The sequence below is a fragment of the Streptomyces pyxinae genome (genome assembly GCF_024756275.1).
In the GTDB taxonomy this organism is placed as follows: Bacteria; Actinomycetota; Actinomycetes; order Streptomycetales; family Streptomycetaceae; genus Streptomyces; species Streptomyces pyxinae.
In genome coordinates, this window is the sequence record NZ_JANUGQ010000007.1 from 1 (window position 1) to 56521 (window position 56521).

50 protein-coding genes and 2 pseudogenes (1 of these 52 cut by a window edge) are annotated in these 56521 nt (G+C 74.1%); 23 read left to right on the forward strand and 29 right to left on the reverse strand.

The window, feature by feature from the left end; genetic code table 11:
* On the reverse strand, positions 1-1704 hold a 1704-nt coding region (locus tag NX801_RS10275), incomplete at its 3' end, for a type I polyketide synthase (protein WP_258787013.1).
* A 401-nt stretch (positions 1705-2105) separates the two neighbouring features.
* Between NX801_RS10275 and NX801_RS10280 the strand changes: the two genes are divergently transcribed.
* The 3 genes from NX801_RS10280 to NX801_RS10290 all read left to right on the forward strand — a co-directional run bounded on the left by NX801_RS10280 (position 2106) and on the right by NX801_RS10290 (position 4278).
* Complete coding sequence (locus tag NX801_RS10280; RefSeq protein ID WP_258787014.1) at positions 2106-2483, forward strand: YybH family protein; 378 nt, start codon at positions 2106-2108, stop codon at positions 2481-2483.
* Positions 2484-2586: 103 nt separating this feature from the next.
* Positions 2587-3003 (forward strand): YybH family protein, encoded by a 417-nt coding sequence (locus NX801_RS10285; protein WP_258787015.1) that lies wholly within the window; start codon positions 2587-2589, stop codon positions 3001-3003.
* A 99-nt stretch (positions 3004-3102) separates the two neighbouring features.
* Positions 3103-4278: an acyl-CoA dehydrogenase family protein gene (locus NX801_RS10290; protein ID WP_258787017.1), complete on the forward strand. Its 1176-nt coding sequence runs from the start codon at positions 3103-3105 to the stop codon at positions 4276-4278.
* A 475-nt stretch (positions 4279-4753) separates the two neighbouring features.
* On the opposite strand, the gene NX801_RS10295 is transcribed toward NX801_RS10290, so the two are convergent.
* A complete protein-coding gene (locus NX801_RS10295) occupies positions 4754-5629 on the reverse strand; it encodes an NAD(P)-dependent oxidoreductase (RefSeq protein ID WP_258787019.1) in 876 nt (291 codons plus the stop codon).
* A 348-nt stretch (positions 5630-5977) separates the two neighbouring features.
* On the opposite strand from NX801_RS10295, the gene NX801_RS10300 reads away from it, so the two are divergent.
* A complete protein-coding gene (locus tag NX801_RS10300) occupies positions 5978-6742 on the forward strand; it encodes an SDR family NAD(P)-dependent oxidoreductase (protein ID WP_258787021.1) in 765 nt (254 codons plus the stop codon).
* 82 nt (positions 6743-6824) lie between these two features.
* On the opposite strand, the gene NX801_RS10305 is transcribed toward NX801_RS10300, so the two are convergent.
* Positions 6825-7775 carry a ScbA/BarX family gamma-butyrolactone biosynthesis protein gene (locus NX801_RS10305; protein WP_258787022.1) on the reverse strand — a complete coding sequence of 317 codons (951 nt, stop codon included), beginning with the start codon at positions 7773-7775 and terminating at the stop codon, positions 6825-6827.
* A gap of 133 nt (positions 7776-7908) precedes the next feature.
* Here NX801_RS10305 and NX801_RS10310 point away from each other — a divergent pair, with 133 nt between their 5' ends.
* The 5 genes from NX801_RS10310 to NX801_RS10330 all read left to right on the forward strand — a co-directional run bounded on the left by NX801_RS10310 (position 7909) and on the right by NX801_RS10330 (position 12738).
* On the forward strand, positions 7909-8634 hold the full coding sequence (locus NX801_RS10310; RefSeq protein ID WP_258787023.1) for a ScbR family autoregulator-binding transcription factor: 726 nt from the start codon (positions 7909-7911) through the stop codon (positions 8632-8634).
* 163 nt (positions 8635-8797) lie between these two features.
* Positions 8798-9937: an IS701 family transposase gene (locus tag NX801_RS10315; protein ID WP_428986117.1), complete on the forward strand. Its 1140-nt coding sequence runs from the start codon at positions 8798-8800 to the stop codon at positions 9935-9937.
* A gap of 165 nt (positions 9938-10102) precedes the next feature.
* Positions 10103-10921 carry an AfsR/SARP family transcriptional regulator gene (locus NX801_RS10320; protein ID WP_258787029.1) on the forward strand — a complete coding sequence of 273 codons (819 nt, stop codon included), beginning with the start codon at positions 10103-10105 and terminating at the stop codon, positions 10919-10921.
* Positions 10922-11419: 498 nt separating this feature from the next.
* A complete protein-coding gene (locus NX801_RS10325; RefSeq protein WP_258787030.1) occupies positions 11420-12226 on the forward strand; it encodes an SGNH/GDSL hydrolase family protein in 807 nt (268 codons plus the stop codon).
* A gap of 248 nt (positions 12227-12474) precedes the next feature.
* On the forward strand, positions 12475-12738 hold the full coding sequence (locus NX801_RS10330) for a hypothetical protein (RefSeq protein WP_258787031.1): 264 nt from the start codon (positions 12475-12477) through the stop codon (positions 12736-12738).
* A gap of 168 nt (positions 12739-12906) precedes the next feature.
* Here the strand turns inward: NX801_RS10330 and NX801_RS10335 are convergent, their stop codons facing one another.
* The 4 genes from NX801_RS10335 to hmgA form a co-directional block, all read right to left on the reverse strand.
* Positions 12907-14103 carry a CaiB/BaiF CoA transferase family protein gene (locus NX801_RS10335; protein WP_258787037.1) on the reverse strand — a complete coding sequence of 399 codons (1197 nt, stop codon included), beginning with the start codon at positions 14101-14103 and terminating at the stop codon, positions 12907-12909.
* A 119-nt stretch (positions 14104-14222) separates the two neighbouring features.
* On the reverse strand, positions 14223-15458 hold the full coding sequence (locus NX801_RS10340) for a type ISP restriction/modification enzyme (RefSeq protein WP_258787038.1): 1236 nt from the start codon (positions 15456-15458) through the stop codon (positions 14223-14225).
* Positions 15459-15686: 228 nt separating this feature from the next.
* The gene (locus NX801_RS10345) at positions 15687-16436 is read right to left on the reverse strand and encodes a GntR family transcriptional regulator (protein WP_258787039.1); all 750 of its coding nucleotides are present in this window, start codon (positions 16434-16436) and stop codon (positions 15687-15689) included.
* A 124-nt stretch (positions 16437-16560) separates the two neighbouring features.
* Complete coding sequence (gene hmgA / locus NX801_RS10350; RefSeq protein WP_428986119.1) at positions 16561-17928, reverse strand: homogentisate 1,2-dioxygenase; 1368 nt, start codon at positions 17926-17928, stop codon at positions 16561-16563.
* Positions 17929-18303: 375 nt separating this feature from the next.
* Between hmgA and NX801_RS10355 the strand changes: the two genes are divergently transcribed.
* The 3 genes from NX801_RS10355 (at position 18304) to NX801_RS10365 (ending at position 22470) form a co-directional block, all read left to right on the forward strand.
* Positions 18304-19884, forward strand: a complete 1581-nt coding sequence (locus NX801_RS10355) for a CitMHS family transporter (protein WP_258787283.1) — start codon at positions 18304-18306, stop codon at positions 19882-19884.
* Positions 19885-19985: 101 nt separating this feature from the next.
* Complete coding sequence (locus NX801_RS10360; protein WP_258787284.1) at positions 19986-21248, forward strand: MFS transporter; 1263 nt, start codon at positions 19986-19988, stop codon at positions 21246-21248.
* A gap of 142 nt (positions 21249-21390) precedes the next feature.
* Positions 21391-22470, forward strand: a complete 1080-nt coding sequence (locus NX801_RS10365; protein WP_258787041.1) for a zinc-binding dehydrogenase — start codon at positions 21391-21393, stop codon at positions 22468-22470.
* A 172-nt stretch (positions 22471-22642) separates the two neighbouring features.
* Here the strand turns inward: NX801_RS10365 and NX801_RS10370 are convergent.
* Positions 22643-22867: pseudogene (locus NX801_RS10370) on the reverse strand (EamA family transporter); the annotation flags it as partial.
* 39 nt (positions 22868-22906) lie between these two features.
* A complete protein-coding gene (locus tag NX801_RS10375) occupies positions 22907-23641 on the reverse strand; it encodes a TetR/AcrR family transcriptional regulator (protein WP_258787042.1) in 735 nt (244 codons plus the stop codon).
* 52 nt (positions 23642-23693) lie between these two features.
* Between NX801_RS10375 and NX801_RS10380 the strand changes: the two genes are divergently transcribed.
* Both NX801_RS10380 and NX801_RS10385 read left to right on the forward strand, forming a co-directional pair.
* Positions 23694-24845: an acyl-CoA dehydrogenase family protein gene (locus NX801_RS10380; protein WP_258787043.1), complete on the forward strand. Its 1152-nt coding sequence runs from the start codon at positions 23694-23696 to the stop codon at positions 24843-24845.
* A 223-nt stretch (positions 24846-25068) separates the two neighbouring features.
* The gene (locus tag NX801_RS10385; protein WP_258787044.1) at positions 25069-25695 is read left to right on the forward strand and encodes a TetR/AcrR family transcriptional regulator; all 627 of its coding nucleotides are present in this window, start codon (positions 25069-25071) and stop codon (positions 25693-25695) included.
* A gap of 78 nt (positions 25696-25773) precedes the next feature.
* On the opposite strand, the gene NX801_RS10390 is transcribed toward NX801_RS10385, so the two are convergent.
* On the reverse strand, positions 25774-26235 hold the full coding sequence (locus NX801_RS10390) for a MaoC family dehydratase (protein WP_258787045.1): 462 nt from the start codon (positions 26233-26235) through the stop codon (positions 25774-25776).
* A 176-nt stretch (positions 26236-26411) separates the two neighbouring features.
* Between NX801_RS10390 and soxR the strand changes: the two genes are divergently transcribed.
* Complete coding sequence (soxR, locus tag NX801_RS10395) at positions 26412-26924, forward strand: redox-sensitive transcriptional activator SoxR (RefSeq protein WP_258787046.1); 513 nt, start codon at positions 26412-26414, stop codon at positions 26922-26924.
* Positions 26925-27022: 98 nt separating this feature from the next.
* On the opposite strand, the gene NX801_RS10400 is transcribed toward soxR, so the two are convergent.
* From NX801_RS10400 to NX801_RS10410, 3 genes are all read right to left on the reverse strand, one after another.
* Positions 27023-27736: a 3-keto-5-aminohexanoate cleavage protein gene (locus NX801_RS10400; RefSeq protein ID WP_258787048.1), complete on the reverse strand. Its 714-nt coding sequence runs from the start codon at positions 27734-27736 to the stop codon at positions 27023-27025.
* A 31-nt stretch (positions 27737-27767) separates the two neighbouring features.
* Positions 27768-28379 carry a hypothetical protein gene (locus NX801_RS10405; RefSeq protein WP_258787050.1) on the reverse strand — a complete coding sequence of 204 codons (612 nt, stop codon included), beginning with the start codon at positions 28377-28379 and terminating at the stop codon, positions 27768-27770.
* A 241-nt stretch (positions 28380-28620) separates the two neighbouring features.
* Complete coding sequence (locus NX801_RS10410; protein ID WP_258787052.1) at positions 28621-29904, reverse strand: exo-beta-N-acetylmuramidase NamZ family protein; 1284 nt, start codon at positions 29902-29904, stop codon at positions 28621-28623.
* Between the two features lie 292 nt (positions 29905-30196).
* Here NX801_RS10410 and NX801_RS10415 point away from each other — a divergent pair, with 292 nt between their 5' ends.
* Positions 30197-30964 (forward strand): SDR family oxidoreductase, encoded by a 768-nt coding sequence (locus tag NX801_RS10415; protein WP_258787285.1) that lies wholly within the window; start codon positions 30197-30199, stop codon positions 30962-30964.
* A 187-nt stretch (positions 30965-31151) separates the two neighbouring features.
* Positions 31152-31745 (forward strand): TetR/AcrR family transcriptional regulator, encoded by a 594-nt coding sequence (locus NX801_RS10420; protein ID WP_258787053.1) that lies wholly within the window; start codon positions 31152-31154, stop codon positions 31743-31745.
* 87 nt (positions 31746-31832) lie between these two features.
* On the opposite strand, the gene NX801_RS10425 is transcribed toward NX801_RS10420, so the two are convergent.
* From NX801_RS10425 to NX801_RS10435, 3 genes are all read right to left on the reverse strand, one after another.
* Positions 31833-33047 (reverse strand): acyl-CoA dehydrogenase family protein, encoded by a 1215-nt coding sequence (locus NX801_RS10425; RefSeq protein WP_258787054.1) that lies wholly within the window; start codon positions 33045-33047, stop codon positions 31833-31835.
* A 6-nt stretch (positions 33048-33053) separates the two neighbouring features.
* Positions 33054-34085, reverse strand: a complete 1032-nt coding sequence (locus NX801_RS10430) for a phosphotransferase family protein (RefSeq protein ID WP_258787287.1) — start codon at positions 34083-34085, stop codon at positions 33054-33056.
* Positions 34086-34322: 237 nt separating this feature from the next.
* Positions 34323-34637: a hypothetical protein gene (locus NX801_RS10435; protein WP_258787055.1), complete on the reverse strand. Its 315-nt coding sequence runs from the start codon at positions 34635-34637 to the stop codon at positions 34323-34325.
* 197 nt (positions 34638-34834) lie between these two features.
* Between NX801_RS10435 and NX801_RS10440 the strand changes: the two genes are divergently transcribed.
* The gene (locus tag NX801_RS10440; RefSeq protein ID WP_258787056.1) at positions 34835-35776 is read left to right on the forward strand and encodes an NADP-dependent oxidoreductase; all 942 of its coding nucleotides are present in this window, start codon (positions 34835-34837) and stop codon (positions 35774-35776) included.
* Positions 35777-35941: 165 nt separating this feature from the next.
* Here the strand turns inward: NX801_RS10440 and NX801_RS10445 are convergent, their stop codons facing one another.
* Genes NX801_RS10445 through NX801_RS10455 form a run of 3 tightly spaced genes read right to left on the reverse strand, consistent with a single transcriptional unit; the run spans position 35942 to position 37307 of the window.
* Positions 35942-36250: a DUF202 domain-containing protein gene (locus tag NX801_RS10445; protein WP_258787057.1), complete on the reverse strand. Its 309-nt coding sequence runs from the start codon at positions 36248-36250 to the stop codon at positions 35942-35944.
* Positions 36247-36657 (reverse strand): YidH family protein, encoded by a 411-nt coding sequence (locus tag NX801_RS10450; protein WP_258787058.1) that lies wholly within the window; start codon positions 36655-36657, stop codon positions 36247-36249. Before NX801_RS10450 ends, NX801_RS10445 begins: the two co-directional genes overlap by 4 nt.
* Positions 36654-37307 carry an NUDIX domain-containing protein gene (locus NX801_RS10455; protein ID WP_258787059.1) on the reverse strand — a complete coding sequence of 218 codons (654 nt, stop codon included), beginning with the start codon at positions 37305-37307 and terminating at the stop codon, positions 36654-36656. Before NX801_RS10455 ends, NX801_RS10450 begins: the two co-directional genes overlap by 4 nt.
* 160 nt (positions 37308-37467) lie before the next feature.
* On the opposite strand from NX801_RS10455, the gene NX801_RS10460 reads away from it, so the two are divergent.
* The gene (locus tag NX801_RS10460) at positions 37468-39123 is read left to right on the forward strand and encodes an FAD-binding dehydrogenase (RefSeq protein ID WP_258787060.1); all 1656 of its coding nucleotides are present in this window, start codon (positions 37468-37470) and stop codon (positions 39121-39123) included.
* A gap of 1397 nt (positions 39124-40520) precedes the next feature.
* Here the strand turns inward: NX801_RS10460 and NX801_RS10465 are convergent.
* The 4 genes and pseudogenes from NX801_RS10465 to NX801_RS10480 all read right to left on the reverse strand — a co-directional run bounded on the left by NX801_RS10465 (position 40521) and on the right by NX801_RS10480 (position 43523).
* Positions 40521-40940 (reverse strand): nuclear transport factor 2 family protein, encoded by a 420-nt coding sequence (locus tag NX801_RS10465; protein WP_428986120.1) that lies wholly within the window; start codon positions 40938-40940, stop codon positions 40521-40523.
* Positions 40923-41363, reverse strand: a pseudogene (locus tag NX801_RS10470) (ASCH domain-containing protein); the annotation flags it as partial. The pseudogene NX801_RS10470 and the gene NX801_RS10465, both read right to left, overlap by 18 nt.
* A gap of 181 nt (positions 41364-41544) precedes the next feature.
* Entirely contained in the window at positions 41545-42942 is a 1398-nt protein-coding gene (locus NX801_RS10475) for a GntT/GntP/DsdX family permease (protein ID WP_258787061.1), read from the reverse strand.
* A gap of 71 nt (positions 42943-43013) precedes the next feature.
* Entirely contained in the window at positions 43014-43523 is a 510-nt protein-coding gene (locus tag NX801_RS10480) for a gluconokinase (RefSeq protein WP_258787062.1), read from the reverse strand.
* Positions 43524-43883: 360 nt separating this feature from the next.
* Here NX801_RS10480 and NX801_RS10485 point away from each other — a divergent pair, with 360 nt between their 5' ends.
* From NX801_RS10485 to NX801_RS10500, 4 genes are all read left to right on the forward strand, one after another.
* Positions 43884-44585, forward strand: coding sequence for a FadR/GntR family transcriptional regulator (locus tag NX801_RS10485; protein WP_258787063.1), 702 nt, complete (start codon positions 43884-43886; stop codon positions 44583-44585).
* 639 nt (positions 44586-45224) lie between these two features.
* Entirely contained in the window at positions 45225-46691 is a 1467-nt protein-coding gene (locus NX801_RS10490; RefSeq protein WP_258787064.1) for an amino acid permease, read from the forward strand.
* Between the two features lie 409 nt (positions 46692-47100).
* On the forward strand, positions 47101-48186 hold the full coding sequence (locus NX801_RS10495; RefSeq protein ID WP_258787066.1) for an S-(hydroxymethyl)mycothiol dehydrogenase: 1086 nt from the start codon (positions 47101-47103) through the stop codon (positions 48184-48186).
* Complete coding sequence (locus tag NX801_RS10500) at positions 48186-48815, forward strand: MBL fold metallo-hydrolase (RefSeq protein ID WP_258787067.1); 630 nt, start codon at positions 48186-48188, stop codon at positions 48813-48815. The genes NX801_RS10495 and NX801_RS10500 overlap by 1 nt, the downstream gene beginning before the upstream one ends.
* Positions 48816-48922: 107 nt before the next feature.
* On the opposite strand, the gene NX801_RS10505 is transcribed toward NX801_RS10500, so the two are convergent.
* From NX801_RS10505 to NX801_RS10530, 6 genes are all read right to left on the reverse strand, one after another.
* Positions 48923-49876, reverse strand: a complete 954-nt coding sequence (locus tag NX801_RS10505; protein WP_258787068.1) for an RluA family pseudouridine synthase — start codon at positions 49874-49876, stop codon at positions 48923-48925.
* Between the two features lie 260 nt (positions 49877-50136).
* The gene (locus NX801_RS10510; RefSeq protein WP_258787070.1) at positions 50137-51336 is read right to left on the reverse strand and encodes an amidohydrolase; all 1200 of its coding nucleotides are present in this window, start codon (positions 51334-51336) and stop codon (positions 50137-50139) included.
* Complete coding sequence (locus NX801_RS10515; RefSeq protein ID WP_258787071.1) at positions 51333-52118, reverse strand: TetR/AcrR family transcriptional regulator; 786 nt, start codon at positions 52116-52118, stop codon at positions 51333-51335. Before NX801_RS10515 ends, NX801_RS10510 begins: the two co-directional genes overlap by 4 nt.
* 75 nt (positions 52119-52193) lie before the next feature.
* Positions 52194-54086, reverse strand: coding sequence for a nitroreductase family protein (locus NX801_RS10520; protein ID WP_258787072.1), 1893 nt, complete (start codon positions 54084-54086; stop codon positions 52194-52196).
* Positions 54076-55227 carry a cytochrome P450 gene (locus NX801_RS10525; RefSeq protein WP_258787075.1) on the reverse strand — a complete coding sequence of 384 codons (1152 nt, stop codon included), beginning with the start codon at positions 55225-55227 and terminating at the stop codon, positions 54076-54078. The genes NX801_RS10520 and NX801_RS10525 overlap by 11 nt, the downstream gene beginning before the upstream one ends.
* On the reverse strand, positions 55224-56521 hold the 3' portion of the coding sequence (locus tag NX801_RS10530; RefSeq protein ID WP_258787076.1) for a TOMM precursor leader peptide-binding protein. Its footprint extends 595 nt past the window's final position; 1298 of the gene's 1893 nt are visible here — the last part of the coding sequence; its start codon lies off the right edge, out of view; its stop codon occupies positions 55224-55226. Before NX801_RS10530 ends, NX801_RS10525 begins: the two co-directional genes overlap by 4 nt.

The following is a 56521-nucleotide window of genomic DNA, read 5'->3' on the forward strand; positions in this document are numbered from 1 at the left end:
GGGGGGGGGGGGGGGGGGGGGGGGGGTGGGGGGGGTGGGGTGGGTGGCGCGGTGGTGGTGGTGGGTGCGGGTGGTGGTGAGGGAGTGGGTGAGGTCGAGTGGGGTGTGGTGGGGGTGAGTGTCGAGGTGGTGGAGGAGGCGTTGTGCCTGGTCGCGCAGGGCTTGTTCGGTCTTGCCTGAGAGGGTCCAGGGGAGTACGGGGAGTTCCCGCACCGACAGCGAGGCGGTGACGGCCGGCTCCGCCCCGGCACCCGCCCCCGTCCCCGGCTCCGCGTCCGCCGCCGGACCGGTGTCCCCGTCCGCTTCCGCCACCGGCTCCGCCGGGGCCTGCTCCAGGATCACATGGGCGTTGGTGCCACCGAAGCCGAAGGAGGAGACACCGGCCCGCCGGGCCCGCTCCTCGGTGTCCGGCCAGTCACGGGGCTCGGTGAGCAGCTCCACCGCGCCGGCGGTCCAGTCGACCATCGGGGTGGGCTCGTCCACATGGAGGGTGCGGGGGAGGGTCCCGTGGCGCATCGCCTCCACCATCTTGATCACCCCGCCGACACCCGAAGCCGCCTGCGAGTGGCCGATGTTGGACTTCAGGGAGCCGAGGTAGAGCGGTGCGCCGGCGCGGTTCCTGCCGTAGGTTGCCAGCAGCGCCTGGGCCTCGATGGGGTCACCGAGGCGGGTGCCGGTGCCATGGGCCTCCACGGCGTCCACGTCGGTCTCGGTGAGGCCCGCGTCGGTGAGCGCCTGGCGGATGACGCGTTCCTGGGCCGGGCCGTTGGGGGCGGTGAGGCCGTTGGAGGCGCCGTCCTGGTTGACGGCGGAGCCGCGTACCACGGCGAGGACCTGGTGACCGTTCTTGCGGGCGTCGGAGAGCCGCTCGACCAGGAGCAGGCCCACGCCCTCGGACCAGGCGGTGCCGTCGGCCGCCGCCGCGAACGACTTGATCCGCCCGTCCTCGGCCAGCCCCCGCAGCCGGGAGAACTCCACGAAGGCGACCGGCGTGGACATCACCGTGGCGCCGCCCGCCAGCGCGAGGTCGCACTCCCCGCGCCGCAGCGCGTTCGCCGCCAGGTGCAGGGCGACCAGCGAGGAGGAGCAGGCCGTGTCCACCGTGACCGCCGGGCCCTCCAGGCCGTAGGTGTAGGCCAGCCGGCCGGAGGCGATGCTGCCGGCGCTCCCGCTGAACAGATATCCCTCGGCGTTCTCGGCGGGCAGGCCGGGCCGGGAGCCGTAGTCGTTGTACATCACCCCGGTGAAGACACCGGTACGGCTGCCCCGCAGCGCGCGCGGGTCGATGCCCGCCCGCTCGAACGCCTCCCACGCCGTCTGGAGCAGCAGCCGCTGCTGCGGGTCGGTGGTCAGCGCCTCCCGCGGGGACATCTCGAAGAAGTCGGCGTCGAACAGGTCGGCGTCGTGCAGGAAGCCGCCCTCCCGGGCGTACGAGGTACCGGGCTTGGCCGGATCCGGGTCGTACAGCCCGTCCAGGTCCCAGCCCCGGTTGGCGGGGAAGGGGGTGCAGGCGTCCACGCCCTCGGTGACCAGCCGCCACAGGTCCTCCGGGGAGGAGACACCCCCGGGGTAGCGGCACGCCATCGCCACGATCGCGATGGGTTCGCGCTGCCGCTCCTCCACCTCCCGCAACCTGCCGCGCGCGTCCCGCGCGTCAGCGATGGCTCGCTTGAGGTAGTCCCGGAGTCGCTCCTCGCCGGCCATGGATGCTCAGCTCCCTGAGTGAAGTGAATGCGGAGCGGTGACGAGTGCTCGGCACCGCGGGGCGCCGGCCACCCGGCCCGGGCATTTCCGGGATGCCCGAGCGGCCTCGTACCGGAATGCCAAAATGAGTCACGACCGTATCGGCCGACCGGCCATGGAGCGGTAACTGCGTGGTTAGTGCAGGCTCCTCGGTCCCGTGTTACTTCCCGGTGGGTGCCCGGTTGTTGGCCGCTCGTTAGCGTCCTGGCGACATCCTCAGCATCCCGAATCCCCGTCTCCGCGCATCCCGGTCACCCGGTTCCGCGGATTCACCGATTCACCGATCAGCCGACTCACAGGCTCGCTGACCAGCCGACAGCTGACTCACAGCCTCATCTGTCCAGGAAAGGAAGAGGCCCATCATGGCGCAACTCACCGGTGACGTCGAAAAGCACACCGCGCTCTATGTCGAGGCGTTCAACTCGGGCGACGCGGACGCGGTCAACGCCATGTACACGGAGGACGCCGTCGCCGTGTGGGAGCCGGGCGTTCCGCTCACCGGCCGCGCGCGGATCGAGTCCGTCGAGCAGTGGCTCGCCGCCAAGCCGAAGATGACCGCCACGCCCCGCCACTCGTTCGTCACGGGCGACACCGCGCTGCTCATCGTGGACTGGAAGATCGACACCACCGACGCCAACGGCGAGCCGGAGCAGCTCACCGGCGTCGGTGTCGACGTGCTGCGCCTCGGCGAGGACGGCAACTGGCGTTACGCGATCGACGACCCGTTCGGCGAGAAGTGACGGGAGCGCCGGGTGGATCCCCGTCCGGCGCGTCTCCCCGTTTCGCCGCTCCCTGATCCGCCGTCCTCCCATCCACCCACCAGACAACCGGGGTTCCCAAGCCATGGCCTTCACCGTCGACATCGACTTCGACAATCCGGATCTGACCGCCGACACCGACCTGCAGAACGAGATCTTCCTCCAGGTCTTCAACTCGGGCGACGGCGAGCTGTTCGACAAGCTCTACCGGGACGACGCCATCTCGAACTTCTCCGGTGAGCCGCTCACCGGCGAGGCCCGGCTGGCCTTCTTCAAGGAGTTCCTCGCCACCAAGCCGCAGCTCCAGGCCGAGGTCACCCACTCGTACGTCGCCGGTGACGTCGCCCTCATCGGGGTGCACTTCGTCATCGACGGCACCGACTCCGAGGGCAAGCCCATGCACCTGGAGGGCAACTGCACCGACGTGCTGCGGCGCGGCACGGACGGGCGCTGGCTCATGGCCGTCGACCGGCCGGTCGCCGGCAGCCTGCTCCCCGAGTAACCGCCGCCTCCCGAACGGCCCGCGGCCCCGGCCGGTGCGCCCGGGGCCGCGCCCCGCACCCACCCCCGTACCACCAGACACCACCCCGGAGTGAGAAGAATGTCCCAGAGTGACGCCGACGCCCAGAAGGTGCTCGAAGCGGTCCGCGAGCTCGTCCCCACCCTCCGCCAGAACGGCGCGGAGACGGAGCGGCGGCGCTGGCTTCTCGACGAGAACATCGAACTGCTGGAGAAGGCGGGCGTCTTCCGCATCGCGACGCCCGAGCGCTTCGGCGGTCTCGACCTCCCCGTCGACCAGCAGGCGGAGATCCTGGCGGAGATCTCGCGCGGCTGCGGCTCCACGGGCTGGGTCTCGATGGTGTGGGTGTCCACCGCCTGGATCGCCTCCCTCTACCCGGACAAGGCGCAGGAGGAGGTCTTCGCCAACGGCTCGGTCCGGATCTCCGGCGGCTTCACCCCCTCCGGCACCATGAAGCCGGTGGAGGGCGGCTACATCCTCAACGGCACCTGGCGCTTCAACACCGGTGTGCCGGGCGCCCAGTGGAACGTCCACGCGGCGATCGCCGAGCTTCCGGACGGCAGCCACGAGGAGCTGTTCGCCCTGGTGCCGACCGACGAGATCACCGTGGCCGACGACTGGGACGTCTTCGGCGCCTCGGGCACCGGCAGCGCCACCTCGACGGTGAAGGACGTCTTCGTCCCGTCCCACCGCGTGGTCGGCGTGGACGTGTACGACGCCTCCACGGGCAACCGCTGGAACGCCGAGCTGAAGGGCCGCAACTACAACCTCACCAGTTACATCCTGGCCACCTGCGCCCCGGTCTACCAGGGCATCGCCCACGCGGCCCTGGAGCTGTTCCTGGAGCGGGTGCCGGGCAAGCCCATCACGTACACCAACTGGACCGACCAGAGCCAGCACCCGCACACCCAGGTGGAGGTGGCGCGCGCGGCCAACAAGATCGCCGCCTGCGACGCCCTCTCCCGCGAGTGGCTGCGGGTCCTTCAGGACCGCACCGACCAGGGCGAGAAGCTCACGGTCGAGGAGAAGGCCGCCATCCGCGGCCAGGTGGGCTATGTCGTCCAGGCCACCAAGGAGGCGGTGGAGACGCTGTACAACATCAGCTCCGCCTCCACGATCCTGCGGACCAACCACTTCCAGCGGGCCTACCGCGACGTCGCCGCGCTCTCCCTGCACGGTCTGCTGACGCCGGTCAGCTCCCTGGAGGCGCACGGCCGGGTCCTGCTCGGCCTGGAGCCCGGCACCGACTACATCTGAGTCAGGCCGGCCGGAGGGCCGGAGGAGGGGAGTCCGCGCGCCCGGGCTCCCCTCCTCCGCATGAGGCCTTCCGCGTGAGGTCTTCCGCGTGCGGAGTTCACACTCGGGTCCCGTGCCCGCCCGGGCGTGCCGGACCGGGCGGACGTCCCCGGACCGGTCCGGACCGGCGGCACCCGGACACGCCGAAGGCCCGGAGGCCACGGCGGCTCCGGGTGGTGCGGGTGCTCCGGGGTGTCCCGATCGGGGGAGTGGGCGGGGGCGGCGGCGCGCGAGGTGCGGCCGGTCGGGCAGCGACCGGCCGCACAGCCGTGCCCGTGGCCCCGGCGCGCCGGTGCGGACGGCGGCGCGGGACCACGGGCACGGAGAAGGGGCACGGAGTCCTGGGTGCCGTCGGCACCCGGTCCGCACCCCTTCACCGCACCGCCCGGTCGACCGGTACGCGGCCCGGGACACCCCGGCCCGGGCCGCGCGCGGATCAGGCCGAGGGCTTGCGCATGAGCTCCAGCAGGCTGGAGAAGCTGTCGGCCTCGTGGCCGGCCTCCACACCGCGGCGGAAGAGCTCCACCACGGCGTCCTGGAAGGAGGTGTCCACCCCGGCGTCACCGATGGTGTGCTTGACGTGCTCGACGCTGGCCAGACCCATGGCGAGGCGGTCGACGTCACCCGCGTGGTTGCCGTTGTCGATGCGCTCGGCGTAGAAACCGAGGAAGCCCGGCATGTTGGTCATGGTCTCGTTGGCGTGCGACAGGATGTCGGCCGCCTTGAGGCCGTTGGCCTCGGCGAGGGCGACGGCCTGCCAGTAGCTGACCATCGACGGCCAGAACATCGCCATGCCAATCTGGTACATCAGCGCGGCGAGGCCGGCCTCCTCGCCCCGGTAGTCGGTGCTGGTCAGCACCTCCAGGGTGGCCTGGTGGGCCTCGAAGGCGTCCTTCGGGCCGCTGTAGAAGGTCTTCGACTCGGACTTGCCGATGCCCGACGGCGGAACGGTCACACCACCGGTGAGGTGGGTGCCGCCCTGCTCGGTGATCCAGCGCGAGCCCGCGCGGGTCTTCTCCGGGGTGTCGGAGCTGAGGTTGACGACGACCCGGCCGGAGAGCGCCTCACGGGCCGGCTCCAGCACCGAGTACATGACGTCGTAGTCGGTCAGGCTGAGGATGACCAGGTCGTTCGCCCGGACCGCCTCCTCCACGCTCCCCGCGAGGACCGCGCCCTTGGCGACGAGCTCGTCGGCGCGGGAGGCGGTGCGGTTCCAGACCGTGACCTGGTAGCCCTTGTCGAGGAAGGCGGTGACCATCGCCTGTCCCATCGGGCCGAGTCCGATGAGGGTGACGGACTGGCTGTTGCTCATGATCGGGGGACCTCCGGATAGGTGACGACGCGGGGTGGAACGATCACTCCACCCGCCGCATGAAGGAAACGTAACACAGCTCTAGGACGAACGTTCTAACTAGTGCTCAATCCGCGCCACGATCGGGGGAGTCGAGCACCGGGCCGGCACGTCCGTACGGCTCCGGGGCAGCAAGTCGCCCGGGCCGTCGCGCCGTTCGCCGCACCCCACCCAACAGGGCGCCGGTGAAAGCTCGGTCAAGCCGCGCTTCGGCCCGCCCGACGCCCCCTCACCAGGGCATAGAGAACCGGTGGTTCATACGGATGGGCGCCGTCGGCCGCGTCGAACGGCTCTGCGAGACTGCCGCCCATGAATACGGGTCTGCTCGCGAACAAGGTCGTCCTCGTCACCGGTGCCAGCAGCGGCATCGGAGCGGCGGCGGCGAAGGTCTTCGCCCGCGAGGGCGCGACGGTGGTGCTCACCGCACGCCGGGAGGAGCGGCTGGCGGAACTCGCCGCCGCGCTGCGGGAGGAGGGCGCCGAGGCGGCGTACGCGGTGGGGGACGTCACCGTGGACGCCGACGCGATCCGGGCGGTGGAGGTCGCGGTCTCCCGGTACGGACGGCTGGACGCCGCCTTCAACAACGCCGGCATCGGCGGCGACCGCACGCCCCTCCATCTGATGGCGGACGAGGTGTACGACTCCGTCATGGACACCAACGTCCGGGGTCTCTTCCACTGCCTGCGCGCCGAGATAGCCGCCATGCTCCGGCACGGCGGCGGGACGATCGTCAACAACAGCAGCGTCGGCGGACTGGTCGCCATCCCGGCGGCGGCCCCCTATGTCGCCTCCAAGCACGCGGTGATCGGCCTGACCAGGGCGGCGGCCGACGAGTACGCCACCCAGGGCATCCGGGTCAACGCCATCGCGCCCGGCACCACCCGCAGCGAGATCACCGCCGACTGGTTCGGCCGCAACCCCGGCCTTGAGGAGTACGTCCACTCGGTGACGCCCATGCGGCGCACGGCGGAGCCCGAGGAGATCGCGGAGGCGGCGGCCTGGCTGCTCAGCGACCGCAGCCCCTTCCTGACCGGGGCGGTGCTGCCGGTGGACGGCGGATTCGTCAACCAGTGACCCGGCGCCGGGGGTTCGTGGCCCGGCCGCGCGCGGCACGCCCCGGCGGGGGCGGTGCCACGCGCGGCCGGGCCGGCCGGTCTCACTCCACGGTGCCGTACAGCTCGGCGCGGACGGCCTGCTCCCCGTCCTGGCTGCCGGTGACCCGGACGCTCAGTCCGGGCGCGTCCGGCTCGCGGAACGGCTCGGCCTCGATCACACAGGGGCGGTCGAACTCGACGTACCGGCTGAACTCCATCCGCACCCGGGTGGGCGCGTACAGCACCGGGAAGAGGCGGGCGCGGGCCGCCTGGTCGGCCGCCTCCATCAGGACCAGGCCCGGCACATGGTCCACCGGGTGGTCGAAGAGCACATCGTCGGCGGTGTCGTTGCGCAGCAGCCAGCCGTGCGGCCGCCCGTCGGCCGCCAGGACCACGTTCCGGGGGTCGTACCGGCCCGCCCGCTCCGGTTCGATCCCGGGCGGCACCGGCCAGTCGGCCCACGCCACCTCCGCCCGCTCGCCCCGCAGCCGGCGGTAGGCCGTCGGCGAGACATAGTCGAAGGTCGCCCGGGCCCGGGCCGTCGGCGCCCCGGGGCGCCGGATGCGGAAGCGCATGCTCAGCGAGCCGACCCGGCCGTGCCGGCTGGTCGGAGCGACGGAGAGGTCCACCGTGACGGCATGGGTCCGCCCGGTCCCGCCGGCTGCGCCCGGCGGCGCGCCCGGGTCGGGGACGGGCGTCGGAATCTCGTACTCCAGCGCCCGCAGCAGTGTCTGGTGCGAGAGCGGGACGCCGTACGCGGCGTGCGCGACGATCAGTCCGCTCTGCCGGACCGTGCGCAGCAGCAGCCGCGGATCGCGGAGCGGGTCGGAGCCGGCCTCCGGCCACCGGGCCCGGAGTGCGAACTCGCCCTCCCCCAGGGCGCTCCAGTCGGTGACGAGCAGGTTCCGCTCGATCCTGAGGTGGCTGTACGGACCCAGCGAGGTCGAGTGCCGGATTCGTACGGACGGACGTGCGGCGGTCGGCGGGCACGTCGGAGTGGTCGCTTCGGACATGGTTCCCCCCTTGTCCTCCCGCGGTGGACGCGGGCGCTGTGGAAAGGCATAAATTACCGGACCGCTGTTCGCTTTTCGGGGGCGGCTTGTGTGATCAAACACACGGACGGAACACGAGGTTGAGGAGAACCGAATGGCGCGGCAGGAGCGGGCGCACCGCACGCGGTGGGCCATCCTGGAGGCAGCGGCGCGCCTCTTCGACGAGCTGGGGTACGAGGCCACCACCATCGGCATGGTGATCGAGCGGACCGAGATCACCCGGGGCGGGCTGTACTTCCACTTCACCTCCAAGGAGGAGCTGGCCCGCGCGGTGCTGGACGAGGCCGTCACCAGCACCGGGCTGGTGCCCCACCCGTTCAAGGTGCAGGAGTGGGTGGACCTCGGGCTGCTGCTGGCCCACCGGATGCCCATGGAGCCCATCCTGAGCGCCGCCGTCCGGCTCTCCGTGGACCCCCGGGCGCGCCGCCTGTTCGGTACCCGCTGGCCCGACTGGGTGGAGGTGGGCAGCGGGTTGCTCGCCGAGGCCAAGGAGCGGGGTGAGCTGCTGCCGCACGTCGATCCCGAGGAGGTGGCCCGGCTCTGTGTGGGGGCGTGGACGGGGGTGCAGATCGTCACCGATGTGCTGCGGCCGGCCCGGCTGCCGCAGGAGGTGTCGGACCTGTACGCCATGCTGTTGCCGGCCGTCGTGTCGCCCGGGGTGCTCGCCAAGCTGGACCTCACCGTGCACCGCGCGCCGCGCCTGCTGGCGGAGGCCCGGGAGGCCGCCGGGACCGGGGCGTCCGGACCCGTACCGGCCGGTGACACCGGGGCGCCCGGGGCCCGGGGGGACGGGGACGGCGCGGCCGACGACGCGTGCTGACGCATCGTCACGCCAAGCGGAGACCTCCTCCGACTCGTTGCTGAGAGCGCTCCCAATGTGACGCACCGGCGGGGTATAACTAACCGAACGGACGTCCCGTTTCGGGGGAGAGGGCGCGGGCGTTCCAGGTGGGGTGTGAGGGGAACGGGTGCGACACGAGCGAATGTCATCGGCGCCTTCGGACGGCAGACGGGACCACTGTGCCGAGTTGAGCGAGGAGCTCTTCGGCTCGCTGCGGCGCAAAGGGCAGCGGCGCAAGGCCGAGGAGTACGTCAGGGGCCTGCTGGCCTCCTCGGGGCGGAAGACGCTCCGCAACATCGCGGGCGGGCCGGAGGACCAGGCGGCACTCCAGCGGGTGCACCATTTCATCAGCACCTCGCCCTGGGACTGGATGCCGGTCCGGGAGGCTCTGGCGCGGTATGTGCGCCGCGAACTGGCTCCCGCCGCCTGGGTGATCAGGTCGACGGTGATACCCAAGTCCGGCCCCCACATGATCGGGGTCGACTCCAGGGTCGGAGCCGCCCGGGCCAAGTCCCCGAGCGGACAGCAGGCGGTGGGCACCTGGCTGGGGTCCGAGCGGGGCGTCGTCCCGGTGGACTGGCAGCTGTGCCTGCCGGAGCGCTGGCTCGTCGCCCCGCTGCGAAGACGCGCGGGTATTCCCCCGGAGGTGGTGGCCGGCACCGTCGACCACTGCCTGCGCGAGGCGCTCCACCAGGTGGTGGCGTTCGGCCGGGCCGGCGGTGAACCGGTGGTGGTGGACTGCCCGGAGGCGCACACGGTGGACCTGGTGCGCGAGCTCCTGGCGCTGGGCCTGCCGTTCCTCACCCGGATCGACCCCACCACACCACTGCGCCTGGACCGGTCGGCCCTCCCCAAGTTCGGTGCCGGGGAGCGCCCGGCCGGGGACCTGGTGAACGCCATGCCGCAGTTGAGGCGCCGGTTCGAGTCGGCGAGCGGCCTCACCACGGCGGTGTCGGTCCCCGTGACGGGCCCCGGGGTGGCCCGGAGCGCCGGCATGCTGCTGACCGGCGCCTGGCCGCGCGACGGAGCGGGAGAGCGCACACTCTGGCTCTCCGGCAACGGCGTCTCCTCGCCCGGCGCGGTGCTGGGGCTCTCCCGGCTCTCCGCCGCGGTGGCCCGCGACGGCACGGCCGTCTCCCGGGACGTGGGCATGTGCGACTTCACCGGGCGCTCCTTCCCTGGCTGGCACCATCACATGACCCTGGCATGTGTCGCGCACCTCATGGCCGTTCGGGCGGGCTTGCGTGAAGCGGAGATGAACCGCGGCCCCGCCTGCGCGTGAGCTAGCGCACGAAAACCGGATTGCCGTCCGGTTAAGTGACACTCTCGCCCCCGGCCCATGCGTCCTCCGGCCGGTCCATACCTATTGTTTCGCTCATCAGGCCAGCCAACGACCTGGGCGCCGAGCGCGCCGGAATGGACTGAGTGCGCAGTGCGGTTCAACCTCATGGGCTCATTCGAGATCATCAGTGACGACGGCCGGCGGTTCGCCCCCAAGGCTCCGAAGCTCTCCCAGATGCTGGCGGTGCTGGCGCTCGCCCGGGGCGAGTCGGTGGGCGCGGACACGCTCATTCGCGAGATGTGGGGCGAGGAGCCCCCGGCGGGCGCCCCCAAGACCCTGCAGACGCACGTCTATCATGCGCGCCGGTTGCTCGGCGACGCCCAGAGCAACGCCCGTGAACGGCAGTTGCTCGTCACCCAGGCGCCCGGGTACGTCCTGGACGTGACGGACGAGGAGGTGGACGTCCGGGCCTTCGAGCGGTTGGTGCGCCGCGCCCAGCAGGAGGCCGACGCCGGAAGAACCGAACGAGCGTCCGGTCTCGCGGCGGAGGCGCTGGCCGTCTGGCGGGGGCCGCTGCTCGGCAACGCCCCGGTCGGGGACGTCCTCACCGGGCGGATCGCCTATGTGGAGGAACTGCGCATCCGCGCCCTGGAGCTACGCGTGGAGACCGGCATCACCATGGGCCGGCACCGGGAGCTGCTGCCCGAACTCCGCGACCTGGTGGCCTGCTTCCCGCTGCACGAGTGGTTCCACGAACAACTGATCACCGTGCTGCACCGGTCCGGCCGCCGGGGGGAGGCGCTCGCCGCCTACCAGCACCTCTACCGGGTGCTGGGCCGGGAGTTGGGTGTGGAGCCCGCTCCGGCCATCCAGCGGCTCCAGGCCGAGATCCTCGGCGCGAACGGCGGCGACGTGTCCCTGTTGCGCCATCGCCGGGAAGGCCGTCCGGCGGCGCTGCTCCACACCCGTCCGCTGGCCAGTTGAGCGGCCGCGCGCGCTGAGGCCCCCGCACCGCCCCGCCGCACCGCCCCGCCGCCGCGCACCCCGACGGGACGCACCGGCGGGGCGCACCGGTGGCGGGGCCGGCCGAACGGGGAGCGCGCCGGCGGGGGTGCCCACGAAACACGGGGCGCCCGCACGACACCCCTATGGCACCCATGGACACCCGTATGGGCACCCGTAGGTGACCCATCCGGCGCCCGTATGACAAAGGGGCCGGACGGGCGGCCTCTCGGCGTGTCCCTCCGGTCCGCGCCGCCCCGGGCGGAACGCGCGGCCGGGCGCCCGGGCGGCATTCCGCCCTCCGTCGCCCGGCTCCACCTCCCGGTAAACCCGTGCCGCTCCAGGAGGAGTTGGCCGGAGGCGGCGCGCGGGGGGCGCCGCCCGGCCTGCCGTGCGTCACGCGCCCCGTGCAGCGCTATTGGCATGGGCACGTCCAGACTGCTACCAAGTCCGGGCAGAGAACCTGTTATGGGAGGTTCCATGAAACTGTCCCGTTCCGCGGCCTTCTCCTCCGCCCTCCTCCTCGGCGCCGTGCTCTCCCTCACCGGGGCGGGTCCGGCGCGGGCCGCCCGGGCCGCCGCCGTCGACTATGTGGCGCTCGGCGACTCGTACTCCTCCGGCGTCGGCGCCGGCGAATACGACGGCTCCAGCGGCAACTGCAAGCGCACGTCCCGTGCCTACCCGGCGCTCTGGGCGGCGGCCAACACCCCGGCGTCCTTCACCTTCGCGGCGTGCGCGGGGGCCAGGATCAACGAGGTGACGGCCAATCAGCTCGGCCCGCTGAACGCCGCCACCGATCTGATCTCGATCACCGTCGGCGGGAATGACGCCGGCTTCTCGGACGTGATGACCACCTGCGTCCTCCAGTCGGAGGCCAACTGCCTCAGCCGGGTCGCCCAGTCCAGGGACTTCGACGACACCACGCTCCCCGGCCGTCTCGACTCCCTCTACTCGGCCATCAGGTCCAAGGCCCCGTCCGCCCGGGTCGTCGTCCTCGGCTATCCCCGCTTCTACAAGCTGGGCGGCAGCTGTGTCGCCGGGCTCACCGAGAACGAGCGCCGCGCCATCAACGACGGCAGCGACTATCTGAACGCCGCCGTCGCCCGCCGCGCCGCCGCCCACGGCTTCACCTTCGTCGACGTCGCCCCCGCCTTCACCGGCCACGAGATCTGCTCCGGCTCCTCCTGGCTGCAGAGCCTCAACCTGCTCAACCTCGGGGCGTCGTACCACCCCACCGCCGCCGGCCAGTCCGGCGGCTACCTCCCCGCCTTCCGCTCGGCCGCCTGAACCGCCCGTACCGCCTGAACCACCCGACCGCCCCGGACCGGACCGCCGGACGGCCCGGGGCGGTCGGGGGTGGGGTTTGGCGGTCGGGGGGCGGGGCAGGTGCAAGTCGGTCTGGAATCAGGTGGATTCGCAGGGTAGTCAAGTCCGCCCGTACGTGTGGAGATGGGCCACCGGATGCACGAGGACGACAGCGGGAGGATAGGGTTAACCTGCCCGGGCCGGGTGCCCTCGTACGGGTGGGGAGTGACATGGAACAGATAACAGTCCGGAGCAGGCCACGGGTGCCTGCGATCACCTGCGGCAGCAGCGCGACCAGTTCGCGCCTCGACCGCCATCTCGCGGTGCTGGGCGGTCCTGCCCTGCCCTCGCGGGAGACGGCCGAGGCGACCCTGCTGATGCGTGAGCTGACGGCGCGTGACCACGCGCACCGCCGTACCAGCAAGAGCGCGCGCGTCCGCCTCTTCGCGCCGCTGCGCCGGCTGCGCCGGTCGCTCTTCGGCAACCACGGCTGAGCCCCGGCGACCCCGGCCGAACCGGCGCCCCGAGCCGCCCCGCCCCTGGCCGGGCGGCGCCCGGCGCCGTCGTACGCGCCACCGCTCCGGTCCGCGCGGGCCGGTGAGCCGCGTCCGGGCGGCTCACCCGTCCCCACCCCGGCCGCCCGGCACCCGGGAGCGGCCCGCTCAGGCCACCACCCCCGCCGCCCGCAGCCCGGTCGCCTCCTCCGGACCGACGCCCAGCTCCCGCAGCACCGCCTCGGTGTGCTCGCCCAGTGCCGGGACCGCGCCCATCCGGGGCTCCGGGCCGTCCGGCAGGGTGACCGACGGCAGCAGCGCCCGCAGCGGGCCCGCCGGAGTGGCCACCTCCCGCCAGCGCTCCCGCGCCGCCAGCTGCGGATGAGCGGCCAGCTCCGCCACCGAGTTGAGCCGGGCGCAGGCGATACCCGCCGCCTCCAGCCGGGCCACCGCCCCGGCCGTGTCCAGCTTCGCCAGCGCCGCCGCCACCAGCGCGTCCGTCGCCGCCCGGCGCGCCACCCGGGCCGCGTTGGTCGCGTACGCCGGGTCGTCGGCCAGCTCGGGGCGGTCCAGCACCTGTTCGGCCAGCCGCCGCCACTCCCGGTCGTTCTGCACCGACAGCAGCACCTGCCCGCCGTCGGCCGTGGCATAGGCGTCGTACGGGACGATGACGGCGTGCGCCAGGCCGGTACGCGCCGGCGCGGCGCCCCCGTGCATGCCGTGGTGCAGCGGATGGCCCATCCACTCCGCCAGCGCCTCCAGCATGGAGACCTCCACCGGACCGCCGCGCCCGGTGGCCGTCCGGCGCAGCAGCGCGGCCAGCACCCCGGAGTAGGCGTACATGGCGGCCGCGATGTCCGCCGCCGGGATCCCCGCCTTGACCGGCCGTTCCGGTGTCCCGGTCACCGAGACCAGCCCCGCCTCGCACTGCACCAGCATGTCGTAGGCGCGCTTGTGGCCGTACGGGCCGCCGGCCCCGTACCCGGAGATGTCCACCGCGACCAGCCGGGAGTGGGCCGCGCACAGCGTCGCCGCGTCCAGGCCCAGCCGGGCCGCCGCGCCCTGCGCCAGATTCTGCACGAACACATCGGCGCCGCCGATCAGTCGCCGGACCAGCGCCAGCCCGCGCGGGTCCTTGAGATCCACGGCGACCGACTCCTTGCCGCGGTTGCACCAGACGAAGTGCGAGGCCAGCCCGGCCGCCGCCGTGTCGTAACCGCGCGCGAAGTCCCCGCCGTCCGGCCGCTCGACCTTGACCACCCGGGCCCCGAGGTCGGCGAGCTGGCGGGTGGCGAACGGCGCGGAGACGGCCTGCTCGACGGCGACGACGGTGATCCCGTCCAGGGGCAGCGGCTGAGTGTCCATGGCAGCCGTGCCTATCGCGAGCCGGGCTCCCGCCACAAGAGGCAGAAGAGGCGCGAGGGACGGGAGGAGGGGCACGGGGCGCGAGGGGCTCGAAGGCCGGGGAGGTCACCGGGCCCGCCCTACAGCAGGGCGAACTGTCCCTCCGGGCCCTCCTCGTGGTGGTCCAGCACCGAGGCGGGACGCCGGGCCCGGGGCGGGACCGGCAGCACCCCGGCGGCGGCCAGCGCGGCCCGGCCGATCAGCGGGCGCCCGCCGAGGTCCGGGCCGCCCAGCCCCAGCGCGGCCCGCTCGGCCTCCAGCCCGGCCAGCAGCGCCAGTACGGTGATCAGCTCCAGCAGGTCCGAGGTCCACTCCTGCGACCAGCCGGCCGGGCCGACCGCCTCCAGAGTGCCGGGCCCGGCCGGAGCGGTACGCCGCTCGAACCAGAGCTCCAGCACCCGCGCCCCGGCCACCCGGTACTCCCACGCCCCGGCCGGCACCGGCGCCACCCGGCCGCCGCCCAGGTGCAGGGTCTCCTCGTCCGGATCGTAGGAGAGCGTCTCCGGGCGGGCCGGGAGCGCGGCGCGCACATAGGGCCGGCGCCCACCCGGCAGCCGGGGCCGCTCCCCGCCCCGGGCGCCGCGCAGCTGCACCCCGGTCATCCGCAGCCCCAGCGCCACCCCGGCGGCCCAGAGCTCCGGGTCGGCCGGCAGCGGCACCCGGCACCCGGCCGGCGACGGCACCCCGGCCGCCAGCGCCCAGGCCAGCAGCCGGCCGGCGGTGACCTCGGAGCCGTACCGCGCGGCGAGCAACTCCGGCAGGCCGGGCGCCACATTGGGCTCCCGGCCGCCCGGGCGCCGGTACAGCGGGCGGATGCGGCCCGGGCGCCCGGCGGGGGAGTGGCCGTCCGGCAGCGCCGCCGTCACCAGCAGCGCGGGTCCCGGCTGCCCGGGCGCGTACCCCTGCTCCACGGCGAAGAGCTGCCGGTCGTCGGCGACCCGCCACAGCTCGGGCCTGGCCACGTCCAGCAACCGGTGGTCGGGCAGCAGCCACTGGAGGTCGAACGGCCCGTGCGCCAGCCGCACCGGCTCCGGGCAGGGGCCGTTCTCGCGGGCCAGCCGCCCGGTCCCGGTGCGCTGTCCGGGGAGCGCGGCCACCGAACTGGTCAGCGCCCGGGCCCTGGTGGGCCGGAACAGCGCCTCCCGCTCGGCCGAACCGGCCCGGACCAGCGCCGCCCAGCGGTCCCGCAGCGTCCGGGCGTCCGGGGCCACCACCCAGGGCCGGCCCAGCCGCAGCGGCGCCACGGACCACGGCAGCAACTCGTCCAGCAGCGGCGGTCCGTCCGCCCCGGGCAGGTCTTCCGTCACGCCCCGCATGCTAACCAGGACCGGCGCCCGGCCGGAGCCGTACGGACCGGGATCGTACGGACCGGAGCCGTACGGACCGGGACCGGTCCGGCACCCGCTCGGCCCACCCCGGAGCCGTACGGGCCGGGATCATACGGACCGGAGCCGTACGGGCCGGGACCGGTCCGGCACCCGCCCGGCCCGCCCCGGGGCCGTACGGACCGGAGGGCGGGGCGCCTCCGCCGTCGCAGCGAAGCCTCACTCCGCCTCCACCGTCACCGTGAAGGAGAACCGGTCGCCCCGGTAGCGGATGCGGGCCACGTCCACCACCCGGCCGTCCTCGGCGTAGGTGACACCCGTGTAGTGCAGGATCGGGGAGAGCAGCGGCACCTGGAGCAGCCCGGCGGTCTCCGGGTCCGCGAGCCGGGCCTCCACGGTGTCGGTGATCCGGCTGATCCGCACGCCCACCGCGTCCCGCAGCACCTTGGTCATCGGCCAGCGCTCCAGATCGGCCGGGTCGATCCGCGCCGCCACCTCCGGACGGACCGCGTTCTCCGCCCAGTTGGTGGGCTCACCGCTCTCGCCGTCCCGGCGCAGCCGCCGGTAGCCGACCACTTCCGCCACGTCCGGGAAGTACTCGGCCAGTTCACCCGGCACCGGCACCGGCCCGTGGCCCAGCAGGGTGGCCGGCTCACCGGACTGCTGGGCCACCACCGCGTCGACCGAACCGAGCAGCCGGCGCGGGGTGCTCCGCCGGGCGCCCGGCTCGATGAAGGTGCCGCGCCGCCGGTGCCGGGTGATCAGCCCCTCGGCCTCCAGTTCCTTGAGCGCCTGCCGCATGGTCAGCACGCTCACCCCGTAGTGCGCGGCCAGTTGCTCCTCGGTGGGCAGCCGCAGCGAGGCGTCCGGGTTCCGGCCCAGTATCGAGGCGCGCAGGGACTGCGAGACCTGATACCACAGCGGCAGCTTGCGGTTCAGGACCAGCGAGTCGGGGGCGAAGGCGGTCACGACATCTCCGTACGACGATGGCCCGGCGGCCGCTCCCCGACCGGGGCCGGCCGCCGCGCCGGGGCCCGGCCCCCGGTCCGGCGGGGCGCCCGGGCCCGCGGGGGGCTCGGGCGACGGCCGGGACTCAGGGCCGGAAGTGGCGCTCAAGACCCTGCCACACGTCGTCGTACCCCCGCTGCAGGTGGTGGGCCTCCGCCGCGTAGGCGGTCGCCGTCAGCGGCCAGCGGGTCTCGAACATGAACGCCAGACCGTCGTCGATCCGCTGCGGCTTCAGCTCGGCCGCGCTCGCCCGGTCGAAGGTCTCCCGGTCCGGGCCGTGCGCCGACATCATGTTGTGCAGCGAGCCGCCGCCCGGCACGAAACCCTCCGCCTTGGCGTCGTACGCGCCCTCGATCAGCCCCATGTACTCGCTCATCACATTGCGGTGGAAGTACGGCGGGCGGAAGGTGTCCTCGCCGACCAGCCAGCGCGGTGCGAAGACCACGAAGTCCACACCCGCGAGCCCCGGGGTGTCGGTGGGCGAGGTGAGCACGGTGAAGATCGACGGGTCCGGGTGGTCGTAGCTGATGGTCCCGATCACATTGAACGCCCGCAGGTCGTAGACGTACGGAGCGTGGTTGCCGTGCCAGGCGACCACATCGAGCGGCGAGTGGTCATAGGTGGCCGACCAGAGGTTGCCGCAGAACTTGTTGACCACCTCCACCGGCCCCTCCACATCCTCGTACGCCGCCACCGGCGCCCGGAAGTCCCGTGGATTGGCCAGCCCGTTGGCGCCGATCGGCCCCAGGTCGGGCAGCTGGAACGGGGCGCCGTAGTTCTCGCAGACGTAACCGCGCGCGGTGTCGTCCAGCAGCTCCACCCGGAACCGCACCCCGCGCGGGATCAGCGCCACCTCGCCCGGCCGGGCGGCGAGCAGCCCCAGCTCGGTGCGGAGCAGCAGTCCGCCGCGCTCCGGGACGATCAGCAGTTCGCCGTCCGCGTCGCTGAACACCCGCTCCATCGGGGCGTTGGCGTGGTAGAGGTGGACCGCCATGCCGGTGCGCTGCGTCGCGTCCCCGTTGCCGCCGAGTGTCCAGAGCCCGGCCAGCCAGTCGGTCCCGGACGGCGGCTCCGGCAGCGGGTTCCAGCGGAGCCGGTTCGGATCCGGCACGGTGTCGGTGAACGGCGCGGTGCGCACGGCCCCGTTGCGGATCCGGGTGAACGCCGGATGTGCCGCCGAGGGACGGATCCGGTAGAGCCAGGACCGGCGGTTGTGGGCGCGCGGCTCGGTGAAGGCGGAGCCGCTGAGCTGCTCCGCGTACAGCCCGAGGGGCGCGCGCTGGGGAGAGTTGCGGCCGAGCGGCAGGGCGCCCGGCACGGCCTCCGTGGTGTGCTCGTTGCCGAAGCCGGAGAGGTACTCCAGCGCCTCGGCCGTCTTCACGGCGTCCTCCCCGCGGCCCCCGCCACCCGTGCCGCCCCGGCCGCCGCTGCCGCCGTTGTCACCGTTGGTCATCGCCTGCTCCTGCTCCTGCGGGGCCGCCCGGCGGCCGTCCGAAGCGGCCGTCCTCACGACCATTCCTCTGTACGACCATAGGAATGTGCCGGGCCCGCGTCAACGGGAGCGCCGCCCCGGATCGGGCGCCCCCGGCGGGCGGAACCGGCGCCACCGCCATGAGCTCGGGTTTTGCTCGTATTGCTCACCTGTCGGAGCCTCGTTGGGCCTTGTCGAGCGCCGATGGCCGCACTTAACGTCATCCGGACCACCACCCCCGGGGCCCCCGGTCGAGGCCCGGGTCCGGGCGCCCGTCCAGGCCCCCCTGTTCAGGCTCGGGTCCGGGCCCCGGTGGAGTCTCCGGCGGAGTTCAAAGGTGAACGTGAGGTGTCCTCCATGCTGACCGTGCTCGGATTCCTCATGATCGCGACCTTTCTGGTCCTGATCATGATGAAGAAGATGTCGCCCATCGCGGCGCTCGTCCTCGTCCCCGCGCTCTTCTGCGTCCTCGTCGGACAGGGCGCGAAGCTCGGGGACTATGTGATCGAGGGGGTCGGCAATCTGGCGCCCACCGCCGCGATGCTGATGTTCGCGATCGTTTACTTCGGTGTGATGATCGACGTCGGGCTCTTCGATCCGGTGGTCCGGGGCATCCTGCGCTTCTGCAAGGCCGACCCGATGCGGATCGTGGTCGGTACGGCGGTGCTCGCGGCGATCGTCTCGCTGGACGGCGACGGCTCCACCACCTTCATGATCACCGTCTCCGCGATGTACCCGCTCTACAAGCGGCTCGGCATGAGCCTGGTCGTGCTGACCGGCGTCGCCGCCACCGCCAACGGCGTGATGAACACCCTGCCCTGGGGCGGCCCCACCGCCCGCGCCGCCACCGCGCTCAAGCTGGACGCGGGCGATGTCTTCGTACCGATGATCCCGGCACTCGCGGCCGGCCTGGTCTTCGTCCTGGTCCTGGCGTACGTCCTCGGGCGCCGCGAGCGCAAACGCCTCGGCCCGCTGACCCCGCCCGGGGCCGCGGCCGAGGTCCCGGCCCCGGCGGACGAACCGGTACTGGTGACGGCGGGCGCCGCCGGTACGGCCGTCCCCGCCACGGGAACCGCCGGTACGGGCGCGGCCCCGGGGCCCGGTACACCCGCCCCCGGTACGGCCTCCGGTACGGCCCCGGCCCCCGGTGCGGGCGCGATCACGGGTACGGCGCCGGCCCCCGGCGGTGGCGGCTTGGCCGGCACGGGCGCGGACCCGGGTTCCGGTACGGCCGTCCCCGGCACGGGCTCCGGTACGGGCGCCTCCGCCGCGTCTCCGGACCCGGCCGACGGCAGGCTCCAGGGGCTCGACCCGGACCGGCCGACGCTGCGGCCCCGGCTCTACTGGTTCAACGCGGCCCTCACCGTGGCCCTGCTGACCGCCATGATCATGGAGCTGCTGCCCATCCCGGTCCTGTTCCTGCTCGGCGCCGCCCTCGCCCTCACCGTCAACTTCCCCCGGATGACCGATCAGAAGGCCCGGCTCGCCGCCCACGCCGACAATGTGCTGAACGTCTCCGGGATGGTCTTCGCCGCCGCCGTCTTCACCGGGGTGCTCACCGGCACCGGGATGGTCAAGCACATGGCGGACTGGCTGGTCGGCGCCATCCCGGAGAGCATGGGCCCGCACATGGCCCTGGTCACCGGCGTGCTGAGCCTGCCGCTCACCTACTTCATGTCCAATGACGGCTTCTACTTCGGCGTCCTCCCGGTCCTCGCGGAGGCCGGCGCCGCCCACGGGGTCACGCCGCTGGAGATCGCCCGCGCCTCGCTCGTCGGCCAGCCGCTGCACATGTCCAGCCCGCTGGTCCCGGCCGTCTACGTCCTGGTCGGCATGGCCGGGGTCGAGTTCGGCGACCACACCCGGTTCACCGTCAAATGGGCCGCCCTCACCTGTCTGGTGGTGCTGGGCGCCGGGCTGCTCTTCGGGATCCTCTGAGCGTGCCGACCGCCGACCCCGCCGACCCCACCGGACCCGCCAACTCCACCGACCCCGCCGGCCGCACCGGCCGGGCCGCCCCGGCCGGCCGGCGCCGGTGGCTGCTGCGCCTCGTCATCGCCTTCTGCTTCACCCAGGGCGCCGTGTCGATGGCGCGGCCCGCCGTCTCGTACCGGGCCCTGGCGCTGGGCGCCGACGAGCGGGCGGTCGGGGTCATCGCGGGTGTCTACGCCCTGCTGCCGCTCTTCGCCGCCGTCCCGCTCGGGCGCTGGACCGACCGGGGCCGGTGCGCCCCGCTGCTGCCGGCCGGGGTGGTGCTGATCGCGGTGGGCTGCGGCTTCAGCGGTACGGCGGGCTCGCTGCCCGCGATGGCGGCCTGGAGCGGAGTGATGGGGCTCGGCCACCTCTGCTTCGTGATCGGCGCCCAGTCACTGGTGGCCCGCCAGTCGGCGCCGGCCGAACAGGACCGGAACTTCGGCCACTTCACCATCGGCGCCTCGGTCGGCCAGCTGATCGGCCCGGTCGCCGCCGGGCTGCTGGTCTCCGAGCGGGACGGCGCCATGGGCCCGAGCAGCGCCCTCGCCCTGCTGGTGGCGGCCGGGGTGGCCGCCGCCGGGCTCACCTCGCTCCGGCGGATCGAGCACCGGAGCGCCGATGGACCGGGCCGTCCCGGCGAGGCGTCCGCCGGGGCCGGCCGGGTGCCGGTCCGGGGGATCCTGCGCACCCGGGGCGTCCCGGCGGGCATCCTGACCAGCCTGGCGGTGCTCTCCGCCATCGATGTGCTGACCGCCTATCTGCCGGTGGTCGGGGACGCCCGCGCCATCCCGCCCGCCACCGTCGGGCTGCTGCTGAGCCTGCGGGCCGCCGCCACGATCGGCTTCCGGCTGGTGCTGACGCCCCTGCTCCGGCTGCTGGGCCGGACCGTGCTGCTCGCCGGGAGCTGTCTGTTCGGCGGGCTGCTCTGCGCGGGCCTCGCCCTGCCGGTGCCCGTCTGGGGGCTGGCGCCGATGCTCGCCCTGCTCGGGTTCTGTCTGGGCGCCGGCCAGCCGCTGTCGATGACCACCGTGGTCCGGGCCGCCCCCGACGAGGCCCGCTCCACCGCGCTCGCCCTGCGGCTGACCGGCAACCGGCTGGGCCAGGTGGCCGCGCCCGCCGCCGCCGGACTGGTCGCCGGGGCCACCGGTCCTGCCGCCCCCTTCGTCCTGCTCGGCGCCCTGCTGGTGGCGGCGGCCTGGCTGGGCGCCCGGCCGGGCGGGCCCGGCGGTGACCGGGAGCCCGAACCCGGTTCGGAGCCGCCGCCCGGCCGGACGAACGGCGCCGAAAACCGGCCGGGCCCCCTGGCGCCGGAAAATTACCACCGATAGTTTGCGGGGACCGGCCCGGTGCGCCCGCACCGGCCCGCCCCGTCCCGCTCGCCCCGTCCACCCCCCCCTCTGCCCCGTCCACCTCGCCCGTCCCGTCCACCCTGGCCATCCTGTTTCGCGTACAACCGGGAGAGAACCGATCGTGGTCCGTGCCGCCGTCCTGCCCGCCGTGGGCGCACCGCTGGAGATCACCCGTATCGAGCTGCCCGACCCCGGGCCAGGCCGCGTCCGGGTGCGACTGGCCGCCGCGGGCGTCTGCCACTCCGACCTCTCGCTCTCGAACGGCACCATGCGGGTGCCGGTCCCCGCCGTACTGGGCCACGAGGGCTCCGGCACGGTGCTGGCCGTGGGCGAGGGGGTGAGCCATGTAGCGCCCGGCGATCCGGTGGTGCTCAACTGGGCGCCGTCCTGCGGCACCTGTCATCACTGCGCGCTGGGCGAGGTCTGGCTGTGCGCGGGCGCGCTGGCCGGGGTGGGGGAGGTGTACGCCGTCACCGAGGACGGCACCGAACTGCACCCGGGGCTCAATGTCGCCGCCTTCGCCGAGGAGACGGTGGTCGCGGCCGACTGCGTCCTGCCCGCCCCGGCCGGGGTGCCGCTCACCGACGCCGCCCTGCTCGGCTGCGCGATGCTCACCGGCTGGGGCGCCGTCCACCACTCGGCCCGGGTACGGGCCGGCGAGTCCGTGGTGGTGTTCGGGGCCGGCGGCGTCGGTCTGGCCACCCTTCAGGCCGCCCGGGTGGCCGGCGCGGGACCGATCGTCGCGGTGGACGTCTCCCCGGCCAAGGAGGAACTGGCCCGCCGGGCCGGCGCCACCGACTTCCTGCTCGCCTCCCCGACCACCGCCAAGGAGGTCAGGGCGCTCACCGGGGGCCGGGGCGCCGACGTGGCGGTGGAGTGCGCCGGCCGGGCCGCCGCCATCCGTACCGCCTGGGACTCCACCCGGCGCGGCGGCCGCACCACCGTCGTCGGCATCGGCGGTACGGACCAGCAGGTGACCTTCAACGCCCTGGAGCTCTTCCACTGGGGCCGCACCCTCTCCGGTTGCGTGTACGGCAACTCCGACCCGGCGGCGGACCTGCCGGTGCTCGCCGGGCACATCCGGGCCGGCCGGCTGGACCCGGGCGCCCTGGTCACCGAACGGATCGGCCTCGCGGACATCCCGGCCGCCTTCGACGCCATGCTGACCGGCCGGGGTGGCCGCGCCCTGGTCGTCTTCTGACCGGCGGCCCCCGCGCGCGGCCTCCGGCCGTCGGGAGAGGCTCACGTCCGGGCGTGGCCGTCACCCTTCCGCCGGGCCGCCCCCCGGGGGGACCGGGCGCCCGGGGAGGCGGGCCGGCCGGGAGCGCCGCCATCGGCGGAAGGCCGTACGGCGGCGGCACCCCGGCGGACGGTCACTTCCGGGAGCGGCCGGAAGAACGAGACCGGGTCTCGCCCCCTCGCTCCACGCGCGGCCGGGAGCGGGAGAGCGCCACCCCGGCCAGGGCGAGCGGCCGGGGCAGCTCACCCAGGACCAGCCAGGACAGCAGCACCACGGCCGGCACGGCGCAGGTCGTGGCGCCCATCCGCCCGGCCGCCGTGCGGGCCGGCGCGTACGCCCAGGTGGTGAACGCCGGCGCGGCGAGGCCCCTGGATGCCATCGCCTCAGGATCCTCCCGTCACCTTTCGGTGGCGACCGAACCGTCGTCGTCCCGGCCGCCCCGGTCGCCCCGGTTGTCCCGGGGACCCGGACCGCCCCCGGCGGGGTCCGGCAGCGCGGCGTGCTGGAGGGCGAGGCCGTCGAGCAGGGCCCGCAGCCCGGTCTCGAAGGCGTCCCGGTCGATCCGCTCCTGCCGTTCGGCCAGCAGATGGGCCTGGCCGAGGTGCGGATAGTCGGCCGGGTCGTACGCCGAGGCGTCGTCCACGAACCCGGCGGCGAAGGAGCCGAGCGCCGAGCCGGTGACGAAGAACCGCAGCAGCGCGCCGATCCGGGTGGCCTGGGCGGGCGGCCAGCCGGCCCGCACCATGGCGCCGAAGACCGCGTCCGCGACCCGCAGTCCGGCCGGGCGGCGGCCGGGGCCCCGGACCAGTACCGGGACGATGTTCGGATGGTCTGCCAGGGCGGCACGGTAGGAGACGGCCCAGTCGTGCAGCGCCGCGCGCCAGTCGCGCCCGGCGTCCGGGTCGAACATCGACAGATCGACCCGGGCGCTCACCGCGTCCGCGACCGCCTCCAGGATCTCGTCCTTGGTGCGGAAGTGGTTGTAGAGCGAGGGCCCGCTGACGCCCAGCTCGGCGGCGAGCCGGCGGGTCGAGACGGCGGCCAGCCCCTCCGCGTCCACCAGCGCGCCCGCCACGGCGACGATCCGGTCTCTGCTGAGCAGGGGCTTGCGCGGTCGGGCCATGCGGCACATAGTAGGCCGGGCAGCGAGAAACTAGCAGTGGTAGTTGAAGCGGGGGCCGCGGGTGGACCTGGAACCGAACGAGGAGCAGACGGCCGCGCGGCGGCTGGCGGCGGAGTTCGTCCGGCGCGAGGTCACTCCGCACGTACGGGAGTGGGACCGGGCCGAGAGCGTGGACCCGAGCCTCGTGTGGAAACTCGGTGAGCTGGGCTTCCTCGGGCTCACCGTCCCCGAGGAGTACGGCGGCTCGGGCGGCGACCACCTCACCTACTGCCTGGTCACCGAGGAACTGGGCCGGGGCGACTCCTCGGTGCGCGGGATCGTCTCCGTCTCGCTCGGCCTGGTCGCCAAGACCATCGCCGCCTGGGGGACCGACGAGCAGAAGCGTGCCTGGCTGCCCCGGCTCACCGCCGGCGAGGCGCTCGGCTGCTTCGGCCTCACCGAGCCCGGCACCGGCTCCGACGCCGGCCATCTCACCACCCGCGCCGAGCGCCGGGGCGGCGACTACGTCCTCAACGGCGCCAAGATGTTCATCACCAATGGCACCTGGGCCGATCTGGTGCTGCTCTTCGCCCGGACCGGAGAGGCCCCGGGCCACCGGGGCATCTCCGCGTTCCTGGTGCCCGCCGACACCCCGGGGCTGACCCGGCGGCCCGTGCACGGCAAGCTCGGGCTGCGTGGCCAGTCCACCGCCGAACTGGTCCTGGAGGACGTCCGGGTGCCCGCGTCCGCGCTGCTGGGACCGGCGGGCAAGGGGTTCTCGATCGCCATGTCGGCGCTGGCCAAGGGCCGGATGTCGGTGGCGGCCGGGTGCGTCGGCATCGGCCAGGCCGCCCTGGACGCGGCGGTGGAGTACGCCGGGGAGCGCGAGCAGTTCGGAAAGCCGATCGCCTCGTACCAGCTCGTCCAGGAGCTGATCACCGACATCGCGGTGGACGTGGACGCGGCCCGGCTGCTGACCTGGCGGGTGGCCGATCTGATCGACCGGGGCGAGGAGTTCGCCACCGCCGCCGCCAAGGCCAAGCTCTTCGCCTCCGAGGCCGCCGTCCGCTGCGCCAACAACGCCCTCCAGGTGTACGGCGGTTACGGCTACATCGACGAGTACCCGGTCGGCAAGCTGCTGCGCGACGCCCGGGTGATGACCCTCTACGAGGGCACCAGCCAGATCCAGAAGCTCATCATCGGCCGGGCCCTCACCGGGATCTCCGCCTTCTGAGGACGCCGGCGGCCCCGGCTCCCGCGCGACCGGCGGCCCCGGCCGGCCCCCGGCCGCTTCCCGGGGCCCGGCGGGGCCCCGGCCCCCGGCCACCCGCCCCCTCCGGTCCCGGCCGGCCCGGTCCGTACCGCCGTCCGCGCGGACACCCTAAGCGCTTGCTCACCCTCGGGGTATGGTGTGCCTCCCCGGGACGAGTCCCCGGGACGAGCGGAAGGGGCGCGCGATGGGTACGGCGGAGGAGACGGCCGACGACATGCCGTGGGGCGAGGTGACCCCGGACGCGGCCCGGCGGCTGCTGGTCGCCGCCGTCGCGGCCTTCGCCGAGCGCGGCTACCACGCCACCACCACCCGGGACATCGCCGGCCGCGCCGGGATGAGCCCGGCCGCGCTCTACATCCACTACAAGACCAAGGAAGAGCTGCTCCACCGGATCAGCCGGATCGGCCACGTCAAGGCCCTGGCGATCCTGGAGGGAGCGGCCGGCGGCCCCGGCGGCGCGGCCGACCGGCTGGCCGACGCCGTGCGTTCCTTCGTCCGCTGGCACGCCGGGCGGTACGACACCGCCCGGGTGGTCCAGTACGAGCTGGACGCGCTCGGTCCCGAGCACCGCGCCGAGATCCTGGAGCTGCGCCGCCGGAGCGACGCCGCCGTCCGCCGGATCCTCGAAGACGGGGTACGGGAGGGCGAGTTCGACGTGCCGGACGTGCCCGGGACCACCCTGGCGGTGCTCTCGCTCTGCATCGACGTGGCCCGCTGGTTCAACACCCGGGGCCGGCGTACGCCCGACGAGGTGGGCGCCCTCTACGCCGACCTGGTGCTGCGGATGGTGGGCGCCCCGCCCCGGCCGTGAGCCCGGCCCCCGTCCCGGACTCCGGAGCCGGATTCCCGGAGTCGGGGCCGGGGGCCGGGGGCGGGGCCGGCCCCGGGGTCAGAAGTAGTACCGGGAGACCGACTCCGCCACGCACACCGGCTTGTCGCCGCCCGCACGCTCCACGGTGACCTCGGCCGTCAGCTGGAGACCGCCGCCCGCCTCCGCGACCTCCTTGACCACGGCGGTGGCGCGCAGCCGGGAACCGACCGGCACGGCCGCCGGGAACCGCACCTTGTTCGTCCCGTAGTTGACGCCCATCCGCACCCCCTCCACCCGCATGATCTGCGGGACGAACAGGGGGAGCAGCGCGAGGGTGAGATAGCCGTGCGCGATGGTCGTCCCGAACGGCCCCGAGGCGGCCCGCTCCGGATCGACATGGATCCACTGGTGGTCGCCGGTGGCCTCGGCGAACAGATCGATCCGCCGCTGGTCCACCTCCAGCCAGTCGCTGGGGCCCAATCGCTCACCGACCGCCGCCCGCAGTTCGTCGGCGGTGGTGAAGATCCTCGGTTCCGTCATGCCCCGCTCTCCCGTCTTGCCGGTGCTGCTCGTCCTGCCCGTCCAGTGTGGCGCCGGTCCGTGCCCGGGGTCCGCAGGCCCCTGAGGGGACGGGTTTCCAAGCGCTTGCTCAGCATGGTGGCCGGGGTGGCCCCTGTCAACGGACCGGCCGCGCGGTGTCCCGTAGGGTGGGCGAGGTGCCGCAGATTCCCGAGAAGGTCCCCGAGCTCACGGTCGGCCAGCTGTCCGCGCGCAGCGGGGCGGCTGTCTCGGCCCTGCACTTCTACGAGGCCAAGGGCCTGATCAACAGCCGCCGTACCAGCGGGAACCAGCGCCGCTACGCCAGGGACGCGCTCCGCCGGGTCGCCTTCGTCCGGGCGGCCCAGCGGGTGGGCATCCCGCTGGCCACCATCCGGGAGGCGCTGGCCACCCTGCCGGAGGAGCGCACCCCCACCCGGGAGGACTGGGCGACGCTCTCCGCGGCCTGGCGCTCCGAGCTGGACGCCCGGATCCAACAGCTCGGCCGGCTGCGCGACACCCTCGCGGAGTGCATCGGCTGCGGCTGCCTGTCGCTGGAGACCTGCGAACTCTCCAACCCGGGCGATGTGTTCGGCACCCGGCTGACCGGCTCCCGGCTGCTCGCGGAGCGCGCCCGCACCGACTGTGCCCCGAAGGCCCCGACAGCCCCGGAGACCGCGCAGGACGCCTGAGCCGGCCGCGCCGGCCCGTACGCCCGCCCCGGCTCCCGCGCCCGTACGCCCCGTACGCCACGGCTCCCGCGCCCGTACCCCGCCCCGGCCCCGGCCCCTCACCCGGTCAATGCCACCGCGGCGGCGACCAGTTCGGCGTTGGAGCGGGCCGGGCGGCCGTCCGGCAGGCACCGGGTGTCCTCCAGCCCCACCCGGGTGGCCAGCCCCCGTTCGCGCGCCAGCCGCAGGACCGGCCAGGCGCCGCCCTCCTCGCCGTGCAGCAGCACCGGCACACCCGGCGCCGTCCCGGCGAGCGCGGCCAGCAGTTCCCGGGCGGTCGCCGGGGCCGTCGCGGGCTCCTGGTCCGTCACCTCGGCCAGCACCCGCAGCATCCGAGGCGCCAGCGGGGAGCGGCGGAACAGCCGGGCGCCGTCGGTGCCCGACCAGATGCCGGCCTCCACGCCGATGCCGCGCTCCAGCAGGGCGGCGGCCAGTTCCTCGGCGCCCGGCTCGTGCCAGTTGACCGAGGCGTGGTCGGGCAGCACCGTCCAGGAGCGCACCCGTTCGAGCCGTCGTCCCGGGTCGGGCTCGGCCCAGCCGCCCGTGGTGACCCCGACCGGCACGTCCACCACGGCCCGGATCGCGGCCAGCGCCGCGCCCACCACCCGGGGCGCCATACTGTCCGCGCCGCACGGCGACTTCGGGTGGACGTGCACATCCACCGCGCCCGCCGCCACCGCCTCCGCCGCCGACTCGGCCAGGGCGTCCGGAAAGAGCGGAACCGCGGCGGAGTCCCCCGCACCGCGTGCTCCGTTGAGACAGACCTGAATCATGCCCACCAGGGTGCCCGGAACCCGATCGGGCTCACGCCACCGACGCCAGCACCCGGTGCTGTATCCGCTTCGCGGTCCGCAGCGTCTCGGACGTCAGCACCGGCTGGGGCACCACCACCCCACAGCCCGCGCAGACCGGGCCGAACCACGGCTCCTGGGTCAGCTCGGGCCGCCACTCGATCTCGTCGCCCGCACAGACCGGGCAGCGCTCACCGGGCTCGGCCCGCAGCGCGGCGATCAGCCGGCGCAGCGCCTCCGCCAGCGGGAGCGTCGGGTGCAGGGTCGGGTCGTCGCACCGCGCCACCCCGTACCCGCCCCAGGTGCGCCGGTGCCAGTCGTCGATGGAGCCCGGCCGGCGCAGTCCGTCGTGCTTCTCGCGCTTCCGCCGCTCGGCGAACTCCTCCTCGTACGCGAGCCACACCGCCCGCGCGTCCTCCAGCTCCTTCAGCGCGGCCACCAGCCGCGCCGGATCGGCGTCCCGGTCCTCGGGCCCGAACCTGTGCCGGGTGCAGAGATGATGCCAGGTCGCCTGGTGCCCGTAAGGGGCGAACCGCTCAAGGCACTTGCGCAGCGAGTACCGTCGCAGCGCCACATCGCACTCGGGGTCGCGGACTTGTCTGGCGAGACTCCGGAAACCGGCCATCGTACGTACCACCTCCGCCGCTGATGCTTCTGCGTCGAGACCCCGGCCCCCGGAGGAGCCGGAGGCCCGGGGAATCAAGGAATGGACGTACGGGTGCCCGGTTCGGATCCATCGAAAAAGCGGATCGACACTTTCGTGGGTAAGAAGACCCATTTTCCGGCCACCGGTCCACCGGGGTGCTCTCGCCCATCTCGCCCGCACCGCACCCGAGATGTCTGGTCGGCGGTGTCCGGCCCATCGCTCAGCGGTACATCAGATACCTTCGCCGCAGCTCCCGGAAGCCGGCCAGCTCCCCCCGCCAGGCGCGCACCACGTCGTCAGGACCGGCGCCCGCGTCGATCAGCGTCCGCACCCGGGAGGAGCCGGTCAGCCGGTCGATCCACTGGTCCGGGCGCCAGGCGAAGCCGGGCCAGAGGCGCTTGGCGGTGACCAGCAGGGCGATGCCGGTCCGTACCGGGTCGAACGCCCGCCGGTCGTGGACGTGCAGGTGCACCCCGCCGGCCGTGCGGCCCGCGAACTTCGAGAAGACCGGCGCGAAGTAGGCCTCCCGGACGTGCAGCCCGGGCAGCTCCAGCGCGTTCACCGCCGCCGCCCACCGCCCGTCGATCCCCTCGGCGCCCAGCAGTTCGAACGGCCGGGTGGTGCCCCGCCCCTCCGACAGATTGGTCCCCTCGAAGAGGCAGCTGCCCGCGTACACCAGTGCGGTGTCCGGCGTCGGCATGTTGGGGCTGGGCGGCACCCACGGCAGACCGGTGGTGCCGAAGAAGTCGTCCCGCGCCCACCCCGACATCCGTACCGTCTCCAGCTCCACCGGGCGGGTCAGGAACTCCCCGTTGAACAGCCGGGCCAGTTCCGCCACCGTCATCCCGTGCGCCTGGGCGATCGGCTCCCGTCCGACGAAGGAGGCGAACGCCCGGTCCAGCACCGGCCCCAGCGCCGCCCGCCCGGTCACCGGGTTCGGCCGGTCCAGGACGAGCACCCGCTTCCCCGCGAGCCCGGCCGCCACCATGCAGTCGTGGAGCGTCCAGATGTAGGTGTAGAAGCGCGCGCCCACGTCCTGGATGTCGAAGACGACGGTGTCCACACCGGCCGCCGTGAAGATGTCCGCCAGCGCCTGACCGCTCTTCTGGTATGTGTCGTAGACCGGCAGCCCGGTCGCCGGATCGGTGTACCGCCCCTCCGAACCGCCCGCCTGGGCCGTGCCCCGGAAGCCGTGCTCCGGCCCGAAGACCGCCCGCAGATCCACCCGGGGGTCGGCGTGCATCACGTCCACGATGTGCCGGACGTCCGGGGTGACCCCGGTCGGATTGGTCACCACCCCCACCCGCCGTCCGGCCAGCTCGCGGTAGCCGCCGGCGGCCAGCCGGTCGAACCCGGTCCGCACCCGGGGCGCCTCGCCGGCCGGCGAGGCGGCGGGGACGGGGCCGGGGGATCCGGCCAGGGCCGGCCCGGCGCTCCCGCCGGTGAGCCCCGCCGCCCCCGCCGTGGAGCCGGCGATCAGCAGATCTCGTCTGGACACGTCCATGGGCGCACCTCCGGGGCTCCTCGGCCGGGGCCCGTCGCGCCGAGGAGCCCCGGAGTGGACGCCTCGCACGCTAGCGCGCCCGGCCGCCGCCGGGAACGGGACCCGCGCACACCCGGCCCGGCTCCCTCCGTCCACCCCTTTCCGATGACATACCGACCGGTTAGTCTGCCGACGGCGCCGCGGCCGTACGGCGGGACGCACGGCGGCCGTACGGCGGCAGCCGCGACGAAGAGGTACGGCAGGCCGTACGGCGGCGGGCCGGCCGACGGAGGGAAGGGCCACCGTGGACTTCATGGACACGCTGCGGGGCGCGGGCGTGGTCGTCACCGGGGCGGGCGGCGGCATCGGGGCGGCGCTCGCCCGCAGGTTCGCCGCCGCGGGCGCCCGGGTCGTGGTCAACGATCTGGACGCGGAGCGCGCCGCGTCGGTCGCCGCCGGGATCGGCGCCACCGCCGTCCCCGGGGACGCCTCCCTGGTCGTCGCGGAGGCCCGGGCGGCGCTCGGCGGGGAGATCGACGTCTACTGCGCCAACGCCGGGGTCGGCTCGCCGGGTGACGCCTTCGCGGACGAGCCGGTGTGGGCCGCCGCCTGGGACGTCAATGTCATGGCGCACGTCCGCGCGGTCCGCGCCCTGCTGCCCGGCTGGCTGGCCCGGGGCGGCGGGCGGTTCGTCTCCACCGTCTCGGCCGCCGGGCTGCTCACCATGGTCGGCGCCGCGCCCTACAGCGTCACCAAGCACGGCGCGTACGCCTTCGCGGAATGGCTGTCCCTCACCTACCGCCACCGGGGGCTGAAGGTGCACGCCATGTGCCCGCAGGGTGTGCGTACGGACATGCTCACCGCCTCCGGAGCCGCCGGCGAGCTGCTGCTCGTCCCCACCGCCGTCGAGCCCGAGGCGGTCGCGGAGGCGCTGTTCACGGGGATGGCCGAGGACCGGTTCCTGATCCTGCCGCACCCGGAGGTGGCCGGGTACTACGCGGGCCGGGCGGCCGACCCGGAGCGCTGGCTCGGCGCCATGAACGGGCTCCAGCGGCAGTGGGAGGCCATGGACCGGGAGTGAGCACCCCCGCGCCCCCGGGTGACCGGCCGCGGTCCGCGAGCGCCGCCCGGCAGCGGGGGCCCGCGAGCCCCGCCCGGCGGCCGGGCGTGGCCTGCCCGCACCGGCCGGACGGCCGGATGCGAAGATCCTGCCTGGCACCGGAGCACGTCCACGACCGACGACGGAGACGCGAGAGAGGCGGCGGCGCATGGCCAGGACAACGGACGGGAGCGGCACCCCCGTCCCGCAGCGGCTGCTCGCCGCCGCCACCCGGCTCTTCGCCGAGCGCGGCTACGACCGCACCTCCGTCCAGGAGATCGTGGAGGCGGCAGGCGTCACCAAGGGCGCCCTCTACCACTACTTCGGCTCCAAGGAAGACCTGCTCCAGGAGGTCTACTCCCGGGTGCTCCGGCTCCAGCAGGAGCGGCTCGACGCCTTCGCGGAGGCCGACGCGCCGGTCGGGGAGCGGCTGCGGAACGCCGCCGCCGACGTGGTGGTCACCACCATCGAGAACCTCGACGACGCCGCCATCTTCTTCCGCTCCATGCACCACCTCAGCCCGGAGAAGAACAAGCAGGTACGTGCCGAACGACGGCGCTACCACGAGCGGTTCCGGGCCCTGATCGAGGAGGGCCAGCGGGCCGGGGTGTTCTCCCCGGCCACCCCGGCGGACCTGGTGGTGGACTACCACTTCGGCTCGGTCCACCATCTCTCCACCTGGTACCGCCCGGACGGCCCGCTCAGCCCCGAGCAGGTCGCCGGCCACCTCGCCGACCTGCTCCTCCGCGCCCTCCGGCCCTGAGCCACCCTCCGGCCCTGAGCCGCCCGCCGGGCCCTCCGCCCGCGTCAGGCGTACCGGCGCGGCTCCCGCCGGGTCCCCGCCGCCGCGTCAGGCGTACTTGCGCAGCTCCCGGCGGGCCAGCGAACGCTGGTGCACCTCGTCCGGGCCGTCGGCCAGCCGGAGGGTCCGGGCCGCCGCCCACAGCTCGGCGAGCGGGAAGTCCTGGCTCACCCCGGCCGCGCCGTGCAGCTGCACCGCCCGGTCGATGATGTCCACCACCGCGCGCGGAGTGGCGATCTTGATGGCCTGGATCTCGGTGTGGGCGCCCCGGTTGCCCACCGTGTCCATCAGCCAGGCCGTCTTGAGCACCAGCAGTCGCAGTTGCTCCACCGCCACCCGGGCGTCCGCGATCCAGGCGCGCACCACGCCCTGCCGGGCCAGCTCGGTGCCGAAGGCGGTACGCGAGAGCGCCCGGCGGCACATCAGCTCGATCGCCCGCTCGGCCATCCCGATCAGCCGCATGCAGTGGTGGATGCGCCCCGGGCCCAGCCGCGCCTGCGCGATGGCGAAGCCGCCGCCCTCCTCCCCGATCAGCTGGCCGGCCGGCACCCGGGCCCCGTCGAAGACCACCTCGGCGTGGCCGCCGTGGTAGTGGTCCTCGTAGCCGTACACCCGCATCGCCCGCCGCACCTCGACGCCGGGAGTGTCCCGGGGCACCAGCACCATCGACTGGCGGCGGCGCGGATCGGCGCCGCCGGGATCGGTCTGGCCCATCACGATGAAGACCGCGCAGTCCGGGTGCATGGCCCCGGAGATGTACCACTTGCGCCCGGTGATCACATAGTGGTCGCCGTCCCGCTCGATCCGGGTCTCGACGGTGGTGGCGTCCGAGGAGGCCACGCCCGGCTCGGTCATCGCGAAGGCCGACCGGATCTCCCCGGCCAACAGCGGTTCCAGCCAGCGCTTCCGCTGTCCCTCGTCGCCGAACTCGGCCAGCAGCTCCATGTTCCCGGTGTCCGGCGCCGCGCAGTTCAGTGCCGTGGGGGCGAGTTGGGGCGAGCGCCCGGTGATCTCGGCCAGCGGCGCGTACTGGAGATTGGTCAGCCCGGCGCCGTACTCCGGGTCGGGGAGGAACAGGTTCCACAGCCCCCGCCGCCGCGCCTCGGCCTTCAGCTCCTCCACCACCGGAGGGGTCTCCCACGGCGAGGCGAGCCGCTCCCGCTGCTCCCGCGCCACCTCCTCGGCCGGGTACACCCGTTCGTCCATGAAGGCGAGCAGCCGCTCCCGCAGTTCCTCGGTGCGCGCGTCGAACGCGAAGTCCATACCGGTTCAGCCCTTCCGGAGCGTGGTGGGACGCGGGGTGAGCGTGGTGAGTGTGGTGAGCCCGTGCTCGATGAAGACCGGGACCAGCGCGCCGATCCGGTCGAAGCCGGCGCCGACGGTCTGCCCGAGGGTGTACCGGTAGTGGATGCCCTCCAGGATCACGGCGAGCTTGAACCAGGCGAACGCCGTGTACCAGGCGACCGCCGAGGTGTCCCGGCCCGAGCGGGCGGCGTACCGCTCGACCAGTTCCCCGGCCGGCGGATGGCCCGGGGCGCCCGCGGTGGTGGAGACGGGGGAGTCCGGCAGCTCCAGCGGGGTGCTGTACATGACCAGCAGCCCCAGGTCGGTGAGCGGGTCCCCGAGGGTGGACATCTCCCAGTCCAGCACGGCGGCCACGGTGTCGTCCGGGCCCAGCAGGGCGTTGTCCAGCCGGTAGTCGCCGTGCACCACGGTGGGCGCCGGGGAACCGGGCAGCGCCCGGGCGAGACCGGCGGCCAGCGCGTCGATACCGGGCAGCTCCCGGCTGCGGGAGGCGTCCAGTTGCTTGCCCCAGCGGCGCAACTGCCGCTCCAGGAAGCCGTCCGGGCGCCCGAAGTCCCCGAGCCCCACCGCCGCCGGGTCCACCGCGTGCAGCTCCACCAGGGTGTCGACCAGGGCGAGCACGGCCGACCGGGTGCACTCCGGCCCCAGCGCGGCCAGCTCACCGGCGGTCCGGTAAGGAGTGCCGGGCACGTACTCCATGACGTAGAAGGGCGCCCCGAGCACCGACTCGTCCTCGCAGAGCAGCACCGGCTCCGGCACCGGGACGGCGGTCGGGTGCAGGGCGCTGATCACCCGGTGCTCCCGCTGCATGTCGTGGGCGGTGGCCAGCACATGGCCCAGCGGCGGCCGCCGTACCACCCACCGGCCGGCCCCACCGCCGCCGTCCCCTTCGCCGGTCACCAGATAGGTGAGATTCGACCGCCCGCCCTCGATGAGCCGGGCGGTGAGCGGCCCGGACACCAGCCCGGGCCGCTCCCGGTCCAGCAGCGCGCGCAGCCGCCCCGGGTCGAGACCGGGCGGCCCCGGCTGCTCGGGTGAATCCGGTCGCTCCGGCTGCTTCGACTGTTCCGGCTGTCGTTCCGGCTGTTCGGGCGGCACGGGCTGCTCGGCGGGCACGGCGGGCACCTCCGGGGACGGCGGCGTGAAGGTCGGCAGCAGTCTGACCGACCAGTCGGTATGTCATCCAGAGGGTACCCGGCCGCGCGCCGGGCCACGGTGCCGGGAGGCCGGGATTCAGTGCTCGTCCCCGTGCCTGTCGTGGGCGGCGTGCCGGTGGCCGTCGTGGGCGTGGGCTCCGCCGTCGTCATGGATGCCGTGGAGCACGGCCGGATGCCCGCGGCCGGCGCCGTGCTCATGGGCGTGGCCGCTGTGCGCGATGTGCTCACCGGGCTCGCACGCGTCCCCGCGGCCGGCGTGTTCCCGGTGCGGATGCCCGTCGTGCGCGAAGGCCCCGCTGTCGTCATGGATGCCGTGCGGTACGGAGGCGTGTCCGCGGCCCGGCCCGTGGGTGTGGTCGTGGCCGGGGTGTTCGGGGTGGGGAGCGGTCATGGCAGCGCCCTTTCCGGGAAGACCCGCCGGGCTCCGTCCCGGGGCGCCCGCCGGGGGCTGCCGGGGACTCTTCGGACTCTCCCACCGTAGTCCGCCCCCGCGCGGGCCGCCGGGACACCCGTACGCCGCTTCCGGCGCGGGCCGCCGGGACACCCGCCGGGTTGCGGGCGCCGGGCCCGGGCCGGAGGGTCGGACCCATGAAGGCGATCAGCTACCGCCGCTACGGCGGTCCCGAGGTCCTGGAGTACGGCGACCGTCCCGACCCGCGCGTCGGCCCCGACAAGGTGCTGGTCAGGGTGCGCGCGGCGGCGGTGAACCCGGTCGACTGGAAGGCCCAGGCCGGCTATCTGGACACCGCCCTGGACACCGTCTTCCCGGTCGTCCCCGGCTGGGACGTCTCCGGTGTCGTGGTGCAGCCCGGGGTGGCGGTGCCGGAGTTCGCGGTCGGCGACGAGGTCATGGGCTACGTGCGGGAGGACGTGCTCTGCCACGGCACCTTCGCCGAGTACGTCGCCGCCCCGGTCCGCACCCTGGCCCGCAAGCCCCGCAACCTGGGCTTCGAGGAGGCGGCCGGGCTTCCGCTGGCCGGGCTCACCGCCTACCAGGTGCTGCGCGGCGCCCTGCGGGTGGGCCCCGGCGACACGGTGCTGATCCACGCGGCGGCCGGGGCGGTGGGCGCCCTCGCCGTCCAGCTCGCCCGGCACTTCGGGGCGCGGGTGCTCGGCGCCGTACGGGAGCACGGCGCGGACCGGGTGCGCGAGCTGGGCGCCGAGCCGGTGGTGTACGGCGACGGCTTCAAGTCCCGGGTACGGACCGCCGCCCCGGACGGGGTGAACGCGGCCTTCGACACGCTGGGCGGCCAGACGCTCAAGGACTCGGCCAATCTGCTGGCCCCGGAGGGGCGGCTGGCCTCCATCGCGGACGGCGAGGTCGCCTCACTGGGCGGCGCCTATGTGTTCGTACGGCCCGACCCGGACGACCTGGCCGCCCTCGCGGACCTGGCCGAGCAGGGCGTGGTGACGGTACGGGTGGCCCGCGCCTTCCCGCTGGAACGCGCCGCCGAGGCCCAGCGGGTCCAGCAGGAGGGCGGGCTCAACGGCAAGGTCGTGGTCACCGTCGAGGAGGCCGGGACCGGTTGACCGGCGGCCGGCCGGCCACCGACCGACTGCCGGCCGTCGTCGGGACCGGCCGGCCACCGGCCGGACACCGTCGTGATCGACTGGCCGGTCGACCCCCGCGCGGACGGCGGCCGGGCGCCGTCCGGCCACCGCGCGGACGGCGGACCCGTGCCGCACCGCCGGGGCTCACACCACCACCGCCACCGCGAACGCCGCCAGCGCCACCACGCAGAGCGCCGCCGACGCCGGGTACCGGAGTCCGGCCGCCCGGGGGCGCGGTGTGTCCAGCTCCCGCGCCCGGCGGTGCGCCAGCCCCAGGAACGCCAGCCACACCAGCAGCGAGAGCGCGCCGCCCAGCAGCCCGGCCGGTGACCGGCCGTCGTGCAGCCCCTGCCGGGCCGCCAGCACCGCCACCACCGTGCAGGAGAGCGTCGTACGCCGCCAGGCCAGCCGGGTGCGCTCCGGCTGCAGCCCCGGGTCCCGGGACTCCGTCACCGCAGCCGGCCCAGCAGCACCACCAGGACCATCGCCGCCGCGACCGCCCCCACCAGCAGCCCCAGCAGCACCGGGAAACGGCTCACCGGCAGATCCTCGCCCCGGCGCATCGCCCGCTCGGCCCGCACCCAGTGGTTGACCGCCCGCAGCGCGCAGAGCGCCCCGGCACCCAGCAGCGCCAGCGCCAGGGCGACCCGGACGCCCCAGCGCAGCTCCGGCAGGAACTGGTCCACCGCGAACCCGCCGCCCACCAGCGCCAGCGCGGTGCGCAGCCACGCCAGGAAGGTGCGCTCATTGGCGAGCGAGAAGCGGTAGTCCGGGGTCCTGCCCTCCTCCCGGATCCGCTCGGGCGCGAACCAGAGCCGCAGCCCCCGGGCGAGCCCGCCGCGCTCACCGGATCCACTCATCCGGCGGAGCCCCCGCCCCCGGGCTCCCCGCGCCCACCGGGCTCCCTGGACTCCCCGGGTTCCGCGAACTCCCCGCGCACACAGAGTTCCCGGCGTTCCCGGCGTTCCGGGCGTTCCCGGCGTTCCCGCTCCCGCCACTCCCGCCAGTCCCGCAGCCGTTCATAGGCCGCGACGCCGTCCGGCACCCAGTCCCAGTCGGCCAGCCGGGCCACCACCTCCGGCTCCGGGAGGAAGGTGTGCCAGGCGACCTCCTCGACCTGGGGGGAGACCGGCAGCTCGCAGCGCACCTCGTAGACGGCCGACCACCAGGAGCCATGGCCGTACTCCCCGGAGTCGTAGAAGAACCGGAAGAGCGGTACCGGCCGCGGCAGCCCGCGCACCCCCAGTTCCTCCTCGGCCTCCCGCAGCGCCGCCTCGTCGTAGCTCTCGCCGGCCCCGACGACTCCGCCGACGAACATGTCGTAGCGGGAGGGGAAGATGGCCTTCACCGGCGTCCGGCGGTGCACGAAGATCCGGTCCTCCGCGTCTCTGGCCAGGACGAACACACACCGGTGCCGCAGTGCCCGGGCGTACACCTCACCGCGCGGCGCCTGTCCCACCACCCTGTCGCGCTCGTCCACGACATCCAGGATCTCGTCAGCAGAGCTCATGATCCCATCAAAGCAGCCCCCGAAGGAGTCCACCGAGAGAGCCCACCGGTCCGGTCCGGACGGTTGACGGGTTACCGCCGGGTACTGAAGATCGGACCAGTCCACCGGCGAGAGCGCCCACCAGGGGACAGCGGATGGACAGAGGGGCAGAGGGACACCCATGGCGTACGACGCTGATGTGATCGTGATCGGTGCGGGGCTCGCCGGACTGGTCGCGACCGCCGAACTGGCCGACGCCGGACGGAGCGTCATCCTGCTCGACCAGGAGCCGGAACAGTCCCTCGGCGGCCAGGCGCACTGGTCCTTCGGCGGCCTCTTCCTGGTCGACTCGCCCGAGCAGCGCCGGATGCGGATCCGGGACAGCCACGACCTCGCCCTCCAGGACTGGCTGGGCACGGCCGGCTTCGACCGGCCCGAGGACCACTGGCCCCGGGCCTGGGCGGAGGCGTACGTCGACTTCGCGGCCGGCGAGAAGCGGGCCTGGCTCCGCCGCCAGGGGGTCCGGTTCTTCCCGGTCGTGGGCTGGGCCGAGCGCGGCGGCTACGCGGCGACCGGCCACGGCAACTCGGTGCCGCGCTTCCACATCACCTGGGGGACCGGGCCCGGCCTGGTCGCCCCGTTCGAGCGGCGGGTGCGCGCGGCGGCGGCCCGGGGCCTGGTCCGGCCGCTGTTCCGGCACCGGGTGACCGGGCTGTCCACCACGGCGGGCGCCGCCGATACGGTGAGCGGCGAAATCCTGGAGCCGTCAACCGCCGAACGAGGGGCCGCCAGCGGCCGGGAGGTGTCCGGCGCCTTCGAGTACCGGGCCCAGGCGGTGATCGTCACCTCCGGCGGTATCGGCGGCAATCACGAGCTGGTACGCGCCCAGTGGCCGGAGCGGCTCGGCACCCCGCCCGGGAAGCTGCTCTCCGGGGTGCCCGCCCATGTGGACGGGCTGATGCTCGGCATCGCCGAACGGGCGGGCGCCCATCTGATCAACCGCGACCGGATGTGGCACTACACCGAGGGCATCGAGAACGGGAACCCGATCTGGGCCCGGCACGGCATCCGCATCCTGCCCGGCCCCTCCTCGCTCTGGCTGGACGCGCGCGGCGCCCGGCTCCCGGTGCCGCTCTTCCCGGGCTTCGACACCCTGGGCACCCTGGAGCACATCATGCGCACCGGCCACGGCCACACCTGGTTCGTGCTCAACCGCCGGATCGCCGGCAAGGAGTTCACCCTCTCCGGCTCCGAGCAGAACCCCGACCTGACCGGCCGCTCGGTGCGCGGGGTGTTCGAACGGGCCCGCGCCGACGTCCCGGGGCCGGTCCAGGCGTTCCTGGACCACGGCGCCGACTTCGTGGTGGAGCCGGACCTGCCGGCGCTGGTCCGGGGGATGAACGCGCTCACCGCCGAGCCGCTGATCGACGAGGCCGCGCTGCGCCGGGAGATCGTCGCCCGGGACCGCGAGATCACCAACCCGTTCACCAAGGATCTCCAGGTCACCGCCATCCGGGGCACCCGCCGCTATCTGGGCGACCGGCTGATCCGTACGGCCGCCCCGCACCGGCTGCTCGACCCGGCGGCGGGCCCGCTGGTCGCCGTACGGCTGAACATCCTGACCCGGAAGTCGCTGGGCGGTCTGGAGACCGACCTCGCCGCCCGGGTGCTGCGGCAGGACGGCGAGCCGCTGCCCGGCCTGTACGCGGCGGGGGAGGCGGCCGGCTTCGGCGGCGGCGGGGTGCACGGCTACCGCTCCCTGGAGGGCACCTTCCTCGGCGGCTGCCTCTTCTCCGGCCGAGCCGCCGGCCGCGCCGCCGCCCACGCGGTGTCCTGAGGACCCCGGGTGCGAGCCGCCCCAGGACCGCCCGCCCACCGCGCCGCGCCCTTCCGGGCCCCGCCCTTGGCTCCGGGGACCCTTCCGGGCCGCCGGCGCATGGAATCGCCCGGCCCCGGGGGCCCGGCCGCTTACCGTCCCGTGGCTCCCGGGCCTCCGGCGCACGATGTCCGCCCCCCGGGGCTTCCCGGGTCCCGGAAGGCTCGGCCGGTCCCTTCCGGGCCCCGCCGGGTCACCCTGCTCCGGCCGTCCCGGGGTGCCTTCGCCTCGCCCCGGCTGGCCTGCGCCCGGGGCGCCCTCGAACGCCGACCCCTCTGCGGGCTCCCCGGCCTCCGGCGTACGGCATCCGCCGGCCGCGCCGCTGCCCGCGCGGTGTCCTGAGGACCCCGGGTGCGAGCCGTCCCAGGACCGCCCGCCCGCCGCCCCGGCCGCCCACCGCGCCGCGCCCTTCTGGGCCCCGCCCTCGGCCCCGGGGCCCCGGCCGCTTACCGTCCTGTGGTTCCCGGGCCTCCGGCGCACGACGTCCGACGGCCCGGGGCTCCCCGGGTCCCGGAAGGCCCGGCGGGTTCCTCCCGGGCCTCGAGGGGCCACCCTGCTCCTGCCATCCCGAGGTGCCCATCACCTCGCCCCGGCTGGCCTGCGCCCGGGGCGCCCTCGAACGCCGACCCCTCTGCGGGCTCCCCGGCCTCCGGCGTACGGCATCCGCCGGCCGCGCCGCTGCCCGCGCGGTGTCCTGAGGACCCCGGGTGCGAGCCGCCCCAGGACCGCCCGCCCGCCGCCCCGGCCGCCCACCGCGCCGCGCCCTTCTGGGCCCCGCCCTCGGCCCCGGGGCCCTGGGGCCCCGGCCGCTTACCGTCCTGTGGTTCCCGGGCCTCCGGCGTACGGCATCCGCCCCCCGGGGCTTCCCGGGTCCCGGAAGCCCCGGCCGGTCCCTCCCGGGCCCCGCCGGGTCACCCTGCTCTGGCCACCCCGGGGTGCCTTCACCTCGCCCCGGCTGGCCTGCGCCCGGGGCGCCCTCGAACGCCGACCCCTCTGCGGGCTCCCCGGCCTCCGTCCACCCCGAAACCGCCGGCCGCGTGGGACCCGCTCCGGCTCCGGGGCTCCCGCCCCGCAGGCTCGCGACGGACCTCTCCGGCCGCTCCAGACCATGGTCCCGGCCGTGCGGCCCGGCATGGCCCTCGTCATGCCCGGCCCTTCAGGTCCGGGACCCGCCGGCCCCCTCCGGTGCCCCGGCCCCGCCCGTCCCAGGGACTCCGCCCTGGGGGCCCCGCTCCTGTCCGACCCGGAGCACCCCTGCCGGCCCCGCCCCGGCCGCCAGGCGCTCCCGCCCCGGTTCCTGTCGGCCCTCCGGTGCCCCCGGTCCCGCCCCCGATCACCCCGGGGACCCGCCCCGGGCCTCAGCCGTCCCCCGCCGGTGTCCCCTGGTGGTAGTAGAGCCGCCACTCGGCCGCCCCCGCCGCCGTCTCCGCCGGAGTGGACCGGCGCCAGAGCGAGCTGCGCCGCGCCCGCCCGCCGGGTCCCGTCGTCTCGTACGTCAGGTGCACCAGCTCCGGGCCCAGCTCCACGGCGGCCATCCCGGCGACCCGTACCGCGCCCTCGGCCGCCGTACCCGTCACGGCCTCCGCGCCCGCCATCCCCGGCAGGGCGTCCAGCAGTTCCGCCCGGCTCCACCGCCGCCCCGAGGCGCCCACCTCCGAGAACTCCGGGTGCAGCAACCACCCGGCCGCCTCGCGGGAGCGGCGTACCGCCGGGTCCAGCAGCCGCAGCTCACCCGCGACCGCCCGGTCCGCCCCCGCCACCGCCCGCCGGGCGGCCACCCGGAACCGCTCGGTGACCAGCATCGTGGTGTCGTCCACGGTGAAGTCCGGGTCGCCCAGCGCCGCCCGCAGCTCCGGGCCGTGCCAGAACTCCTCGTGGCCCGCGCGCCAGGCGGCGACCGTCTCGTACCCCTCGCCCTCGTCCCGGGCGTGCTCCAGGTCCACCGCGCCGAGCGGCAGCACCCGCACCCCGGTCAGCTCGATCACGGCCACCGGGAGCCCGTACGAGTCGAGCACCGCCGACCGCCGGCCCACCTCCGGCAGCGGCTCCCGCTCCGCCTCGTACTCGGCGAGCAGTCCGGTCGTGGTGGTCTTGGCGCCGGAGAGCACCACGGCCACCAGCCGGTCCCGCAGCGGCCCCGGAAAGCCCAGCAGCTGTGGCGGCAGCCCGTCCACCGGCTCGTCTGTCACGTCGTTCCCCACCAGGCCCCCCACCAGCGTGTCTCCGCTCTCCAGGATCGGAGTGATCCGAGTGATCCGAGTGATCCGAGCAATCGGAGTCTGGCACGCGGGAGGGCGCCGGGAAGCGGATTTTCCCGGCGCCCTCGGAGGCGTAAGACGGAGTCGGCGGAGTCGGCGGAGCCGTCCGGCGGGGCGGTCACCGCTACAACACCAGGGAGAGCAGCAGCACGAAGACGATCCCGCAGACCGAGATGATCGTCTCCATCACCGACCAGGTCTTGACCGTCTGTCCGACGCTCATCCCGAAGTACTCCTTCACCAGCCAGAAGCCCGCGTCGTTGACATGGCTGAAGAAGAGCGAACCGGCGCCGACGGCCAGCACCAGCAGCGCCGCGTGGGTGGTGGACATGTCGGCGGCCAGCGGCGCCACCAGACCGGCGGCCGAGATGGTGGCCACCGTGGCGGAGCCGGTCGCCAGCCGGATGGCCACCGCGATCAGCCAGCCCAGCAGCAGCGCGGGGATGGACCAGCTCTTGGAGAAGTCCAGGATCATCTGGCCCACGCCCACGTCGATCAGGGTCTGCTTGAAGCCGCCGCCGGCGCCGACGATCAGCAGCACCCCGGCGATCGGGGCGAGCGACTTCTCGACGGTGGAGGAGATCCGCTCCTGGGTGAAGCCGGCCGCCCGGCCCAGCGTGAAGATGCCCACCAGCACCGCCGCGAGCAGGGCGATCAGCGGGGCGCCGATCACATCGGTGACCCGCTGGAGGTGGTTCTCCGGGTCGTCGACCACGATCTCGACCAGCGCCTTGACCAGCATCAGCACCACCGGCAGCAGCACGGTGGCGACCGTGGCGCCGAAGCTCGGACGGCGGTCCAGCTCCTCGGAGGCGCGCTGCGGGATCATCCGGTCGGGGGCCTCGATGTCCACCCAGCGGGCCGCGTACCGGGAGAAGAGCGGACCGGCGATGATCACGGTCGGCACGGCCACCAGGATGCCCAGCGCCAGCGTCACGCCCAGGTTGGCGCCGATGGCGTCGATGGCGACCAGCGGGCCGGGGTGCGGCGGGATCAGCCCGTGCATCACCGAGAGGCCGGCCAGCGCCGGGATGCCGATCCGCATCAGCGAGTAGTTGCCGCGCCGGGCGACCAGCAGCACCACCGGGATCAGCAGCACGATCCCGACCTCGAAGAAGAGCGGCAGCCCGATCACCGAGGCGATGAGCACCATCGCCCAGGGCATGGCCCGGCCGCCGGCCCTGGCCAGAATGGTGTCGACGATCTGGTCCGCGCCGCCGGAGTCCGCGAGCAGTTTGCCGAGGACGGCGCCGAGCGCGATCAGCACGCCGACGCCCGCCACCGTCGAGCCGAGGCCCGCCGAGAAGGAGGCGATGGCCTTGTCGAGCGGGGCGCCCGCGAACGCGCCCAGCGCCAGCGACCCGATGGTCAGCGCCAGGAAGGCGTGCAGCTTGAACTTGGTGATGAGCAGGACGATGACGGCGATGCCCGCCAGCACGGCGATGCCGAGCTGGGCGTTGCCCGCCGAGGTGATCGGTTCGGCGGCGTCCGCTGCCAGCATCTCGACGTTGAGACTGGTCACAGGGGGTCCTAGGGGCTCAGTAGGGGTTCAGTCCGACTGACCGGTCCGACGGGTCAGACCGGTCAGGCCGGTCAGACCGCCGAACGGCGCAGCCGCGCGGCGGCCCGGTCGGCGATCTCTTCGGGGGTGCCGGACACGTCGACGGCGACGCCGGCCTCGTCGTCACCCAGCGGCTGCAGGGTGCTGAACTGCGAGTCGAGCAGCGCGGTGGGCATGAAATGGCCCTTGCGCTCGGTCATCCGCCTCCCGATCAGCTCCCGGTCGCCCGTCAGGTGCAGGAACACCACCCCGGGCGCGGCCGTGCGCAGCCGGTCCCGGTACGCGCGCTTGAGCGCCGAGCAGCTGACCACTCCGCCCCGTCCCGCCCGGTCGTGCGCCCACTGCCCGATCGCGTCGAGCCAGGGCCACCGGTCGTCGTCGTCCAGCGGGACGCCGGCCGACATCTTGGCGATGTTCGCCTCGGGGTGGAAGTCGTCGCCCTCCGCGTACGGAAGGCCGAGACGGTCGGCGACCAGCGGACCGATCGTGGTCTTGCCGGTGCCCGCCACGCCCATCACGACGACGACTGGGGGGTTCTGCATGGAAACTGCCTCGCTGTTCTCGCTGTCGTCCTCGACATCGATTCCGTCGCCGCACACTGAAACCCATGTGGTACGACGTATTCAAGAGTCTGTGACAAAAAAGTCATACTTTTAAGCACCTGTTGGTCACCTTCCCATGGCGCTCCCTCCCTCTGTCGCTCCGGGTGGCCGCACCGCCGGCCGCCACCCCGGGAAACCGTCCCGGGACCGTCGGTGAACCGCGCCGAGCTGTCCCTGAAGCGCCGCCGAACCGCCCCGAAGCGGTCCTGGACCACCGCTGAACCGCCCCGGAGCCCTCCCCGGCCCCTCCCGGAAACCGCTGGTGCCGGAGGCCCTCCCGGCGCGCCGTAGGCTGTGCCCATGACGACTCAGGCCACGGGGCTCCATACCCATGTGCTGGACACCCTGGGCCTCGCCATCACGGCGGGTGAGTACCCGCCCGGCAGCGTTCTGCGCACCGATGAGCTGGCCCAGCGCTTCGACGTGTCCCGCACCGTGGTCCGCGAGGTCGTCCGGGTCCTGGAGTCGATGCACCTGGTGGAGTCCCGCCGCCGGGTGGGGGTGACCGTCCGCGCCATGGAGGAGTGGAACGTCTACGACCCCCGGGTGATCCGCTGGCGGCTGGCCGGCGCCGACCGCCCCCGGCAGCTCAGGTCCCTCACCGTGCTCCGCTCCGCCGTCGAGCCGGCCGCCGCCGGTCTGGCCGCCGTCCACGCCACCCCCGAGCAGTGCCGGGAGCTGACCGAGCAGGCGCTCGGCATGGTCGCCACCTCGCGGGGCAGGCAGCTGGAGGCGTACCTCGTCCATGACATCGCCTTCCACCGGGTGGTCCTCAACGCCAGCGGCAATGAGATGTTCGCCCGGCTCGGTGATGTGGTGGCCGAGGTGCTCGCCGGCCGCACCCACCACCAGGTGATGTTCGACGACCCCGACCCGGCCGCCGTCACCCTGCATGTCCAGGTGGCGGAGGCGGTACGGGAGCGGGACGGCCGCCGGGCCGAGGAGCTGACCCGGCAGATCGCCGTCGGCGCCCTCCGGGAGCTGGACGTCCTCGCCCCCTGAGCCCGCCCGGCGGCGGCGCTCCGGGCCGGCGGAACCGGCACCCGGACGGGCCCCCGCGGCGGCGCCAGCTCCGGGCCGACGTGACCGCCGACGGGCCGGGTACGACCGGCCCGCCCCCGGCCGGTGCCGGTGCCCGGCTCCGGCGCCCGGGCCCGGACGGCGGCCGCCGCCGGCTCCCGGCCCCGTGAACACCCCGGCGGCGGGCCGGGTCGTCACGGGGAGTATCGGGACCGGACCGTCCGGCCCGAAGCGTACGGAGCGTGGTGATGCGCGATGAGGCGAGCCGGTCCGCACCCGAGCGCGGGCCCCTCCGGAGGGATCGGGGGAGGGGCCGGAGTGGCTCTCCCACGGGCCCCGGGGCTCAAAGGGCCCGGAGTGCGGGGGAGTGGACTCCCCGCCGATTGCCGGACCGATCCGGCCATTTACCCGACAAAGAGCGAGATTCCATGACGTGATCTCAAAAACAGTTCAAACACCCCCGTACGTGATGTCGGCCACAGCCAAAAGTGGCAACGGGCTGTGACTATGACCTACTGGGCCCGCTCCGCAGGGAGGGGCCCGGACCCTTGCCAGACGGTGGAGCACCCCCTCACCGGCGTACGGCTACCGCACGACCCCTCACCCAAAGGCGACTACTAGATGAGTGACCGCACCATGCCTGCGGCCGACACCCCGACCCCGGGTCTCTCCGGGACGGCGGGCGCCCCCCACATCGACGCCGGTGACGCCGGTTACAGCAAGGACCTCAAGTCCCGCCACATCAACATGATCGCCATCGGCGGCGCGATCGGCACCGGGCTCTTCCTCGGCGCCGGCGGCCGGCTGGCGGGCGCGGGACCCTCGCTGGCCGTCGCGTACGCCGTCTGCGGCGTCTTCGCCTTCTTCGTCGTCCGCGCGCTGGGCGAGCTCGTCCTCTACCGCCCGTCCTCCGGCGCCTTCGTCAGCTACGCCCGTGAGTTCATGGGCGAGAAGGGCGCCTACACCGCCGGCTGGCTGTACTTCCTCAACTGGTCGACCACCGCGGTCGCGGACATCACCGCCGCCGCCACCTACGCCCACTTCTGGGCCATGTTCAGCGACATCCCGCAGTGGATCCTGGCCATGATCGCCCTGGCCGTGGTGCTCACCGCCAACCTCATCTCGGTGAAGTACTTCGGCGAGATGGAGTTCTGGTTCGCGATCATCAAGGTCGCCGCGCTGGTGATCTTCATGCTGGTCGGCATCTACCTGGTGGTCACCCAGCACGAGGTCGGCGGCCACACCCCGGGCCTCGCCACCATCACCGACAGCGGCGGCATCTTCCCGATGGGCATGCTGCCGATGCTGATGGTGGTCCAGGGCGTGGTCTTCGCCTACGCCTCCGTGGAGCTCTGCGGTGTCGCGGCGGGTGAGACCGAGAGCCCCGAGAAGATCATGCCGAAGGCGATCAACTCGATCATGTGGCGGGTCGGCCTCTTCTACGTCGGCTCCGTCGTGCTGCTGGCGCTGCTGCTGCCGTACACCTCCTACTCGGCCGACCAGAGCCCGTTCGTCACCGTCTTCGACAAGCTCGGCGTGCCGGGCGCGGCCGGTGTGATGAACCTGGTGGTGCTGACCGCCGCCCTCTCCAGCCTGAACTCCGGCCTCTACTCCACCGGCCGCATCCTGCGCTCGATGGCCATGTCCGGCTCGGCGCCCAAGTTCACCGGCCTGATGAACAAGGGCCAGGTGCCCTACGGCGGCATCCTGCTCACCGCCGGCTTCGGCGTGCTGGGCGTGGCGCTCAACGCCTTCGTGCCGGACGACGCCTTCGAGATCGTGCTGAACCTCGCCTCCATCGGCATCCTCGGCACCTGGGCGATGATCATGCTCTGCTCGCTGCTGTTCTGGAACCGCTCCAAGGAAGGCGCGGTCGAGCGGCCCTCGTACAAGCTGCCCTGGGCGCCGTACACCCAGATCGCCACGCTGGTCTTCCTCGCCACCGTTGTCGTGCTGATGTGGTGGGGTGGCGGTGTCGGCCGTACCACCGTCAACTGCCTGCCGCTGATCGCGGCCGCCCTGGTCGGCGGCTGGTTCATGGTCCGCAAGCGGGTCCTGGCGCTCGCCGCCGGCCGCGCCGAGGACTGAGCGGGGACCGAGCCGAGGGCTGAGCCGCCCCGACGTCCCCTTCCCGCAGCCCCCGCCGGTCCGCCGGCGGGGGCCGCGCGCGTCGTACGCCCATGACGAGGGCCGTGTGCGTCGTACGGCCCGGGTCGGAGGCCGCGCGCGTCATACGGCCCGGGTCAGGGCCTACGGCCCGGGTCAGGGCCGCCGTGCCTGGTACGGCCCCTGGTGGAGGCCGGGTGTGTCGTACGCCGTGACGAGGGCGGCGTGGGCGCGCGGGTCGTACGCCCATGGCCAGTCCGCGCGCGTCGTGCGCCCGTGGCGAGGCCGCGCGCGTCGTAAGGACCCCTTCCCGGGACCGGTGCCGCGACAGGGAATAGTGGTCCCGTACACGAGCACCATGACTGACCATCGGGAGAAGGGAACGCGCAGCATGACGCAGCAGGTCCAGGGGGTCGTCGCGCCGGGCCGGGACGAGCCGGTGCGGGTCGAGACGATCGTGATCCCCGACCCCGGCCCGGGCGAGGCCGTGGTGAAGGTCCAGGCGTGCGGGGTCTGCCACACCGACCTGCACTACAAGCAGGGCGGCATCAACGACGACTTCCCCTTCCTCCTCGGCCATGAGGCCGCCGGTGTGGTCGAGTCGGTGGGCGAGGGCGTCACCGACGTGGCCCCCGGCGACTTCGTGATCCTCAACTGGCGTGCCGTGTGCGGCCAGTGCCGGGCCTGTCTGCGCGGCCGGCCGTGGTACTGCTTCGACACCCACAACGCCCGGCAGAAGATGACCCTCACCGACGGCACCGAGCTGTCCCCGGCGCTCGGCATCGGTGCCTTCGCCGAGAAGACCCTGGTCGCCGCCGGGCAGTGCACCAAGGTCGATCCGGCCGTCGCCCCCTCCGTCGCCGGGCTGCTGGGCTGCGGGGTGATGGCCGGCATCGGCGCCGCCATCAACACCGGCCAGGTGGGCCGGGGCGACTCGGTCGCGGTCATCGGCTGCGGTGGCGTCGGGGACGCGGCGGTGGTCGGCGCCCGGCTGGCCGGCGCGGCCCGGATCATCGCCGTGGACATCGACGACCGGAAGCTGGCCAAGGCCCGGGAGATGGGCGCCACCCACACCGTCAACTCCCGTACCGACGACCCGGTGGAGGCGATCCGCGAGCTGACCGGCGGCTTCGGCGCCGATGTGGTCATCGAGGCGGTCGGCCGCCCGGAGACGTACCGGCAGGCGTTCTACGCCCGCGATCTGGCCGGCACCGTCGTGCTGGTCGGCGTGCCGACCCCGGAGATGAAGCTGGAGCTGCCGCTGCTCGACGTCTTCGGGCGCGGCGGGGCGCTCAAGTCGTCCTGGTACGGCGACTGTCTGCCCTCCCGGGACTTCCCGATGCTGATCGACCTCCACCAGCAGGGCCGGATCGACCTGGCCGCCTTCGTCACCGAGACCATCGGCCTCGGGGACGTGGAGCACGCCTTCGCCCGGATGCACGAGGGCGATGTGCTGCGCTCGGTGGTGGTGTTCTGATGGCGGCCCGCGTCGACCACCTGGTCACCTCCGGCACCTTCTCGCTCGACGGCGGCACCTGGGACGTCGACAACAACGTCTGGATCGTGGGTGACGACAGCGAGGCGATCGTCATCGACGCCGCCCATGACGCCGACGCCATCCTGACCGCCCTGAACGGCCGGACCCTCCGGGCGATCGTCTGCACCCACGCCCATGACGACCACATCGACGCCGCGCCCGCCCTGGCCGACGCCACCGGCGCGCCGGTGCTGCTCCACCCCGAGGACCTGCCGCTCTGGCGGCTCACCCACCCGGACCGGAGCCCGGACGGGGAACTGGCCGACGGGCAGGTCCTCACCGTCGCGGGCACCGAGCTGACCGTGCTGCACACTCCGGGCCACGCCCCCGGGGCCGTCTGTCTGTACGCCCCCGGGCTCGCCACCGTCTTCACCGGCGACACCCTCTTCCAGGGCGGCCCGGGCGCCACCGGCCGGTCCTTCTCGGACTTCCCGACCATCATCGACTCGCTCCGCGCCCGGCTGCTCACCCTGCCTCCCGAGACGGAGGTGCGCACCGGCCACGGCGACTCCACGACCATCGGTGCCGAGGCCCCGCACCTGGAGGAGTGGGTCGACCGGGGCCACTGACCCCGGCCGCCGGCCGCCGCGCGGAGGGACCCCCTCCCGCCCGGTGGCCGGCGGGGGTCACCGGGACGCCGGCCGCCGCGCCCCACCGGGACGGCGGCCGGCGGGGATCACCCCTCCGCCCTCTCCGTCTCCCACCCGCCCCACTCCAGCGCCTGTCCGCTCCGGAACCGCAGCTCCTCCCCGGACACCGGATCGGTGAACTCCAGCTCCCGGGCCAGCAGCCGCAGCGGCCGCCCGAAGTCCTCGGGGGCGTCGTCCCGCACCTCCGGATAGAGCGGATCGTCCAGGATCGGCACCCCCAGGGACGCCATGTGCACCCGCAGCTGATGGGTCCGCCCGGTGCGCGGCTCCAGCCGGTAGCGGGCCAGTCCGCCGCGGCGCTCGACCAGATCGATCCGGCTCTCGCTGTTCGGCTCGCCCGGCACCTCGTACGCCGCCCGCACCCCTCGTTCCTTCACGATCCGGCTGCGCACCGTCACCGGCAGCGCGATACCGGGATCGTACGGCGCCAGCGCCTCGTACCCCTTGCTCACCCGGCGGTCGCGGAACAGCGTCTGGTACGCCCCCCGGTCCTCCGGCCGTACGACGAAGAGCACCAGGCCCGCGGTCAACCGGTCCAGCCGGTGCGCGGGCTGGAGCGCCGGCACCCCCAGCTCCCGGCGGAGCCGCGCCAGAGCGGTGTCGGTGACATGGCTGCCGCGCGGCGTCGTCGCCAGGAAGTGCGGCTTGTCGGCCACCACGATCCGCTCGTCCCGGTACACCACCCCCACCGGGAACGGCACCGGCTCCTCGGCCGGGAGGTCCCGGTGGAACCAGAGGCACCGCCCGGCCTCGTACGGCTCGTCCGCCGCCACCGGCCGCCCGTCGGCCCCCACGAACCGACCCTCCGCCAGCATCGCGGCCACCCGCTCCGCCCCGATCGCCCCCGCGTACCGGGCGACCAGATGATCCCCCACCCGCCCCCACACCCCGCCCGGATCCGCCGGCAACCGCACCCGCACCGCGTCGATCCCGTCCCGCTGCCCCAACGGCGCCCCCGGCGCCCTCCGTCTCCCACGCACCCCCCAACCCTAGGCCCGCCGCCGGCCCGGCCCGTACGGCCGGGCAAGCTGCCCGTGCCGCTGGTCGGCGAGGTCGGGGCGGGTGGCCTGCTCCAGGAAGCATCGCGTGCGGCGCCCAGTGGCGTAGGGCAACGTATCGGCGGCAAGGGTGCGATCCTGTATCCGGCCGATCCCGAGTCCGTAGACGCGGGTGGTGCCGTCCAGCGCTGCGCCGCGGAGACGACGCCCGCGTCGGTTCCTCAGCTTGCGGACGGTACGGGTCAGCCGACGTCCAGGTCACCGGCCAGCCCGGCCAGCAGAGCCTCGCGCATCGCGGCGGCCGCGACGGCGAGGGTCGCCCGGTGGGGGAGGTACGCGTCGGTGTGGCACGCCGGCCCCACCGGGCCGAGCCGGCCGCCGGGTTCACCGGAACCGACGAACCAGTACACGGCCGGACTTCCAAATGCCTCGGCGAGGACACTGACGTCGTCCGATGCGAGGGCGGGCGGGACCGTCAGGTGACGCACCGGCAGCCGGCTCTCGTGCAACCTAACCAGACGGTCACGGATCCGCGGCGTGTTCTCCACCCGAGGAACCCGGCTGTCGTGGGTCAGCCGGACGTCCTCGCCGAAGGCGAGTCCGGCTGCGGCGGCCTCTGCCCGTACGACCGCCTTGATGCGGTCGAGAATCGGCTCCCGTACGCGTTCCGCGAAGGTGCGGATGTTCACCCTGGCGGAGACACTGGGGGCGCGCAGGCCCGGCGCGGACGGTGCCTCCAGCGCGGGCACGGACACCACCGCCTGCTCGAACGGGGGCACGTCACGGCCCACCACGGTGTGCAGGCGCTGGGTGAGATTCGCGGCGAACAGCACGAGGTCGGGGCCGGAATCGGGGGAGCCGGTGTGTCCGCCCGGAGCATGTGCCGTGACGGTGAGGGTGTCCGCGGCGGCGAGCGCCGTCCCGGGAGTGGAGGCGAGCACTCCGACCGGCGCCATGGCCGACACGTGTTGGCTGAGCAGGACATCAGGACGCGGGACGGCCTCGACCAGGCCGTCTTCGACCATCCTGGCGGCACCGCTTCCCATTTCCTCCGCCGGTTGCAGGACGAGGACGATCCGTCCACCCGGCAGTGCCGGGCGGGCCGCCAGCTGTGCGGCCGCCCCCGCCAGCGCCGCCAGGTGCAGGTCATGCCCGCACGCGTGCATCACCCCCTCCACCTCGCTGGCGAAAGGGGCTTCGGTGCGCTCCTGGAGCGGCAGGGCGTCCAGCTCCGCGCGCGTCGCGACGACGGGCCCGGGGCCGCGGTCGAGCACCGCCACCAGGCCAGTGCCTCCGATCCCCCGGGTCACCGCGAAGCCCTCCCGGCTGAGCACATCGGCGAGGATCCCGGCCGTGCGGTGCTCCTGGAATCCGAGTTCGGGAGTGCGGTGCAGGGATTCGTAGAGGGCCGGGGCCCAGTGGGGCAACCGCAGGTCCGTCATCGCTCGCCCGCCATGCGCGCCTCGGCCAGCCGCATCGGGGTCCCGGACCGCAGCGGGCGGAGCGCCAGCAGTTCCGCAACCATCCGGTCGTGGTTCTCCGGTGCCGGCGGCTCGACGGGTTCGAACGCCCGGCGCAGCACTGTCGCCAGCAGGCGGGAGGTCGCCTTGCACTCCTTCGGATCCTCTGCGGCGCCCGGTCGCGCGACGAAGCCGTTGACGACGGCTTCGATGGACAGTCGGCCCTCTTCGGAGCAGATCGCCTCCCGGATCAGGCCGTTCACGCGCAGCAACTCCAAGTACTCCTGACGCACCAGGACGGACGCGAGCGATATCCCGAGGGCGTCCGGACTCACCGGTGGAGCCACGTGAGTGCCCAGGACGCGAGTGTCGCGGGTGTTGTAGGCCCGCAGTACCGGATTGGCCATGACCTGCTGGTACAGCACGCAGCCGGCCGCGTGCAGGCTGGCGAGCCTGCGGTCGCGCGGCAGGTGCGTGATGAACCGGTCGTGGACCCGGTCGAATTCCCGCACCAGCACATCGTCGATGATGTCTTCCTTGCTGTTCCAGTGCCGGTACACCGTCCCCTTGCCGATCCCCGCGTTCGCGGCGACGTCCTGGACGCTGACCTTCGGGTACCCGATCCGCAACACGAGATCGACCATGGCGTCGAGGACCCGGGCGGAACGGCCGGAGGAGTCGCTGACCGCCTGCCCGGGGCGGAACGGACCGGTCGTCGTGTCGCCGAGCGGCCGGACCGTGCTCTGGCGGATGGCCATCGACATCGTCTGTTCCCCCAACATCGTTCACTCCCCGTGGATGTCGTGCGTTTGGCGTCGTCGCGTGCGGCCTGTCCCGGCCTATCCGAGATCGACACTGATCGTGCCGTCGGGCCCCGGACACCCGACGATCAGTTGGAACAGCGGGGCGATCCGCGCGTCCTCGGTCACTGCGGCGACCACGTCGCCCCGCAGGCTGTTGTGGATGCGCCCCGCGGCCCCCGCCGCCGCGGCTCCGAGCAGCACCCGGTGCGCGATCCGCGCGGCGGCGGCGGTGGCCGTGTGCAGCCGCCGCAGGTCGGCGGTGGCCTCGCTGACCGGCGCCGCGACGATCACGGTCGCCGAGGCGGCGGCGTAGTCCGGTGCCAGCCACCCCATCGCGTCCTGGCCGCGCTGGAGCTGCCTGGTGGGTGCCGAACCCGCTCGGACCAGCGCGAGGCCCTGCCCGCCGACCCGATAGCACCCCGGTTCCCAGCGGTCGCCCGCGTCGTCGAGGCATGGACGATGGACGACCAGATACGACCTGAGGGTGTCGTCCGAGAACGCGGCCAGCTCGGCGGGCAGCGAGCCGAGTCGGCCGACCCTGTCCGCGCCCAGGGCGTTGAACACCCGGTGTCCGGAGTGCCGGCGCCGCACCAGCTCCAGGTGCCGGTCGAGCGCCGACGGGTCGACGGCGTGCCGCGGCGGATCGAGTATGACCCGCCCGACCAGCCGCTCGTCCGCTTCTAGATCGAGGAGTTCGCCCCAGGGCCCGCTGCGGCCCCGCGCGCCGAGCTCGACCACCTCGTCGACGCCGCTGCCCGCGATCCGGGCCGCGTCACCGATCGCCGCCAGGGCCAGCCCCGCCTCCTGGAGGCACAGCCGGGTCGCGTACCGGTGGTAGCGATAGGAGACCTTGGTCTCACGCGCCGTCAGTACCAGGGTGTACGGCGAACCCGGGCTCGCCGAGCCCGATCCCTCGGACGCGGGACGGGACACTGGGAGCAGCCGCAGCTCCCCCGGCTCGACGTACCAGGCACCGGTGTCCGTCACGAGGTAGAGCTCGATCGGGTAGAACGCCCGCGCCGAGGCGATCCCGCGGTGCGCCCAGCCGCCGGAGTGCGCGAGGGCTCCCGACTCCCAGCGCAGCGGGACGTGCACGCACCGCAGCACGGCGCGCAGCCATGCGGGTAGGTGCGGCCCCGTACGGGTCCCGAGTGGACGGATCGCCGCAGGAGGTTCGCAGGAGAGTTCGCCGGTCGGCAGCAGCGCGGACGGGTCGAGCAGGAGCGCCCGCAGGTGCGCCGGCGTCGGCCACTGATCCAGCAGCGGCGCGTCGGGGCTCGTCCGGGGGCCACTGCGGGCGAGGCCGGGCACGGCCCGAACGGCCGGCAGCGACCGGGTGGGGCGGCCGAGGAAACGGCCCACGGCCTCCGCCGCGACCGCCGCGGCGACCACGGCCCGCTCAACCGTGCCCACCGGCTCCACCAGCCATCCGTCGTCGGGCGGTATCGCCACCTCGGTCTCGCCGATCCGGACCAGGACGCCCGGAGCCGTGGACAGCTCCGACCGCACCGACAACTGACGAAGCCCCATGTCCAGCGCCGGCAGCCAGCCGGCCGGCGCGCGCACAGCCGCCTCGGCGGCGAGCAGTGCCGAGCAGCGCGTATAGGGCGCGTCGTCGACGAGGTCCGCGACGGCGAGCAACTCGTCGGGAAGGCCCTCTGGTCGCGGCCGGTCCTCACGTCGCAGCGCACCGCGCCGCTCCAGGTAGTCCAGACATCGGCCGATCGCGAGGCGCCGGGGCTCCGGCACCCTGGTCAGCAGAGCGGACTCCGCGGTCCGGCCGTCCAGCAGCGGGGCGAGGCGGTGCATCAGCGGATGCAGTCCGGCCGGACCCCGGTAATGGCCCGTGCGGGTGGTCAGCAGCGTGCTCTCCCGGGCCGCGATCGCGTGCACACCGGCGAGCAGCCTCGGGAACGGATCAGGTGGCACGGGACCGCCCCTGAAGCTCAAGCCGCCGGATGGCGAGGGTGGGCAGCGGGTGGAACTCCACCGGGGCGAGCACGGCCAGCCGGGCGAACCGGCGGATGACCGCGCGAACGGCGGCGGTCGCTTCGAACTGCGCCAGCGGACCGCCGAGGCAGTAGTGCACGCCGTGACCGAAGGACAGATGGCGGCGGGCCGGCCGATCGAGGAGGAACGGTTCCGGGTCCGGGTTCAGCTCCGGGTCGTGGTTCGCGGACAGGATCCACGCGGAGACCGGTGCCCCGGCCGGCACGGTGGTACCGGACAGCGTGACGTCCTCGGCCGCGATCCGGGTCACCTGGGCGAAGGCGGGCCGCACCCGCAACGCCTCCAGCACCAGATCATCGACCCTGTCGTGTTCGCGGACCCGGGCATCCGCCACCGGCTGGACGCACAGCTGGTGGACCGCCGCCGCGATCAACGAGGTGGTGGTGACGTGCCCAGCCAGCAGGATCAGGCCGGTGAGCGAGGCGATCTCGTCGATCGTCGCCGGCGCGCCGTCCACCTCGGCGGTCGCCAGGCGTGACATCAGGTCCCGTCCCGGCCGCGCCCGCTTCAGCCGCGCCACCTCGGCCAGGTACCGGTGCATCGCGTCCATCTGCCCGGCGTCACCGCGGCTGAACCCGATGGACCAGGTACGGAAGTGATCGATCTGGTCCTCGGGCAACCCCAGATACCGGCAGATGACCCGGATCGGCAACGGATAGGCCAGGTCGTGGACGAGGTCGAACCGGTCCCCGGCCAGGCTGCCGACGAGTTCCTCGGCGATCTCGTCGATCGCTGGCACGAGTCCGCTGACTGAGGCGGGCGTAAATGCCTGGTTGACGATCCGCCGCATCCGGGTGTGGTCCGGCGGGTCCATCATGGTCAGGTTGCCGCGCCCGAGCTGCGCGGTGGGCGGCATCATCCGGGTCCGGTCCGAGGAGAAGAGCGCACTGTCCGCCAGCACGGTGCGCACGTCCTCGGCCCGGAACACATGGCGACTGCCGCCGAGTTCGAGGACCGGCGTGTGGTGCCGCGCGTCGGCGAGCCAGCGCACGAGCCTGGTCCACCCCGCGCCGTCGAGTTCGGTGAGGACCGGGAACCCGGCCGTCGTCCCGGCCCTCACGGGAACGGGTGAGGGTCGGGGTTCAGCTGGGCCCGGGTCAGGTCCGCGCCGAGCCGGCCGAGCCGCCGCGGCAGGCTCAGCAGCCGGGGCAGCCCGTCGACCCGCCGGTTGCGGTAGCCGAAGGTCATCGGTACCGCGCCGGGAACCAGGACCTTGACGCAGCTGAATCCGCTAGCCCGGTGCTCGGGTGCGGTCTGGTCGACCACCAGCACCTCGCCGATCCGCTCCACCGCGGCCCGCAGGTCCACCGTGAGGTCGTCGCGATCCGGCCGCAGCCGGTCCGGCCCGCCGACCTCGTCGATGGCTATGGTGGGCCCACCGAACAGGAAGTCGAGCCGGTGCGCGGCCTCGGGGTGCGCGTAGAGCGCCGAATGGTCCGGCATGGTGACGACCTGGTAGGGATCGCGCACCATCCCGGCGGCCCGCTCCTCCTCGTTCGGGTAGCGCCGGATCACGTCGCTGAGGATCGGCCCCAGCTCGTTCAGCGCGTTCAGCAGCGCCCGCTCCGGGTTCAGGCCGGCTCCCGCGGTGCACAGCAGGGCGGGACCCCTCTGGTCCGGGTGAGCCGCCATCACCCAGACGGCCGGGATCCCGTAGTCCGTGGTGATGTCGAAGGCGTGGACGCGGTAACCGGTGCTCGACCTGATCGCGCCCGCCTGGAGCGGCACGGCCGGGTCATGGCACGAGTCCAGGTCGATGGCCGGCGGGGTGGTCCGGGTGTACCAGGTGCACAGGAAGGCGTCCCGCTCGACCGTCTCCATGACTCCGTGCAACGTGGCCTCTTCCCAGGAGGAGCCGAGGGCACAGCCGTTGGACACCTCGTAGTAGGAGACCGGATCGTCGCCGCGCAGCCGGTGGCAGTAGTAGTACGCCAGGGCCTCCGGCACCAGGCGTGCGCTCCCGGAGGCGAACGAGTACGCCCACACCCACCACACCGGCCGGTCCGGATCGAACCTGCGGTAGCGGAAGGTCGGGTCGTCGTAGCTCTCGTCCGGGTGGTGGCCGAACACGTCAGGGTGCACGGCGTACGGTGCGAGCTCGTGCCACGTGCCGCGCACGGAGCTCCGCAGCCCCCCGGGGGCCACACCGCCGTAGCGCTCCAGCGCCTCAAGGATCGCGGTCAGCTCGCTGGTCCGGTAGTCGCGGCTGCGGCCGTACCCGGGCTCGGCCAGGCTGTCGAACCGCAGCGGCATCGACGCGCCGGCCATCACGAGCCCGCCCTCCGCGCCGCGGTTGGTGTGCCGGATCAGGCCGCTGAACGGGTCCACGTAAAGCTCGCGGACGGTCTCGAACT

Coding starts and splice junctions, on each gene's coding strand:
- NX801_RS10455 (WP_258787059.1), bottom strand. CDS start 37,307: ATGAGCTCTGCTGACGAGATCCTGGATGTCGTGGACGAGCGCGACAGG.
- NX801_RS10340 (WP_258787038.1), bottom strand. CDS start 15,458: ATGCGGGGCGTGACGGAAGACCTGCCCGGGGCGGACGGACCGCCGCTG.
- NX801_RS10375 (WP_258787042.1), bottom strand. CDS start 23,641: ATGTGCCGCATGGCCCGACCGCGCAAGCCCCTGCTCAGCAGAGACCGG.
- NX801_RS10510 (WP_258787070.1), bottom strand. CDS start 51,336: ATGACGGACCTGCGGTTGCCCCACTGGGCCCCGGCCCTCTACGAATCC.
- NX801_RS10420 (WP_258787053.1), top strand. CDS start 31,152: ATGGCCAGGACAACGGACGGGAGCGGCACCCCCGTCCCGCAGCGGCTG.
- hmgA (WP_428986119.1), bottom strand. CDS start 17,928: ATGACCAACGGTGACAACGGCGGCAGCGGCGGCCGGGGCGGCACGGGT.
- NX801_RS10440 (WP_258787056.1), top strand. CDS start 34,835: ATGAAGGCGATCAGCTACCGCCGCTACGGCGGTCCCGAGGTCCTGGAG.
- NX801_RS10390 (WP_258787045.1), bottom strand. CDS start 26,235: ATGACGGAACCGAGGATCTTCACCACCGCCGACGAACTGCGGGCGGCG.
- NX801_RS10425 (WP_258787054.1), bottom strand. CDS start 33,047: ATGGACTTCGCGTTCGACGCGCGCACCGAGGAACTGCGGGAGCGGCTG.
- NX801_RS10405 (WP_258787050.1), bottom strand. CDS start 28,379: ATGGCCGGTTTCCGGAGTCTCGCCAGACAAGTCCGCGACCCCGAGTGC.
- NX801_RS10330 (WP_258787031.1), top strand. CDS start 12,475: ATGGAACAGATAACAGTCCGGAGCAGGCCACGGGTGCCTGCGATCACC.
- NX801_RS10500 (WP_258787067.1), top strand. CDS start 48,186: ATGGCGGCCCGCGTCGACCACCTGGTCACCTCCGGCACCTTCTCGCTC.
- NX801_RS10285 (WP_258787015.1), top strand. CDS start 2,587: ATGGCCTTCACCGTCGACATCGACTTCGACAATCCGGATCTGACCGCC.
- NX801_RS10410 (WP_258787052.1), bottom strand. CDS start 29,904: ATGGACGTGTCCAGACGAGATCTGCTGATCGCCGGCTCCACGGCGGGG.
- NX801_RS10435 (WP_258787055.1), bottom strand. CDS start 34,637: ATGACCGCTCCCCACCCCGAACACCCCGGCCACGACCACACCCACGGG.
- NX801_RS10495 (WP_258787066.1), top strand. CDS start 47,101: ATGACGCAGCAGGTCCAGGGGGTCGTCGCGCCGGGCCGGGACGAGCCG.
- NX801_RS10385 (WP_258787044.1), top strand. CDS start 25,069: ATGGGTACGGCGGAGGAGACGGCCGACGACATGCCGTGGGGCGAGGTG.
- NX801_RS10450 (WP_258787058.1), bottom strand. CDS start 36,657: ATGAGTGGATCCGGTGAGCGCGGCGGGCTCGCCCGGGGGCTGCGGCTC.
- NX801_RS10515 (WP_258787071.1), bottom strand. CDS start 52,118: ATGTCGATGGCCATCCGCCAGAGCACGGTCCGGCCGCTCGGCGACACG.
- NX801_RS10485 (WP_258787063.1), top strand. CDS start 43,884: ATGACGACTCAGGCCACGGGGCTCCATACCCATGTGCTGGACACCCTG.
- NX801_RS10290 (WP_258787017.1), top strand. CDS start 3,103: ATGTCCCAGAGTGACGCCGACGCCCAGAAGGTGCTCGAAGCGGTCCGC.
- NX801_RS10315 (WP_428986117.1), top strand. CDS start 8,798: ATGTCATCGGCGCCTTCGGACGGCAGACGGGACCACTGTGCCGAGTTG.
- NX801_RS10305 (WP_258787022.1), bottom strand. CDS start 7,775: ATGTCCGAAGCGACCACTCCGACGTGCCCGCCGACCGCCGCACGTCCG.
- NX801_RS10300 (WP_258787021.1), top strand. CDS start 5,978: ATGAATACGGGTCTGCTCGCGAACAAGGTCGTCCTCGTCACCGGTGCC.
- NX801_RS10460 (WP_258787060.1), top strand. CDS start 37,468: ATGGCGTACGACGCTGATGTGATCGTGATCGGTGCGGGGCTCGCCGGA.
- NX801_RS10400 (WP_258787048.1), bottom strand. CDS start 27,736: ATGATTCAGGTCTGTCTCAACGGAGCACGCGGTGCGGGGGACTCCGCC.
- NX801_RS10280 (WP_258787014.1), top strand. CDS start 2,106: ATGGCGCAACTCACCGGTGACGTCGAAAAGCACACCGCGCTCTATGTC.
- NX801_RS10490 (WP_258787064.1), top strand. CDS start 45,225: ATGAGTGACCGCACCATGCCTGCGGCCGACACCCCGACCCCGGGTCTC.
- NX801_RS10480 (WP_258787062.1), bottom strand. CDS start 43,523: ATGCAGAACCCCCCAGTCGTCGTCGTGATGGGCGTGGCGGGCACCGGC.
- NX801_RS10335 (WP_258787037.1), bottom strand. CDS start 14,103: ATGGACACTCAGCCGCTGCCCCTGGACGGGATCACCGTCGTCGCCGTC.
- NX801_RS10355 (WP_258787283.1), top strand. CDS start 18,304: ATGCTGACCGTGCTCGGATTCCTCATGATCGCGACCTTTCTGGTCCTG.
- NX801_RS10310 (WP_258787023.1), top strand. CDS start 7,909: ATGGCGCGGCAGGAGCGGGCGCACCGCACGCGGTGGGCCATCCTGGAG.
- NX801_RS10320 (WP_258787029.1), top strand. CDS start 10,103: ATGGGCTCATTCGAGATCATCAGTGACGACGGCCGGCGGTTCGCCCCC.
- NX801_RS10415 (WP_258787285.1), top strand. CDS start 30,197: ATGGACACGCTGCGGGGCGCGGGCGTGGTCGTCACCGGGGCGGGCGGC.
- NX801_RS10325 (WP_258787030.1), top strand. CDS start 11,420: ATGAAACTGTCCCGTTCCGCGGCCTTCTCCTCCGCCCTCCTCCTCGGC.
- NX801_RS10295 (WP_258787019.1), bottom strand. CDS start 5,629: ATGAGCAACAGCCAGTCCGTCACCCTCATCGGACTCGGCCCGATGGGA.